Origin of the sequence: Caballeronia sp. RCC_10 (assembly GCF_041360715.1) — a bacterium.
Lineage (GTDB): Bacteria > Pseudomonadota > Gammaproteobacteria > Burkholderiales > Burkholderiaceae > Caballeronia > Caballeronia grimmiae.
The window spans coordinates 261873-319543 of record NZ_JBFUPT010000005.1; the positions used below are offsets into that span (position 1 = coordinate 261873).

53 protein-coding genes (2 of these 53 cut by a window edge) are annotated in these 57671 nt (G+C 64.3%); 32 read left to right on the plus strand and 21 right to left on the minus strand.

Annotated elements, in window-relative coordinates:
* A protein-coding gene (locus tag AB6804_RS12780) for an RNA polymerase sigma factor (protein WP_035959461.1) crosses the window boundary here: on the minus strand, positions 1–385 show its 5' portion. The gene continues 179 nt to the left of window position 1, outside the view; the window shows 385 of its 564 coding nt (coding positions 1–385); it begins with the start codon at positions 383–385; its stop codon lies off the left edge, out of view.
* A 366-nt stretch (positions 386–751) separates the two neighbouring features.
* On the opposite strand from AB6804_RS12780, the gene AB6804_RS12785 reads away from it, so the two are divergent.
* The 5 genes from AB6804_RS12785 (at position 752) to pssA (ending at position 5841) form a co-directional block, all read left to right on the plus strand.
* Complete coding sequence (locus AB6804_RS12785) at positions 752–2515, plus strand: acetolactate synthase 3 catalytic subunit (protein WP_370886749.1); 1764 nt, start codon at positions 752–754, stop codon at positions 2513–2515.
* A 107-nt stretch (positions 2516–2622) separates the two neighbouring features.
* A complete protein-coding gene (ilvN, locus tag AB6804_RS12790) occupies positions 2623–3114 on the plus strand; it encodes an acetolactate synthase small subunit (protein WP_008341906.1) in 492 nt (163 codons plus the stop codon).
* Between the two features lie 69 nt (positions 3115–3183).
* Positions 3184–4200, plus strand: a complete 1017-nt coding sequence (gene ilvC, locus AB6804_RS12795) for a ketol-acid reductoisomerase (RefSeq protein ID WP_035959458.1) — start codon at positions 3184–3186, stop codon at positions 4198–4200.
* Positions 4201–4316: 116 nt separating this feature from the next.
* Positions 4317–4961 (plus strand): phosphatidylserine decarboxylase, encoded by a 645-nt coding sequence (locus AB6804_RS12800; RefSeq protein ID WP_244794445.1) that lies wholly within the window; start codon positions 4317–4319, stop codon positions 4959–4961.
* A gap of 13 nt (positions 4962–4974) precedes the next feature.
* The gene (gene pssA / locus AB6804_RS12805; protein ID WP_035959456.1) at positions 4975–5841 is read left to right on the plus strand and encodes a CDP-diacylglycerol--serine O-phosphatidyltransferase; all 867 of its coding nucleotides are present in this window, start codon (positions 4975–4977) and stop codon (positions 5839–5841) included.
* 73 nt (positions 5842–5914) lie between these two features.
* On the opposite strand, the gene AB6804_RS12810 is transcribed toward pssA, so the two are convergent.
* The 6 genes from AB6804_RS12810 to AB6804_RS12835 form a co-directional block, all read right to left on the minus strand.
* The gene (locus tag AB6804_RS12810; RefSeq protein WP_370886750.1) at positions 5915–6613 is read right to left on the minus strand and encodes a glycine zipper 2TM domain-containing protein; all 699 of its coding nucleotides are present in this window, start codon (positions 6611–6613) and stop codon (positions 5915–5917) included.
* Positions 6614–7159: 546 nt separating this feature from the next.
* Positions 7160–8686 (minus strand): lysine--tRNA ligase, encoded by a 1527-nt coding sequence (gene lysS, locus AB6804_RS12815; protein ID WP_370886751.1) that lies wholly within the window; start codon positions 8684–8686, stop codon positions 7160–7162.
* A gap of 87 nt (positions 8687–8773) precedes the next feature.
* A protein-coding gene (gene prfB / locus AB6804_RS12820) for a peptide chain release factor 2 (protein WP_370886752.1) occupies positions 8774–9878 on the minus strand; the annotation gives its coding sequence in 2 pieces (ribosomal slippage) (positions 8774–9796 and positions 9798–9878; 1104 coding nt in all).
* Positions 9879–10065: 187 nt separating this feature from the next.
* Positions 10066–10902 carry a DUF5672 family protein gene (locus tag AB6804_RS12825; RefSeq protein ID WP_370886753.1) on the minus strand — a complete coding sequence of 279 codons (837 nt, stop codon included), beginning with the start codon at positions 10900–10902 and terminating at the stop codon, positions 10066–10068.
* Between the two features lie 204 nt (positions 10903–11106).
* On the minus strand, positions 11107–12807 hold the full coding sequence (gene recJ, locus AB6804_RS12830) for a single-stranded-DNA-specific exonuclease RecJ (protein ID WP_370886754.1): 1701 nt from the start codon (positions 12805–12807) through the stop codon (positions 11107–11109).
* Between the two features lie 13 nt (positions 12808–12820).
* A complete protein-coding gene (locus tag AB6804_RS12835) occupies positions 12821–13927 on the minus strand; it encodes a regulator (protein WP_370886755.1) in 1107 nt (368 codons plus the stop codon).
* 247 nt (positions 13928–14174) lie between these two features.
* Here AB6804_RS12835 and AB6804_RS12840 point away from each other — a divergent pair, with 247 nt between their 5' ends.
* The 9 genes from AB6804_RS12840 to ftsB all read left to right on the plus strand — a co-directional run bounded on the left by AB6804_RS12840 (position 14175) and on the right by ftsB (position 25098).
* Positions 14175–15428, plus strand: coding sequence for a lipoprotein-releasing ABC transporter permease subunit (locus AB6804_RS12840; protein ID WP_244794453.1), 1254 nt, complete (start codon positions 14175–14177; stop codon positions 15426–15428).
* Positions 15421–16134, plus strand: a complete 714-nt coding sequence (gene lolD / locus AB6804_RS12845; protein WP_035959448.1) for a lipoprotein-releasing ABC transporter ATP-binding protein LolD — start codon at positions 15421–15423, stop codon at positions 16132–16134. The genes AB6804_RS12840 and lolD overlap by 8 nt, the downstream gene beginning before the upstream one ends.
* Positions 16135–16158: 24 nt before the next feature.
* Entirely contained in the window at positions 16159–16947 is a 789-nt protein-coding gene (locus AB6804_RS12850; protein ID WP_370886756.1) for a TatD family hydrolase, read from the plus strand.
* Positions 16948–17028: 81 nt separating this feature from the next.
* Entirely contained in the window at positions 17029–19557 is a 2529-nt protein-coding gene (locus tag AB6804_RS12855; protein WP_370886757.1) for a DNA internalization-related competence protein ComEC/Rec2, read from the plus strand.
* An 11-nt stretch (positions 19558–19568) separates the two neighbouring features.
* Positions 19569–20384 (plus strand): alpha/beta fold hydrolase, encoded by an 816-nt coding sequence (locus AB6804_RS12860; RefSeq protein ID WP_370886758.1) that lies wholly within the window; start codon positions 19569–19571, stop codon positions 20382–20384.
* A gap of 134 nt (positions 20385–20518) precedes the next feature.
* Positions 20519–22216, plus strand: a complete 1698-nt coding sequence (locus AB6804_RS12865; protein WP_370886759.1) for a CTP synthase — start codon at positions 20519–20521, stop codon at positions 22214–22216.
* The gene (gene kdsA / locus AB6804_RS12870) at positions 22213–23067 is read left to right on the plus strand and encodes a 3-deoxy-8-phosphooctulonate synthase (RefSeq protein WP_370886760.1); all 855 of its coding nucleotides are present in this window, start codon (positions 22213–22215) and stop codon (positions 23065–23067) included. The genes AB6804_RS12865 and kdsA overlap by 4 nt, the downstream gene beginning before the upstream one ends.
* 182 nt (positions 23068–23249) lie before the next feature.
* Positions 23250–24533: a phosphopyruvate hydratase gene (eno, locus tag AB6804_RS12875; protein ID WP_035959441.1), complete on the plus strand. Its 1284-nt coding sequence runs from the start codon at positions 23250–23252 to the stop codon at positions 24531–24533.
* A gap of 106 nt (positions 24534–24639) precedes the next feature.
* On the plus strand, positions 24640–25098 hold the full coding sequence (gene ftsB / locus AB6804_RS12880; protein WP_370886761.1) for a cell division protein FtsB: 459 nt from the start codon (positions 24640–24642) through the stop codon (positions 25096–25098).
* A gap of 75 nt (positions 25099–25173) precedes the next feature.
* Here ftsB and AB6804_RS12885 read toward each other — a convergent pair whose 3' ends face one another.
* The 3 genes from AB6804_RS12885 to AB6804_RS12895 form a co-directional block, all read right to left on the minus strand.
* Entirely contained in the window at positions 25174–25521 is a 348-nt protein-coding gene (locus AB6804_RS12885) for a hypothetical protein (RefSeq protein ID WP_370886762.1), read from the minus strand.
* 149 nt (positions 25522–25670) lie between these two features.
* A complete protein-coding gene (gene hslO, locus AB6804_RS12890; protein WP_035959437.1) occupies positions 25671–26621 on the minus strand; it encodes an Hsp33 family molecular chaperone HslO in 951 nt (316 codons plus the stop codon).
* A 60-nt stretch (positions 26622–26681) separates the two neighbouring features.
* Positions 26682–27206 carry a gamma carbonic anhydrase family protein gene (locus AB6804_RS12895; RefSeq protein WP_035959436.1) on the minus strand — a complete coding sequence of 175 codons (525 nt, stop codon included), beginning with the start codon at positions 27204–27206 and terminating at the stop codon, positions 26682–26684.
* Positions 27207–27392: 186 nt separating this feature from the next.
* Between AB6804_RS12895 and AB6804_RS12900 the strand changes: the two genes are divergently transcribed.
* From AB6804_RS12900 to AB6804_RS12945, 10 genes are all read left to right on the plus strand, one after another.
* Entirely contained in the window at positions 27393–28223 is an 831-nt protein-coding gene (locus tag AB6804_RS12900; RefSeq protein ID WP_370886763.1) for a ferritin-like domain-containing protein, read from the plus strand.
* A gap of 70 nt (positions 28224–28293) precedes the next feature.
* Positions 28294–29178 (plus strand): alpha/beta fold hydrolase, encoded by an 885-nt coding sequence (locus tag AB6804_RS12905; RefSeq protein ID WP_370886764.1) that lies wholly within the window; start codon positions 28294–28296, stop codon positions 29176–29178.
* 64 nt (positions 29179–29242) lie between these two features.
* Positions 29243–30088, plus strand: coding sequence for a 3',5'-nucleoside bisphosphate phosphatase (locus AB6804_RS12910; protein WP_370886765.1), 846 nt, complete (start codon positions 29243–29245; stop codon positions 30086–30088).
* A gap of 133 nt (positions 30089–30221) precedes the next feature.
* On the plus strand, positions 30222–30851 hold the full coding sequence (locus AB6804_RS12915; protein WP_244794465.1) for an L-threonylcarbamoyladenylate synthase: 630 nt from the start codon (positions 30222–30224) through the stop codon (positions 30849–30851).
* Between the two features lie 85 nt (positions 30852–30936).
* Positions 30937–31602, plus strand: a complete 666-nt coding sequence (locus AB6804_RS12920) for a site-2 protease family protein (protein ID WP_035959432.1) — start codon at positions 30937–30939, stop codon at positions 31600–31602.
* Between the two features lie 4 nt (positions 31603–31606).
* A complete protein-coding gene (locus AB6804_RS12925) occupies positions 31607–32809 on the plus strand; it encodes a tryptophan--tRNA ligase (protein ID WP_370886766.1) in 1203 nt (400 codons plus the stop codon).
* Positions 32809–33396: a class I SAM-dependent methyltransferase gene (locus tag AB6804_RS12930; protein ID WP_370886767.1), complete on the plus strand. Its 588-nt coding sequence runs from the start codon at positions 32809–32811 to the stop codon at positions 33394–33396. The genes AB6804_RS12925 and AB6804_RS12930 overlap by 1 nt, the downstream gene beginning before the upstream one ends.
* A gap of 63 nt (positions 33397–33459) precedes the next feature.
* Positions 33460–34377: a 4-hydroxy-tetrahydrodipicolinate synthase gene (dapA, locus tag AB6804_RS12935; protein ID WP_244794469.1), complete on the plus strand. Its 918-nt coding sequence runs from the start codon at positions 33460–33462 to the stop codon at positions 34375–34377.
* A gap of 186 nt (positions 34378–34563) precedes the next feature.
* On the plus strand, positions 34564–35706 hold the full coding sequence (bamC, locus tag AB6804_RS12940) for an outer membrane protein assembly factor BamC (protein WP_370886768.1): 1143 nt from the start codon (positions 34564–34566) through the stop codon (positions 35704–35706).
* A 19-nt stretch (positions 35707–35725) separates the two neighbouring features.
* Positions 35726–36499 carry an MBL fold metallo-hydrolase gene (locus tag AB6804_RS12945; RefSeq protein ID WP_370886769.1) on the plus strand — a complete coding sequence of 258 codons (774 nt, stop codon included), beginning with the start codon at positions 35726–35728 and terminating at the stop codon, positions 36497–36499.
* 131 nt (positions 36500–36630) lie between these two features.
* Here AB6804_RS12945 and AB6804_RS12950 read toward each other — a convergent pair whose 3' ends face one another.
* A complete protein-coding gene (locus tag AB6804_RS12950) occupies positions 36631–36891 on the minus strand; it encodes a hypothetical protein (protein ID WP_075583072.1) in 261 nt (86 codons plus the stop codon).
* Positions 36892–37148: 257 nt separating this feature from the next.
* Positions 37149–38393 carry a JmjC domain-containing protein gene (locus tag AB6804_RS12955; RefSeq protein WP_370886770.1) on the minus strand — a complete coding sequence of 415 codons (1245 nt, stop codon included), beginning with the start codon at positions 38391–38393 and terminating at the stop codon, positions 37149–37151.
* A gap of 33 nt (positions 38394–38426) precedes the next feature.
* Between AB6804_RS12955 and AB6804_RS12960 the strand changes: the two genes are divergently transcribed.
* Complete coding sequence (locus AB6804_RS12960) at positions 38427–38981, plus strand: peptidylprolyl isomerase (RefSeq protein WP_370886771.1); 555 nt, start codon at positions 38427–38429, stop codon at positions 38979–38981.
* 97 nt (positions 38982–39078) lie between these two features.
* On the opposite strand, the gene AB6804_RS12965 is transcribed toward AB6804_RS12960, so the two are convergent.
* The 5 genes from AB6804_RS12965 to AB6804_RS12985 all read right to left on the minus strand — a co-directional run bounded on the left by AB6804_RS12965 (position 39079) and on the right by AB6804_RS12985 (position 46151).
* Positions 39079–40467, minus strand: a complete 1389-nt coding sequence (locus tag AB6804_RS12965; protein ID WP_370886772.1) for a hypothetical protein — start codon at positions 40465–40467, stop codon at positions 39079–39081.
* Positions 40430–43135: a DNA mismatch repair protein MutS gene (mutS, locus tag AB6804_RS12970; protein WP_370886773.1), complete on the minus strand. Its 2706-nt coding sequence runs from the start codon at positions 43133–43135 to the stop codon at positions 40430–40432. Before mutS ends, AB6804_RS12965 begins: the two co-directional genes overlap by 38 nt.
* A 187-nt stretch (positions 43136–43322) precedes the next feature.
* On the minus strand, positions 43323–43691 hold the full coding sequence (locus tag AB6804_RS12975; RefSeq protein WP_370886774.1) for a YqjD family protein: 369 nt from the start codon (positions 43689–43691) through the stop codon (positions 43323–43325).
* A 189-nt stretch (positions 43692–43880) separates the two neighbouring features.
* The gene (lplT, locus tag AB6804_RS12980; RefSeq protein WP_370886775.1) at positions 43881–45179 is read right to left on the minus strand and encodes a lysophospholipid transporter LplT; all 1299 of its coding nucleotides are present in this window, start codon (positions 45177–45179) and stop codon (positions 43881–43883) included.
* Between the two features lie 168 nt (positions 45180–45347).
* On the minus strand, positions 45348–46151 hold the full coding sequence (locus AB6804_RS12985) for an inositol monophosphatase family protein (protein ID WP_370886776.1): 804 nt from the start codon (positions 46149–46151) through the stop codon (positions 45348–45350).
* 252 nt (positions 46152–46403) lie between these two features.
* On the opposite strand from AB6804_RS12985, the gene AB6804_RS12990 reads away from it, so the two are divergent.
* Positions 46404–47174 (plus strand): RNA methyltransferase, encoded by a 771-nt coding sequence (locus AB6804_RS12990; RefSeq protein ID WP_370886777.1) that lies wholly within the window; start codon positions 46404–46406, stop codon positions 47172–47174.
* A 148-nt stretch (positions 47175–47322) separates the two neighbouring features.
* The gene (cysE, locus tag AB6804_RS12995; RefSeq protein ID WP_244794477.1) at positions 47323–48117 is read left to right on the plus strand and encodes a serine O-acetyltransferase; all 795 of its coding nucleotides are present in this window, start codon (positions 47323–47325) and stop codon (positions 48115–48117) included.
* Here the strand turns inward: cysE and AB6804_RS13000 are convergent.
* From AB6804_RS13000 to AB6804_RS13015, 4 genes are all read right to left on the minus strand, one after another.
* Positions 48112–48921 (minus strand): UDP-2,3-diacylglucosamine diphosphatase, encoded by an 810-nt coding sequence (locus tag AB6804_RS13000; RefSeq protein WP_370886778.1) that lies wholly within the window; start codon positions 48919–48921, stop codon positions 48112–48114. The genes cysE and AB6804_RS13000 overlap by 6 nt on opposite strands.
* 11 nt (positions 48922–48932) lie before the next feature.
* Complete coding sequence (locus AB6804_RS13005) at positions 48933–49424, minus strand: peptidylprolyl isomerase (protein WP_035959415.1); 492 nt, start codon at positions 49422–49424, stop codon at positions 48933–48935.
* 67 nt (positions 49425–49491) lie between these two features.
* Positions 49492–50079, minus strand: a complete 588-nt coding sequence (locus AB6804_RS13010; RefSeq protein WP_035959414.1) for a peptidylprolyl isomerase — start codon at positions 50077–50079, stop codon at positions 49492–49494.
* Positions 50080–50195: 116 nt separating this feature from the next.
* Complete coding sequence (locus tag AB6804_RS13015; RefSeq protein WP_370886779.1) at positions 50196–50984, minus strand: tetratricopeptide repeat protein; 789 nt, start codon at positions 50982–50984, stop codon at positions 50196–50198.
* 422 nt (positions 50985–51406) lie between these two features.
* On the opposite strand from AB6804_RS13015, the gene cysS reads away from it, so the two are divergent.
* The 5 genes from cysS to AB6804_RS13040 form a co-directional block, all read left to right on the plus strand.
* Positions 51407–52804 (plus strand): cysteine--tRNA ligase, encoded by a 1398-nt coding sequence (gene cysS, locus AB6804_RS13020; protein WP_370886780.1) that lies wholly within the window; start codon positions 51407–51409, stop codon positions 52802–52804.
* 47 nt (positions 52805–52851) lie between these two features.
* Complete coding sequence (locus AB6804_RS13025; protein ID WP_370886781.1) at positions 52852–53892, plus strand: DNA-3-methyladenine glycosylase; 1041 nt, start codon at positions 52852–52854, stop codon at positions 53890–53892.
* Positions 53893–54019: 127 nt separating this feature from the next.
* Complete coding sequence (locus tag AB6804_RS13030; RefSeq protein ID WP_244794483.1) at positions 54020–54991, plus strand: acetyl-CoA carboxylase carboxyltransferase subunit alpha; 972 nt, start codon at positions 54020–54022, stop codon at positions 54989–54991.
* 28 nt (positions 54992–55019) lie between these two features.
* Complete coding sequence (gene tilS, locus AB6804_RS13035; protein WP_370886782.1) at positions 55020–56456, plus strand: tRNA lysidine(34) synthetase TilS; 1437 nt, start codon at positions 55020–55022, stop codon at positions 56454–56456.
* 324 nt (positions 56457–56780) lie between these two features.
* On the plus strand, positions 56781–57671 hold the 5' portion of the coding sequence (locus AB6804_RS13040; protein ID WP_244794485.1) for an aspartate kinase. Its footprint extends 360 nt past the window's final position; the window shows 891 of its 1251 coding nt (coding positions 1–891); its start codon is at positions 56781–56783; the stop codon falls past the right edge of the window.

A 57671-nucleotide genomic window follows, 5' to 3' on the forward strand; every position in this document is an offset into this window, starting at 1 on the left:
CCGCGTCGATCAGATTCAGCACCTGTTCGCGCTCCAGCCTGTTCTCGCTGCTTTCGCTGCCCGTGCCGCCGCCTTGCGCTTCCAGCGTTTCGAGCGGATCGAATTCGTCGTCGTCCGCGCTGCCGAACGACGAAAACAGGCTCACCCAGGTGTTGCGGACTTTCTGGCGGCGGAAATAGTCGTGCGTCGCATTCTGAAGGATACGCTGGAACAAAAGCGGAAGCTCGGCGGACGGACGGTCGCCGTATTTTTCGGCGAGCTTGATCATCGCGTCCTGCACGATATCGAGCGCCGCGTCGTCATCGCGTACGGTGTAGACGGTCTGCTTGAACGCGCGTCTTTCGACGCCCGCCAGGAAGTCGGCGAGTTCCTTGTCTGATGCCATCCGTTGGGGACCCGGCGCAGCGAATTGCGTCGAAAGAGAATAGGGAGTTGCAGGGAAACCTGCGGATGCTAGCAAATTTTCGCCGCGCCCGGACAAATCGGGACGATTTGTTGCCGGAGAGGCGCATGGTCCGGGCGATTGAAGCCCGGTCCGCAAGATTGGCGCGCAATGATCGGAAAATTTTTGCTTGACCCGATGCGCAAAACCGGGCTATCTTTTCTGACTCGCATCATAAAGTGAAATGTCTGCTTTGAGGCGAGCCCAAGAAGCACGCCTGTCAAACCAAGACGCGCCGCTTGAACCCGAGCCACAAGCCCGGCAGAGAGCACCCGATCAATTTTTTGCCGAAAATTCGAAAGGTGATGAATGAATATGCCTAGCGCGGAATTCTCCACGTCGGATACCACTCCTCCCCAAGACGCTGACTCTATCGGTGCGACCGTGCTCATGCGCGCGCTCGCCGACGAGAACGTCGAGTTCATCTGGGGCTATCCCGGCGGCTCGGTACTCTACATCTACGACGAGCTGTACAAGCAGGACCAGATTCAACACATTCTCGTGCGCCACGAGCAAGCCGCCGTGCACGCCGCGGACGCCTATTCGCGTTCCACCGGCAAGGTCGGCGTATGCCTCGTGACTTCGGGTCCGGGCGTCACCAATGCCGTCACCGGCATCGCGACGGCCTACATGGATTCCATTCCGCTCGTCGTCATCAGCGGGCAGGTGCCCACTGCGGCCATCGGCCTCGACGCCTTTCAGGAATGCGACACCGTCGGCATCACGCGTCCCTGCGTGAAGCACAACTTCCTCGTGAAGGACGTGCGCGATCTCGCCGCCACCATCAAGAAAGCGTTCTACATTGCCCGCACAGGCCGTCCGGGTCCGGTGCTGATCGACATTCCGAAAGACGTGTCGAAGGCGCCGTGCCGGTACGAACCGGTCAAGAGCGTGTCGCTGCGCTCCTACAACCCGGTGACGAAGGGCCACTCCGGCCAGATTCGCAAGGCGGTGCAATTGCTGCTGTCGGCGAAGCGCCCGTATATCTATACCGGCGGCGGCATCATCCTCGCGGATGCGTCGCGCGAGCTGAACCAGTTCGCCGATATGCTCGGCTATCCGGTCACCAACACGCTGATGGGCCTCGGCGGCTACCGCGCGAGCGACAAGAAGTTCCTCGGCATGCTCGGCATGCACGGCACGTACGAAGCCAATATGGCGATGCAGCACTGCGACGTGCTGATCGCCATTGGCGCGCGCTTCGATGACCGCGTGATCGGCGATCCGAAGCATTTCGCGTCGTCGCCGCGCAAGATCATCCATATCGACGTCGATCCGTCGTCCATTTCGAAGCGCGTGAAGGTGGACATTCCGATCGTCGGTGACGTGAAGGAAGTCCTGAAGGAACTGATCGAGCAGCTTCAGCACGCCGAGCACGGTCCGGACACGCAGGCGCTCAAGCAATGGTGGGACGACATCGAAAGCTGGCGCGCGAAGGACTGTCTCGCGTACGACCGCAAGAGCGAGATCATCAAGCCGCAGTACGTCGTCGAAAAGCTCGCGGAGCTCACCGACGGCAACGCGTTCGTCTGTTCGGACGTCGGCCAGCACCAGATGTGGGCGGCGCAGTTCTATCCGTTCAACAAGCCGCGCCGCTGGATCAACTCGGGCGGTCTCGGCACGATGGGCTTCGGCCTGCCCGCCGCAATGGGCGTGAAGATGGCCTTTCCGGACGAGGAAGTCGTCTGCATTACGGGCGAAGGCTCCATCCAGATGTGCATTCAGGAGTTGTCGACCTGCAAGCAGTACAACACGCCCGTCAAGATCATTTCGCTGAACAACCGCTATCTCGGCATGGTTCGCCAGTGGCAGCAGATCGAATACAAGAAGCGCTACTCCAGTTCGTACATGGACGCGTTGCCTGATTTCGTGAAGCTCGCCGAGGCGTACGGTCATGTCGGCATCCGCGTCGAAAAGACCGCGGATGTCGAGCCGGCGCTGAAGGAAGCGCTGCGCCTGAAGGATCGCACCGTATTTCTCGACTTCCAGACCGATCCCACCGAAAACGTATTCCCGATGGTGCAAGCCGGTAAAGGCATCACGGAAATGCTGCTCGGGTCTGAGGATCTATAACGCGGTTCGTCTCGCGAGGCTCGCGCGCGCCTGTCTTCACAAAGGACATGCGTGGCGCGCGGGTTTCAGAGACGGGCTTTGACTGGAACCACATCGGGAAAAGACACATGAAACACATCATCTCCGTACTGCTGGAAAACGAGCCGGGCGCGTTATCGCGTGTCGTCGGGCTCTTTTCCGCGCGCGGCTATAACATCGAAACGCTGACGGTGGCGCCGACCGAAGACAGTTCGCTGTCGCGGCTCACCATCGTCTCCATTGGCTCGGACGACGTGATCGAACAGATCACGAAGCACCTGAACCGCCTGATCGAGGTGGTGAAAGTGGTCGACCTGACAGAGGGCGCCCACATCGAGCGCGAGCTGATGCTCATCAAGGTACGGGCGGTCGGCAAGGAACGCGAAGAAATGAAGCGGATGGCGGATATCTTCCGCGGCCGCATCATCGACGTGACCGAGAAGACCTACACCATGGAACTGACGGGCGCGTCCGACAAGCTCGACGCGTTCATCCAGGCGCTCGACGCCACGGCGATCCTCGAGACGGTTCGCACGGGCAGCTCCGGCATCGGCCGGGGCGAGCGCATCCTCAAGGTCTGACCGCCAGACCATCCAGTTAGCAGCGCAAACAAGCACACCAATTCACGCATCAGGACTCAAGGAACCACCATGAAAGTTTTCTACGACAAAGACGCCGACCTCTCCCTCATCAAGGGCAAGCAAGTGACCATCATCGGCTATGGCTCGCAAGGCCATGCACACGCGCTGAACCTGAAGGAAAGCGGCGTGAACGTGACGGTCGGCCTGCGCAAGGGCGGCGCTTCGTGGAGCAAGGCCGAGAACGCCGGCCTGCCGGTGAAGGAAGTGGCCGAAGCCGTGAAGGGCGCCGATGTCGTCATGATGCTGCTGCCCGACGAGCAAATCGCCGAGGTGTACAAGAACGAAGTGCACGCCAACGCCAAGAACGGCGCGGCGCTCGCATTCGCGCACGGCTTCAACGTTCACTACGGCCAGGTGATCCCGCGTGCGGATCTGGACGTCATCATGATCGCGCCGAAGGCTCCGGGCCACACGGTGCGCAACACGTACAGCCAGGGCGGCGGCGTGCCGCACCTGATCGCGGTCGCGCAGGACAAGTCGGGCTCGGCGCGCGACGTGGCGCTGTCGTATGCGGCGGCGAACGGCGGCGGCCGTGCCGGCATCATCGAAACGAACTTCCGTGAAGAAACCGAAACCGACCTGTTCGGCGAGCAGGCCGTGCTGTGCGGCGGCACCGTCGACCTGATCAAGGCCGGCTTCGAAACGCTGGTCGAAGCGGGCTACGCGCCGGAAATGGCGTACTTCGAGTGTCTGCACGAACTGAAGCTGATCGTCGATCTGATCTACGAAGGCGGCATCGCCAACATGAACTACTCGATCTCGAACAACGCCGAGTACGGCGAGTACGTGACGGGTCCGCGCATCGTCACGGAAGAGACGAAGAAGGCGATGAAGGCCGTGCTCAAGGACATCCAGACCGGCGAGTACGCAAAGAGCTTCATCATCGAGAACCGCGCGGGTGCGCCAACGCTGCAATCGCGCCGCCGCCTGACGGCCGAGCATCAGATCGAGCAAGTGGGCGAGAAGCTCCGCGCGATGATGCCGTGGATCGCGCAGAACAAGCTCGTCGACCAGTCGAAGAACTAAACGTGTCTGCGTGACCCCGCGTCACGGTTCTTGCTGCATCGAAAGCCGCCCGGAAGCCGCTGTGCGCCGGGCGGCTTTTGTTATCCTACGGTTTTTATAAAACACAGAACACGTTCATGAACTATCCTCATCCGATCATTGCCCGCGAAGGCTGGCCGTTTATCGCCATCGCGGCCGTCGTTGCCGTTCTCGTGCAGGCGATCGGCGGCTTCGGCTTCGCCTGGCTCTTCTGGCTGATCGTGATCTTCGTCGTCCAGTTCTTCCGCGATCCGCCGCGACCCATTCCCACTCAGCCGAACGCGGTGCTGTGTCCGGCGGACGGGCGCATCGTCGCGGTCGAGACGGCGCATGATCCGTACGCGGGACGCGAAGCGCTCAAGATCAGCGTGTTCATGAACGTGTTCAACGTCCACTCGCAGCGTTCGCCCGTGGACGGCGCGATCAGCAAGGTTCAGTACTTTCCCGGCGCGTATCTGAATGCGGCCGTCGACAAGGCGTCGACCGAGAACGAGCGCAACGCGATCGTCCTGCACACGGCGGCGGGGCATACAGTGACGTCGGTGCAGATTGCGGGTCTGATCGCGCGCCGCATTCTCTGCTACGTGCACGCCGGCGAGCCGCTCACGCGCGGCCAGCGTTACGGTTTCATCCGTTTCGGCTCGCGCGTCGATGTGTATTTGCCGGTCGGAAGCCGGCCACGCGTGTCGATCGGCGAGAAGGTGTCCGCCTCGTCGACCATCCTTGCCGAGTTCGCGGAATAACGCGGGGGGTCCGATGGCGGCATTCAAGACGCGCCGTAACCGCGCGAACGCGACGCCGCCGCGCGCGTTCCGCCGCAACAAGGCCATTCAGGACGTGGGCGTCGTCGAGACGCGGCGCGCGAAGCGGCAGCAGTTCCTGCGAAAGCGCGGCATTTATCTGCTGCCGAATGCGTTCACCACGGCGGCGCTCTTTTGCGGCTTCTTCGCCGTCGTCCAGGCGATGAACGTGCGCTTCGAGATCGCGGCCATCGCCATTTTCGTTGCGATGGTCCTCGATGGCATGGACGGCCGCGTCGCCCGCATGACGCATACCCAAAGCGCGTTCGGCGAGCAGTTCGACAGCCTCTCGGACATGGTGTCGTTCGGCGTCGCGCCCGCGCTCGTGATGTACGAATGGGTGCTGAAGGACCTCGGGCGCTGGGGCTGGCTCGCGGCGTTCGTCTACTGCTCGGGCGCGGCGTTGCGGCTCGCGCGCTTCAACACGAACGTCGGCGTGGTCGACAAGCGCTATTTTCAGGGTTTGCCGTCGCCGGCGGCGGCTGCGCTGATCGCCGGTTTCGTGTGGCTCGCCACCGATAACCGCGTGCCGCTCAAGCTCGTTTGGCTGCCGTGGGTCGCGTTCGTGCTGACGATCTACGCGGGCGTCACGATGGTATCGAACGCGCCGTTCTATAGCGGCAAGGCGCTCGACGTGCGGTATCGCGTGCCGTTCGCGGGCGTGCTGCTGATCGTGGTGGCGTTCGTGCTCGTATCGTCCGATCCGCCTGTGATGCTGTTTTGCCTCTTCGTGCTGTACGGATTGTCCGGCTACGTCTGGTGGGCCTACATGGCGATACGCGGCAAACCGAATCCCGCGCGCAGTTCGCAACGGGATCACTGAAGCGCGTTACACGATGCACAAGGCGGCGGTTCGCAAGACCCGCCGCCTTTTCTTCGCCTGACGCGTTGACCGGTCAACCCGCTTCCAGCACGCCGTTGCGCACGCGCACATGCTGGCCCTGCGCGAACGGCGGCTGCTGCTTGTACGTGAAATAACGCGTCTTGCCGTTTTCCATTCTGACGCGCACCGAGTAATCGGTTTCGCTGCGGATGTGCTTCTCCACCGAATTGCCCGCGAGACCGCCGCCGAGCGCGCCGAGCAGGGTCATCGCGGTCCGGCCGCCGCCACGCCCGAACTGGTTGCCGACGACACCCCCGGCCACCGCGCCACCGACCGCACCGATCCCCGTGCCGTGTCCTTCGCGACGCACGGCAGAGATGGATTCGACGGTGCCGCACGTCGAGCAGTACGCCGCTTTCGGCGGCGGCTGTTGCGCATAGGACGGTTGGGCGGGCGCTGGCTGGACGGGTGCCTGCTGCACGGGCTGCGGGGCGGGTTGTTGCACGACCGGTTGGGCGGGTGCGGCGGCAGGCGGGGCGGGGGGTACTGCCTGCTGCTGCGCGACGGCCGCCGTCTGCGTCTGCGGATTCTGCGCGGACGTACTCGACGCCCTGGGAAATACGCCGGTAATGGCTGCCGTAGCGGCAAGACTTGCGACGATCACCGCGCCCGCCGCCGTCGCGACGAGTGGATGCAGACGGCGTTGCTGCGGCAGCGGCTGGCTGGCGTCGGGAGAGGGCGCGGACGCGAGCTTGTTGGTCCCGTTATCCATGGTTGAACCTCCGTTCGAGGCGAAGTGCTAGACGGATCAATTTTGATGGGATTTTGCGTCTAGAGCTTTGCTGGTTTTGACCACTATTTTTCTTACTCGGAAGCACATCCGATGCCAGACGGCCAGTGCAGAAATAGAGCGAGGCGTTGTGGGACGACGATTTCGGCGTCTGGGGTCCGGTCACAAAACCACGAGAAGGGGTGTTCCGCTTGCTCACTCGACGACGCGCGGTTTTTTTGGTTTCAGGTTTGACGCGGTCCGGACGCCATTGTCCGAGCGGGCACTGCGATTCGCAGGTCGCGTGCGGGGTGCATCTTTTCGCCGCCACGATGCTTAACGGTTCTGTGCATCGAGGCTAAGTCTGGAATTACATCGTTGCAAGACAGGACGGGCGCGAAAATCGTGTGTTAGGCGATCGAGCCTGCCGCGACCCCGCGTTTCATCTTCTCGACGCCCCGCACCGCATCGCTTGAAGAACCTCCACATTGCAAAAAAAAGCGCGCCCCCAAGGACGCGCTTTCGCCATCAACCGACCAAGCTTGCCGCTCAGTCTTCCCGCCGCAAATGCGGGAACAGAATGACATCGCGAATGCTCGGGCTGTCGGTCAGCAGCATCACCAGCCGGTCGATGCCGATCCCGCATCCGCCTGTCGGCGGCATGCCGTATTCGAGCGCGCGAATGTAGTCGGCGTCGAAATACATCGCTTCTTCGTCGCCGGCGTCTTTCTGGTCGACCTGCTTCTGAAAGCGCGCGGCCTGATCTTCCGGATCGTTCAGTTCCGAGAAACCGTTCGCAATCTCGCGCCCCGTGATGAACAGCTCGAAGCGTTCGGTGATGCCCGGCACGCTGTCCGATTCACGCGCGAGCGGCGACACCTCGATCGGGTAGTCGACGATGTACGTCGGCTCCCACAATTGCGATTCCGCCGTCTCTTCGAAAAGCGCCAGTTGCAGCGCGCCGATGCCGGCATTGAGAAACGCGGGCTGCGCCGTATCGACACCGAATTTCTTCAGTTCGGCGCGCACGAACACGCCGTCGTTCAACTGCTCGTCGGTGTATTGCGGCGCGTACTTCTGAATCGCCTGATTGATCGTCAGCCGATGGAACGGCTTGCTGAAATCCAGTTCGCGGCCCTGATACGTGATGGTCGCGGTGCCGAGCGCATCGATCGCAGCCTGGCGGATCAGTTGCTCGGTGAAATCCATCAGCCAGCGATAATCCGTGAACGCCGCGTAAAACTCCATCATCGTGAATTCCGGATTGTGACGCGGCGACACGCCTTCGTTCCGGAAATTACGATTGATCTCGAACACGCGCTCGAAGCCGCCGACGATCAGACGCTTCAGATACAACTCCGGCGCGATGCGCAGGAACATCTGCATGTCGAGCGCGTTGTGATGCGTGACGAAGGGCTTCGCCGCCGCGCCGCCCGGAATCGGGTGCAGCATCGGCGTTTCGACTTCCATGAAGTTCGCCTGCGCCATGAAATTGCGGATCGACGTGACCGCTTTCGTGCGCGCCATGAAGGTCTTGCGCGATTCCGGCGTGACGATCAGATCGACGTAACGCTGGCGATAGCGCATTTCCTGATCGGCGAGGCCGTGGAACTTGTCGGGCAGCGGGCGCAGCGCCTTCGACAGCAGCCGCAGTTCCGTGCAGCGCACCGACAGCTCGCCCTTGTTCGTGCGAAACAACACGCCGCGCGCCGCGATGATGTCGCCCAGGTCCCACTTCTTGAACGCTTCGTACACGTCCGCGCCGACATCGGCGGGCGTCACGAAGAACTGAATCTGGCCGCTGCCGTCCTGAACCGTCGCGAAGCTGGCCTTGCCCATCACGCGCTTCAGCATCATGCGGCCGGCGAGCGCGACGGGGAGGGGATTCGCTTCGAGCGCTTCCTTGTCGGTGTCGGCGTACTCGCTTTGCAGCGCGGCCGCCTGATGCGTCGGGCGGAAGTCGTTCGGATAAGCGATGCCTTGCTCGCGCAGCGCGCGCAGCTTGTCGCGGCGCTCGGCGATGATCTGGTTGTCTTCCAGTTCGGGAGCGGCGCTCGTCTGGGTCGGTTCGGTCATGATGATTCTTGGCTTTTAAAGCGAGGCGGATGCGCGGTGAGTCGAAACGAAAACGCGGATACCGAAGCCGATACCCGCGCTGGCGGTTTAGACGCCCTGTTTCAGGCTTGCGCTGATGAAGTCGTCGAGGTCGCCGTCGAGCACGGCGCGCGTGTTGCTCATTTCCACGCTGGTGCGCAAATCCTTCACGCGGCTCTGGTCGAGCACGTAGGAGCGGATCTGATGGCCCCAGCCCACGTCGGTCTTGCTCGATTCGAGCTTGTCCTGTTCGGCCTGGCGCTTGCGCATCTCGAATTCGTAGAGACGCGCCTTCAGCATCTGCATGGCTTCCGCGCGGTTGCGGTGCTGCGAGCGGTCGTTCTGGCATTGCACGACGATGCCCGTCGGCGCGTGCGTGAGTCGCACGGCGGAGTCCGTCTTGTTGATGTGCTGGCCGCCCGCGCCGGATGCGCGATATGTGTCCGTGCGGATATCAGCGGGATTGATTTCGATCTCGATCGAATCGTCGATTTCCGGATACACGAACACCGACGAAAACGACGTATGCCGGCCGCCCGACGAATCGAACGGCGACTTGCGCACGAGGCGGTGAATGCCGGTTTCGGTGCGCAGATAGCCGTACGCGTATTCGCCTTCGACCTTGATCGTCGCGCTCTTGATGCCGGCGACATCGCCTTCGGATTCTTCGAGCACTTCGGTCTTGAAGCCCTTGCGCTCGCAGTAGCGCAGGTACTGGCGCAACAGCATGGACGCCCAGTCGCACGCCTCGGTGCCGCCCGCGCCAGCCTGAATGTCGATGAAGCAGTTGTTCGGATCGGCCGGGTTCGAGAACATCCGGCGGAACTCCATGTCTTCGACGCGCGCCTTGAGCGCTTCGGCGTCGGATTCGCTGGCGACGAGCGTGTCTTCGTCGCTTTCGTCGCGCGCCATGTCGAAGAGATCCTGCGCGTCGCGAAGATCGTTGCCGAGCGCGGTGAGCGTCGTCACCACGCCGTCGAGCAGCTTCTTCTCACGGCCGAGCGCCTGGGCGTTCTTCGAATCGTTCCAGACGTTGGGGTCTTCGAGTTCCTTGTTGACTTCGATCAGACGCGCGGACTTGGCGTCGTAGTCAAAGATACCCCCGTAGCTCGTCCGCGCGGCGGCGCAGGTCGGCCAGGAGGCTTTCGATCGCGTTGAGACGTTCTGCTTCCATTGTCGATCTTCGGCTTCGTAAAAAGGTGCAATTATAGCCGATCGACATCCTTTTTCGCGCCCGCCGGCCCGCGTCCGCGCCGGCTGCGCCACCACCGGAAAAGGGGTGAGAAGCGTTTGTCAGCTTGGCGGCTGACGCTGCGCGATCTCTCCGCCGTCCTGTTGCGCGGCATTTGGGTGCGAGCGCGTCAGGCGCTAAGCGCGGCGCGGCTGGTCTTTCGTTCATTGCGTAGCGCTTCCGCCCGCGCCACGCGGTCGGGAGCTTGGACGGCCGTGAGCCCACCAATCTCCACAAGAAAACGTCCGATTACTGCCCGCTCGAATACCTCCCGAAGCCGGTCGTATATCTGGCTTGCTACCGAGGCGTGACACACTTCGACGCAACGAGCCCAGAAGGCAATGAATTCGCTCGTGGAGACCGTGCGCTCATGCGCGTGTTCGGTCACGAACGAGATGTCGTCTTCGGGAAGGCGATGCATGTGGAACATCCCGTGGAAGCCGAAGGTCGGGTCGGTTATCGCGGCGATCTCCACGGGAAAGCGGTCGGCCAGGTCTTCAGGCGCGAAGCGGATGCCACAGTTCATCTCGAGAGCAGGGCGAAATGCGCGACCGATCAGCTCATCTTCGCCGGTCGTCGCGTCGGGCGTGAATGCGCTGTCGCTCGACAACGCATTAGGAAGCCGTTTCGAGCGGAGCGAGAAGCCGCCGTTTCCGACGGCCATGCCGTCGGAATAGAAGGGCCAGCACGCGCCGATATCGTCGTAAGCCAGGAATTCGTCTGTCCACGCCGACGGGAAGATTACATAACCATCCCACTGAACGAGCAGCACCCAGAGCGTCGTGATATGACCGCCCAGTTCTTTGAGAATGAACCGGCTGTATTCGTGCCTGCTACGAATGGGAGAATTAGCACGACTCGCGCACCATAGTCGATGGGTCGCCCGGTCAGCAGCCGTGTGTCGCCAAACAGGCAGTGTCTGCTTGAATTTTCTAGCGCTCTTATTGCGAGTACTGGATTGATGCAATCAACGGCGCACAGCGTGAACTGACTTAAATCGACTTTCTGGTTGCGCACGCTCCGCGACAATTCTGTTTCGTACATCTAATAAACACGAGCCGGCGCACGCATACCGCGGCCGACATATACCCGGAAAGGCCCCGAAGCGAGCATTCGGGGCGCGGCATTATTAGGCTGGCAGACGCATGCGGCGTCTTTCCGCCACGCCAAATTATGTCGCATGCTCCACGATCAACTGGACGCGCGCCACGCCGTTCCAAGAATCGCTGACGAGCCGGTACGCGACGGTCGCACGCGGCGGCAGAGGATCGACGTGATTGAACCAGATCGCGTTGAAGCGCTGCCGTCCGCGCGTGAGTGACAGCTTCAGATGCTTCTCCTTGACGAGCGCCTGCGATGCGACGTCGAACTCGCCCGAGAAAGTCGGCGCCGGGAATCCCTGACCCCAGACGGCGGCGTCGAGCATTTCGACGAATTGCGGCGTGAAGTACGCGTCTTCCAGCTCGCCGTCCGTCTCGATGGTCCGCGCGAGCGCTTCGGCCGTCAGCCATTCGCGCCCGACCGCTTCGAACGCGTCCGTGAAGCGCGCGATATCGGCGGTGGCGAGCGTGAGGCCTGCCGCCATCGCGTGGCCGCCGAACTTGTGGATGAGGCCGGGCTCGCGCTTGCTGATCAGATCGACGGCATCGCGCAGATGGAAGCCCGGAATCGAGCGGCCCGAGCCTTTGGACAGCGTGCCGGCGTCGTCGGCGTGGGCGAACGTGAACGACGGCCGGTGAAAGCGCTCCTTCAGCCGTCCCGCGACGATGCCGATCACGCCCTGATGCCAGCCCGGATCGAATAGCGTGAGCGTCGCGCGCTCGCCCGGATCGAAACTTTGCAGTTCCGCGAGTGCCTGCTGCTGCATGCCGGCTTCGATCTCGCGCCGCTCGCGGTTCATCGAATCGAGTTGCTGCGCAAGCTCCCATGCGCGGCCGATGTCGTCGGTCGTCAAGCATTCGATGCCGAGCGACATGTCCGACAGCCGGCCCGCCGCGTTCAGCCGCGGCCCCAGCGCAAAGCCGAGATCGAAGCCCGATGCGGCGCGCGCATCGCGCGCTGCCGCACGAAAAAGCGCGGCGATGCCCGGCTGCATCCGGCCCGCGCGAATTCGCTTGAGCCCTTGCGCGACGAGGATGCGGTTATTTGCATCGAGCTTCACGACGTCCGCGACCGTGCCGAGCGCGACGAGATCGAGCAGGCCGTCCAGACGCGGTTCGGGCGCGTTTTCGTAGGCGCCGCGCCGGCGCAATTCGGCCCTCAGCGCGAGCAGCACGTAGAACACGACGCCCACGCCCGCAATGCATTTGCTCGGAAATCCGCAGCCTGGCTGATTCGGATTGACGATCGCGCGCGCGGCGGGCAATTTGTCGCCGGGAAGGTGATGATCGGTTACGAGCACGTCGATGCCGAGCGCGTTCGCCGCCGCGACGCCTTCCACGCTGGCGATGCCGTTATCGACGGTAATCAGCAGATCCGGCGGGCCGAGCGGCGAGCGCCCGGCGAGATCGACGATCTCGGGCGTCAGTCCGTAGCCGTATTCGAAGCGGTTCGGCACGAGATAGTCGACGGTCGCGCCGAACATCCGCAAGCCGCGCACGGCGACGGCGCAGGCGGTCGCGCCGTCGCAGTCGTAATCGGCGACGACGAGCATGCGCTTGCCCGCGGCGAGCGCATCGGCGAGCACGACGGCGGCAGCGTCGCAACCCTTGAGGCCGACGGGCGCGTGGAGGCGCTTGAACTCTGTCTCGATCTCATCCGGCGACGTCACGCCGCGCGCCGCGTAGAGCCGCGCGATCACGGGATGCAGGCCGTGGCGCATCAGCGCTTCGGCGTCGGCGGGGGAGGAAGCGCGCGTGATGATTCGCGTCATTCAGCTAGGGCCTTCATTCGATGAAAAGCGCCGCAATCGGCCTGCGACGCCAGAACTTGCGCAAGTCCGAACGCGTGATGGAAAGCGTCACCGAGCCGGTATCGCCGCAAAGCGTGATGCCGAGCCGCTTCAGCGAACCGTTCGACAGCGCGTCGAGCGCGGGTGCGAACCAGTCCTTCTCGAGCGCCTGAAGCGATGCGTTCCAGCGCGCCCAATCCTGTTCGATGAACGGCGCGGAAAACGGATCGAGTTCGACGAGCGTCGTGCCTTCCGCGTTCGCATGCTTGGCGTTTGCCAGCGCAGCGAAGCTCTCCGGCGGCGTGTGCGGTTCGATGCCCGCTGCGAGCGCAAGTCCGCGCGTCGCGGCGGCATCCGACAACACGCGCGCGAACGGACTCTGGACGGGACGCATCGCGCCTTGCGCGTGCAGCCAGATCGAATTGATCGCGGGCAAACCGTGCGATTCACGCTCCACGTTAAGCGGATGCTCGAACCACGCCATCTGCACTTCGTTCTGGAGCTTCATCCACGCGCGCGAGCGTTCGCCCGTGCGGGCTTCGTGCGGCAGCCATATTTCGATGTTGCGTCCGGTCGCGCGCAACGGCGATGCACCCGCGAGCGCGCCGAGCGCCTCGCCCGATACATACCAGCGCAGCGGCGTCGGCGCTTGCAAAGCGATGCCCAGCTCTTCGATGACGGGCCGCGCCGTCTGCAGCAACGCGCGCGCTTCTTCGGTGCGCACGCCAAGCGTGGCGGGATCGATCAGGACGAGATGATCGTGCGCGATCCGCACGTGAACCGGCTCGATGCAGGCCCACAGTGCATCGCCGGGCGTGCCGCCATCGGCGAGGAGCATGAACGGGGCGAGCGGGGCGTCGTCGGCGTGGCGCTGGGCGGCGCCCGGCGTGACCACGCCAAAGCGCTGCGCAATCCAGCGTTCGTGCGGCAGCGTGCGCTGGAAATCCTCTCCGATCACGCGTTCTTCGAGCGTGGCGCGGGCGAGCAGCTTGTCGAGCGCCGCGCTCTCCAGTCCGTGCAACGCGGTGGCGGCGTCCGCCGCCGAGGGCAGCGCGAACGGCAGCAGAAGGTGAAGGTCGGGAACGGGCATGATGGTCGGCATTGTAGGGCATGCGCCGATGCCCCGCGCATCGGTGGAAGCGTCTGATGACCGGTCGAAATGCCCGCCGACAGGCCGTTTCGCACACTGCCGAATGGCCGATGCCAGCGCCCGCTTGTTACGGCGCTCGCGCCACCTATGGCAAACTTTCGCAAATTTCGCGGCGCAGACCTCGCGATGCATCGACGCGGGCCAGCCGGGCAAAGCGCGACGCAAGACCAACGCAGCAACAGCAGACACAAGGATTCGCTTGAAACTTCCGTACGAATGGCAGATTGGCTGGCGCTACACGCGCGCCAGCAAACGCACCACAGGCAACGGCTTCATCTCCTTCATCGCACTGGTGTCGATGGCGGGCATCGCACTTGGCGTCGCCGCGCTGATCGTCGTGTTGTCGGTCATGAACGGCTTCCAGAAAGAAGTGCGCGACCGCATGCTCTCGGTGCTCGCCCACGTCGAGATCTTTTCGCCGACCGGTTCGATGCCTAACTGGCAACTCACCGCGCAGGAAGCGCGCCGCAATCCCGAAGTGACCGGCGCCGCGCCCTACGTCGAAGCGCAGGCGCTTCTCACGCGTCAAGGCGCGGTGAGCGGCGTCGCGCTGCGAGGCGTGGAACCGTCGCTGGAGCCGCAAGTGTCGGACATCGGCAAGGAGATGCGCGCGGGCAAGCTCGCGGATCTGGTGCCGGGCGAATTCGGCATCGTGCTCGGCCGGGATCTGGCGACGAACCTCGGCGTGATGACCGGCGACAAGATCACGCTCGTCGCGCCCGAAGGCACCATCACGCCCGCCGGCATGATGCCGCGGCTCAAGCAGTTCACGGTCGTCGGCATCTTCGAGTCGGGGCACTACGAATACGATTCGACGCTCGCGCTGATCGCCATCCGCGATGCCCAGGCGCTCTTTCGCCTGCCCGCGCCGACCGGCGTGCGCCTGCGCCTGAAGGACATGCAGCGCGCGCCCGAAGTCGCGCGGCAACTGTCGCATACGCTGTCCGGCGATCTGTATATCCGCGACTGGACGCAGCAGAACAAGACATGGTTCTCCGCCGTGCAGATCGAGAAGCGCATGATGTTTATCATCCTGACGCTGATCATCGCGGTGGCGGCGTTCAATCTCGTTTCGTCGCTCGTGATGACCGTCACCGACAAGCAGGCCGATATCGCGATCCTGCGCACGCTCGGCGCGCAGCCGGGTTCCATCATGAAGATATTCGTCGTGCAGGGCGTGACGATCGGGTTCATCGGCACGGCGCTCGGCGTATCGCTCGGCTGTCTGATCGCGTGGAGCATTCCGTGGCTCGTGCCGATGATCGAGCATCTGATCGGCGTGCAGTTCCTGCCGCCTTCGGTCTATTTCATCAGCGAACTGCCGTCGGAACTCGTGCCGGCCGATGTCGCGAAGATCGGCGTCATCGCGTTCCTGTTGTCGTCGCTGGCCACGCTCTATCCGAGCTGGCGCGGTGCGAAGGTGCGTCCGGCGGAGGCGCTGCGTTATGAGTGACATGATTCCAGACAACAATATCGTGCTGCGCGCGTCGGCGATTTCGAAGACCTTCGTGCAGGGCGGCTTCAACGTGCAGGTGCTCGACAACGCGCAACTCGATGTGCGGCGCGGCGAGAAACTCGCAATCGTCGGCGCGTCCGGCTCGGGCAAGAGCACGCTGCTGCATGTGCTCGGCGGGCTCGACGAACCAAGCGCGGGCAAGGTGTCCCTGCTCGGCAAGCCGTTCACGGAACTCAAGGAAAAAGAGCGCAACGACCTGCGCAATCGCGCGCTCGGCTTCGTCTATCAGTTCCATCACTTGCTGCCGGAATTCACCGCGCTGGATAACGTCGCGATGCCGCTGCGCATCCGCCGCATGCCCGAGGAGGCCGCGCGCCAGGAAGCGATGGGCATGCTCGAGCGCGTGGGCATCGGGCATCGCGCGAAGCATCGGCCAGGCGAGCTGTCGGGCGGCGAGCGGCAGCGGGTGGCCATTGCGCGTGCGCTCGTCACGCGTCCGGCGTGCGTGCTGGCCGACGAACCGACCGGCAATCTCGATGGCGGCACGGCCGATACCGTCTTCAACCTGATGCTCGAGCTGTCGCAGACGCTGGAAACGAGCTTCGTGATCGTCACGCACGACGCCGACCTCGCCGCGCGTTGCGACCGCATCATGCGGCTGCGCGACGGCGTGTTGCACGAAGAGCCGTCCGTGCCGGTCTGAACGGCGGAAATCGCGGAGAGCGCCATGTGGATCGATACGCACTGCCATCTCGATGCCTCGGAGTTCGACGCGGACCGCGATGACGTCGCGCGCGCGGCGCTCGATGCCAGCGTGAAGCGGATCGTGATTCCGGGCGTCGAACGCGCGAACTTCGACACGGTGCGCAAGCTCGCGCATCGCATCGAGGGCGGGGCGTATGCGCTCGGCATTCATCCGCTATTCACGCCGCGCGCCACCGACGACGATCTGCGCGTGCTGCGCGAGCAGATCGCGGCGAGCCTGGACGATCCGTTGTTCGTCGGCATCGGCGAGATCGGGCTGGATTATTTCGTCCCGACGCTCGACGATGCTCGCCAGCAGTTCTTCTACGACGCGCAACTAAAACTGGCGCGCGAGTTCGGATTGCCGGTGATCTGCCACGTGCGCAAGTCTCAGGACAAGGTGCTGAAGGGCTTGCGCGTCAATCAAATTCACTGCGGCATTGCGCACGCATTCAACGGCAGCTTTCAGCAGGCGGATGCGTTCATCGCGCAAGGCATGCGGCTCGGCTTCGGCGGCAATCTGACGTTCGAGCGTGCGCGCCAGATTCGCCGGCTCGCCGCCGAACTTCCGCTCGACGCGATCGTGCTGGAAACCGATGCGCCCGATATCGCGCCGGCATGGCGCTACAAGGGCCGCAATACGCCGGATCAGGTCGCGGGCATCGCGAAGGTGCTGGCGGAGTTGCGCGGCATCGACGAACACGCGCTTTCCCTAGGCACAACGGCCAACGCGCACGCGGCGCTGCCCCGGCTCGCGCTCGCTTCTTCATAATCGTTCTCAGGTTCATTTGATTCGGACGACTGATGTTGTCCTGATGGAATGCGTTCGCGTCGACGACGGAAGAGGAAGCGTGTGCGTGCGATGTTGCTGGGTTTTGCGTTGGGCGTCTGGTGGCTGCAGCAACAGGCGCATCTGCCGGGCTTGATGATCTGTTCCGTTGCTTTCGGCATCGCGCTGGGCGTGGGATGGATCGCGCGGCGACGGTTCGGGATCGGCGTGTTCGTGCTCGCGGCGGCCATCGCCGGCTTCGCGTATGCGGCTGTGCGCGCCGAGATTCGGTTGCGGCCGAATCTGCCGGTCGAGTATGAACAGCGCGATATCGAACTGACCGGCTTCGTGCGCGGCTTGCCGGAGCCGCAGGCGCAAGGCACGCGGTTTCTGTTCGAAGTCGAAGCGAACGGTGCGAAGCTGCGCGACTTCCCGAGGATCGTGAGGCTGCTTTGGGTTCCGGTGGCGCCGCTTGCCGCGCCCGCGCTGCATGCCGGTCAGCGATGGACGCTGAGTGCGCGGCTCAAACGCCCGCATGCGAACGCGAACTTCTCGCTGCGCGATGGCGAGGTCGGCTTGCTCGAGCGTGGCATTCGAGCGACGGGAACGGTATCGCTGGTGCGCGCGCCTCGTCGCGTCGAACGCGATGCGATCGGCCTACGACTCGCCGTCGACCGATGGCGCGACCATATCCGTCATCGCATCGAGACGGTGCTCGGCGATGCGCCGCATCGCGGCATCATCGTCGCGCTTGCAGTGGGCGCGCAGGAATCCGTCAGCGACGACGACTGGGCCATCATGCGTGCAACCGGCACGAGTCACCTCGTGGCGATCTCGGGGCTGCATATCGGCTTCGTCGCGGGACTGGCGGCACTGGCGTGCGGCTTCGTCTGGAGGCGCATTACGGTGCGTGGCGTGGACGGGCCGCTCATGATTGCGACGCCGAAAGTCGCGGCGCTCGGCGCGGCGTCTTTCGCGGCGATGTATGCCGCGCTCGCCGGGTTCAACGTGCCGGCGCAGCGCACATTGTGGATGCTGACGGTGTTCGCCGTCGCCTTCGTGTGCGGACGAAGGCCGGCATCGTCACTCGTGCTCGCGTGGGCGCTCGCGATCGTGCTGCTTGCCGATCCGTGGGCGGTTACATCGCCGGGATTCTGGCTGTCGTTTTGCGCGGTGGCTGCGATCCTGCACGCAATTGCGTCGGCTGGACGGCGGGCCACGAAAGCGCGAGCCGATGATGACGACTGGTTAGCCGGGATGGAAGCGCGCGATCCGGTGCTGCCCGATGAGCTTGCCGCGGCGAGCAATAGAGATGCGAAGGCGGCTGCATCGAAGTCGACGAGTCTCGCGCGCCGAATGACAGCGGTATCGCGCCGTGCCGCTTGGAAGCTGCGCGCGCACATCGAATCGAGCGCCCGCGTTCAATATGCCGTGACGCTCGCACTTGCGCCGCTGACCGCGTACTGGTTCTCGCAGATCCCGCTCACCGGGCCGCTCGCCAACGCCTTCGCGATTCCGTGGATCAGCTTCGTCGTCACGCCCGCGACGCTCGCCGGTCTCGTGCTGCCCGCGCCCGTCGATGCACCCGCGTTCCACATCGCGCATGCCGCGCTCTCCGTTCTCTGCGACGCCCTTACGCGCCTCGCCGATGCGGGCGCCGCATGGTCCCTGTGGCGTCTGCCGCAGCCGCAACCGTTCGCTCTCGCCGCCGCGCTGGCGGGCGCCGCGTGGGCGCTCGCCCCGCGCGGCTGGCCGCTACGCTTCGCCGCGCCGCTGACCTGGCTTCCGCTCGTCGCTTCGGCGCCGCAGCCGATCCCGCATGACGCCTTTCGCATCACGGCGCTCGATATCGGCCAAGGCTCGGCGCTCGTCGTCGAGACGACGAAACACGCGCTGCTGTTCGACGCCGGCCCCGGCCCCGAATCGACACATGCGGGCGAGCGTATCGTCGCGCCATATCTGCTCGCCACCGGCACGCGTGCGCTCGATGCGCTCGTCATCAGCCATTCCGATTCCGATCACGCCGGCGGCGCGCCCGCCGTGCTGCAAACGGTCGGCGTGCGTCAACTGCTGGCGTCGCTTCCGGCCGGCGACGCGTTATGGTCGAACGCCCGCAAGCGCGGCAGCGAGACGCTGCGATGCGCGGCGGGACAGCACTGGACATGGGACGGCGTCGATTTCCGCATCCTATGGCCGGACCCCGGCCCGCTGACGGGCAAGCCGAACCATCAGGCCTGCGTGCTGAAGGTCACGAATGCGGCGGGGCGCAGCGCGCTCCTCACCGCCGACATCGAGGCCGACGTCGAGCGCACGCTGCTCGCCCGCGACCGGTCCGCGTTGCGCGCGGACGTCCTGATCGTCCCGCATCACGGCAGCCGCACGTCGTCGACCGAGCCTTTCCTCGATTCCGTCGAGCCGCTCGCCGCAGTATTTCAGGTAGGCTATCGCAACCGTTTTCACCATCCGAACCCGACGGTGTATGCGCGCTACCGGATGCGCGGCATCGCGCTGTCACGCAGCGACGAAGACGGCGCGGCGCGCATCGACGCCGGGCCGGACATCGTGCTCGAACGCTTCCGGCAAACGCATGCGCGCTACTGGATGGATCACTGACAAGGAAGCCCTTGAAGGACATCATCCATTTCTCGCACGCGAACGGCTTTCCGGCGTCGACGTATCGCACGGTATTCGCCGAACTCGCCGACGATTACGAGATTCGCAGCATCGAACGATACGGTCACGATCCGCGCTTTCCGGTCACGCGCGACTGGCCGAATCTCGTCGATGAACTCATCGACGACATGAGCCGCCATCGGGAGGACGCGGGCGGCGCGCATCCGAAAGTGTGGCTGGTCGGGCATTCGCTCGGCGGCTATCTTTCGCTGATGGCGGCATTGAGGCGGCCGCAGTGGGTGAGGGGCGTCGTCATGCTGGATTCGCCGGTCATCGCGGGCTGGCGCAGCGGTCTCTTGCGCGTCATGCAACGCACGGGGCTCGATGAACGCCTGTCTCCCGCCGCCGCCACGCGCAAACGCCGCACGCGCTGGGCGAGCCGCGACGAGGCCTGGCGCCATTTCCGCGCGAAAGCCGCATTCGCGCGCTGGGACGAGCGGATGCTGTCGGATTACATCGAGTTCGGCATCCCGCCGGTGCACGCCGACGGCACCCGCACGCTTGCGTTCGACCGGCACACTGAATATCTGATCTATCGCACGTTGCCGCATACGCTCGGCGCGCGGCTCGCACACGGCGCGCCGGTGCCGGTCGGGTTCATCGCGGGCACGCAGTCGACGGAAGTGCGGCAGGTCGGACTCGCGATGACGCGGCGCATCGCGGGCGCGCACTTCGAGTGGATGGAAGGCAGCCATCTCTTTCCGATGGAACGGCCCATCGAGACGGCGCGCGCGGTACGGCGGCTCCTCACCGCAATGGTGCGATAGAGGCGTCGTAATAACGAAACGACCGCGATAAATGGCGTCAAAAGCAGGGCGCGCAAGGCGGATTTCGGCGGCGCGCGCGTTGGGTCGCGCGCGGCCTTTACGGTATAATCCGTTTTTCCCGCGAGCATCTAGCGATGACCAAATATGTATTCGTCACCGGCGGCGTAGTTTCTTCCCTCGGCAAGGGTATTGCCGCCGCCTCCCTCGCCGCGATCCTCGAATCGCGCGGTCTGAAAGTCACTCTCCTCAAGCTCGATCCCTACATCAACGTCGACCCCGGCACGATGTCCCCGTTTCAACACGGTGAGGTATTCGTCACGGAAGACGGCGCGGAGACCGACCTCGACCTCGGCCATTACGAGCGCTTCATCAGCACGAAGATGCGCAAGGCCAATAACTTCACCACGGGCCAGATCTACGAATCGGTGATCCGCAAGGAACGCCGCGGCGAGTATCTCGGCAAGACGGTGCAGGTCATCCCGCACATCACCAATGAGATTCAGGCGTTCGTCGAGCGCGGCGCGGCTGCGGCCACGTGCGGTCAGCCGGATGTCGCGATCGTCGAAATCGGCGGCACGGTGGGCGACATCGAATCGCTGCCGTTCCTCGAAGCCGCGCGTCAGATGAGCCTGCGCATGGGCCGCAACAGCGCGTGCTTCGTGCACCTGACGCTGGTGCCGTTCATCGCCACGGCGGGCGAGCTCAAGACCAAGCCGACGCAGCACAGCGTGCAAAAGCTGCGCGAAATCGGTATCTATCCGAACGTGCTGCTGTGCCGCGCGGATCGCCCGATTCCGGACGACGAGCGCCAGAAGATTTCGCTGTTCTCGAACGTGCAGGAAGACGCGGTCATCTCCGTGTGGGACGCGGACAGCATCTACAAGATTCCGAAGATGCTCAACGACCAGCATCTCGACGACATCGTCTGCGAAGAACTGAAGCTCTCGCCGCCGCCGGCCGACCTGAAGATGTGGTCGGACCTCGTCGAGAAGCTCGAGAACCCGAAGAATGAAGTGACCATCGGCATGGTCGGCAAGTATGTCGAACTGACCGAGTCGTACAAGTCGCTGATCGAGGCGCTGCGCCACGCGGCCATCCATACGTCGACGAAGGTCAACATCGAATATCTCGATTCCGAGCAGATCGAAGCCGAAGGCACGGGCGCGCTGGAACACCTCGACGCCGTGCTGGTGCCGGGCGGGTTCGGCCGTCGCGGCACGGAAGGCAAGATCAAGGCCATCCGCTATGCGCGCGAATCGAAGACGCCGTATCTCGGCATCTGCCTCGGCATGCAGCTCGCGGTCATCGAGTTCGCCCGCGACGTCGCCGGCCTCGCCGATGCGAACAGCACCGAGTTCGATTCGAACACCACGAACCCGGTCGTCGCGCTCATTACCGAGTGGTACGACCGTGCGGGCCGCGTCGAAAAGCGCAGCGAAGAATCGGACCTCGGCGGCACCATGCGCCTCGGTTCGCAGAAGTGCCCGATCAAGCCCGGCACGATGGCCGAGCGCATCTACGGCACGGACGTGAACGAGCGTCATCGTCACCGTTATGAAGTGAATAACCGTTTCGTGCCGCAACTCGAAGCCGGCGGGCTTATCATCAGCGCGCGTACGCCGAGCGAAGATCTGCCGGAAATGATGGAGTTGCCGCACTCGCTGCATCCGTGGTTCGTCGGCGTTCAGTTCCACCCGGAGTTCACCTCGACGCCTCGGGATGGGCATCCGCTCTTCAAGGCGTTCGTCGAAGCAGCGCGCACGCACGCGCTCGCAGCGGGCGGCGCAGAAGGTGGCGTGCGCGTCGCCGCAACGGCAGGAGCGCAGGCATGAAGCTGTGTCATTTCGAAGCGGGGCTCGACCAGCCGTTCTTTCTGATCGCGGGCACGTGCGTCGTCGAGTCGGAGCAAATGACGATCGACGTCGCGGGCCGGCTGAAGGAAATCACCGGGAAGCTCGGCATTCCGTTCATCTACAAGTCGTCCTTCGACAAGGCGAACCGCAGTTCGGGCAAGTCGTATCGCGGTCCCGGCATGGATGAAGGCTTGCGTATCCTCGGCGAAGTGAAGAAGCAGGTCGGCGTGCCCGTTCTCACGGACGTGCACACCGAAGACGAGATCGAAGCGGTGGCATCGGTGGTGGACGTGCTGCAAACGCCCGCGTTCCTGTGCCGCCAGACCGACTTCATCCACGCGTGCGCGCGTTCGGGCAAGCCGGTCAACATCAAGAAGGGCCAGTTTCTCGCGCCGCACGACATGAAAAACGTGATCGACAAGGCGCGCGACGCGGCACGCGAAGCAGGTCTCTCCGATGACCGCTTCATGGCGTGCGAGCGCGGCGTGTCGTTCGGTTATAACAACCTCGTGTCCGACATGCGCTCGCTCGCGATCATGCGCGAAACGAATGCGCCCGTCGTCTTCGACGCGACGCATTCCGTGCAGTTGCCGGGCGGGCAGGGCACGAGTTCCGGTGGCCAGCGCGAGTTCGTGCCGGTGCTGGCGCGTGCGGCGGTGGCCACGGGCGTCGCGGGGCTCTTCATGGAGACGCATCCGGACCCCGCGTGCGCGAAGTCGGACGGTCCGAACGCCGTGCCGCTGCATCGCATGGAAGCGCTGCTCGAGACGCTCGTCGCGCTCGATCGAGCGGTCAAGAGCGGCCCGTTTCTGGAAAACGACTTCAACTGATACGCGGTTGAGCACAGTCGAGCGGGCGCCTCGCGGTCGGCGTCCGCTTCACAAGGACAACAATGGTCGCGTCAAAGCAGGCGCGAACCACGCAGCCGTCAGAAGGTCTGAGCGAAGCCAGTGCAGCAACGAGTCATCGCTTCATCGTGACCGACAGAATTCATCGTCAATTTGAGGAAACCATGAGTGCTATCGTAGATATCATCGGCCGCGAGATTCTCGATTCGCGAGGCAACCCCACCGTCGAATGCGACGTACTGCTCGAATCGGGCACGATGGGCCGCGCCGCGGTGCCGTCGGGGGCGTCCACGGGATCGCGCGAAGCCATCGAACTGCGCGACGACGAAGCCGGCCGCTACGGCGGCAAAGGCGTACTGAAGGCGGTTGAACACATCAATACCGAGATTTCCGAAGCCATCATGGGCCTCGACGCCTCGGAACAGGCTTTCCTCGACAAGACCCTGCTCGAGCTGGACGGCACCGAGAACAAATCGCGTCTCGGCGCGAACGCGCTGCTGGCCGTGTCGATGGCGGTCGCGAAGGCCGCTGCGGAAGAAGCGGGCCTGCCGCTGTATCGCTACTTTGGCGGCTCGGGCGCGATGCAACTGCCGGTGCCGATGATGAACATCGTCAACGGCGGCGCGCACGCGAACAACAGCCTGGACATCCAGGAATTCATGATCGTGCCGGTGAGCCAGCCGACCTTCCGCGAAGCGCTGCGTTGCGGCGCGGAAGTGTTCCATGCGCTCAAGAAGATTCTGTCTGATCGCGGCATGAGCACGGCAGTCGGCGACGAAGGCGGCTTCGCACCGAACTTCGGCAGCAACGACGAGTGCCTGTCCACCATCCTTCAGGCAATCGAGAAGGCGGGGTATCGCGCGGGTGAAGACGTGCTGCTCGCGCTCGACTGCGCGGCGAGCGAGTTCTATCACGACGGCAAGTACCAGCTCGCAGGCGAAGGCCTGCAGCTTTCGTCGGGCGAATTCAGCGACTATCTCGCGACGCTCGCCGACAAGTTCCCGATCGTTTCCATCGAAGACGGCATGCACGAAAGCGACTGGAACGGCTGGAAGACGCTGACCGATCGCCTCGGCAAGAAGGTGCAGCTCGTCGGCGACGATCTCTTCGTCACGAACACGCGCATCCTGAAGGAAGGCATCGAGAAGGGCATCGCGAATTCGATCCTGATCAAGATCAATCAGATCGGCACTCTGACGGAGACGTTCGCGGCAATCGAAATGGCGAAGCGCGCGGGTTATACGGCGGTCATCTCGCACCGCTCGGGCGAGACGGAAGATTCGACGATCGCCGATATCGCCGTCGGCCTGAACGCCGGTCAGATCAAGACGGGCTCGCTGTCGCGCAGCGACCGCATCTCGAAGTACAACCAGTTGCTGCGTATCGAGGAAGATCTCGGCGATATCGCAAGCTATCCCGGCAAGTCGGCGTTCTACAACTTGCGCTAAAGCTTTCGCCGCTTTAGTCGATAAGGACGTTAGCTTTATTCTCTGTCCGCCGCGCCGGCTTCGGTGTCACTGAAGCCGTCCGGCGGCGCTTATTTCGGCTACTCGAATGCGGCTTGTAACTGTCGTTCTGGTCTTGTTGCTGGTGCTGATCCAATACCCGCTCTGGTGGGGGCACGGCGGCTGGCTGCGCGTGCATGAATTGCAGCAGCAACTCGCGCAGCAGACCGACAAGAACACGAACCTGAAACTGCGCAACGAGCGCGTGCAGGGCGAAGTGCAGGACCTGCAAAGCGGCACTGCCGCCGTCGAAGAACGCGCCCGCTATGAAATGGGCATGGTGAAGGACAGCGAGGTGTTCGTGCAGTTCGTGTCGCCCAATTCGACGGCGCCGGTCAACTCGGCGAATGCGCCGGCGGTGAACGGCTCGACGCGCGGGCAGGTATCGGCGGCGCCGCTGCGGGTGGTGCCGAATCCGGTATCGCGTTCGAAACAGGAATTGCGCGACCTGGATCGCAAGGCGCGCAGGGAAAAAGACGCAAAGAAGAAGCAGGGCGCGGCAGAGTAGTATCGCGGGCGGAAAAGACAAATGGCGCAGTCATCGACTGCGCCATTTCTTTTTGTCCGGCAGAAAGCGGGCTGATTACCACCGGGTCCCGAAGCCGACGCCGGTTCCCCAATAAGGACCGCCCCAGCCGCCACTCGAATATCCGCCGTACACGCTGATCGGCGTCGTCGCGTAGCCGGACATCATCTTCGCATTGTTGCCGACTGTCGCCGATTGCTGCGATTCCGCCAGCGCCTGCTTGTCGATGGCGTTATAGCGCTCCATCTCCTGCTCGGGCGTCACCATCTGCTGCACCGGAGCCGACGTGCTGGGCAGGCGGCTATAGATCGGCGAGGGGCCGGGCGGGTCCATCGCGCAGCCGGCGACGAGCGATACCGCGGCCACGCCGGACGATAGTTTCAACAGGAACGGGACGTTTCTCATTTTCGACCTCCAGCCGGTCGGACAACTAAACAAAGGTCCATCATAGCGTGCGGCGGCTCGCATGAGCCACGCGCACCGTTTCCCCCGCTCAGGCGATCCGACGCCCGCCCGGCGCGCTCGATGCACGCCGGACAAGCCTCCGACGGTGCTCAGTGGCGCTGGTCGGCTGCGGGGCTCACGCCCTGTGAGAGCTCTTTTGCGACAAAAAGTTGCGCAACGTCGACCGGGTCGAACTCGTAGCGCTGATTGCAGAACTCGCAATGCACTTCGACGGCGCCGCGTTCGTCGATCACGCTGTCCACTTCCTCGCGACCGAGCATTTTCAGCATGCCGCCGACCTTCTCGCGCGAGCACGTGCACTGGAAGCGCGCGGACGCGGGCTCGAAGTGCTGCACGTTCTCTTGCCAGAAGAGGCGACGGAACACCGTCTCTGGTTCTTCCTTCAGCAATTCTTCCGTCGAGAGCGTGCTGCCGAGATGGCAGACGCGCTGCCACGTATCGGCGTCATGCTCGCCCGGATGCGGAACGATGCCGCCATCGCCCGGCAGCTTCTGCAGCAGCACGCCGACGGCGCGGTCGGTATCGGCGGCGAGCCACATGCGTGTATCCAGCTGCTCCGAGTGATGCATGTAGTGTTCCAGCACCTCGGCCATCGACGCGAGCGGCCCGTGCTCGCCCGACAGCGGCACGATGCCCTGATACGGTTGCTGGCCGGGCTTTTTGTCGGAGGGATCGAGCGTGATGACGCAGCGGCCATGTCCGTGGCGGTTGAGCAGGTCGGCGAGCGACATGTCGTTCTGCAGTTCGCTTTCCGCGCCCTCGGCGAGCTTGGCCGTCGCGCGCAGCGACAAGTTCGAGTTGCACTGCACGACCAGCATCTTCACGGGGCCGTCGCCATAGATTTGCATGACGAGCGTGCCGTCGAACTTGAGGTTCGCGGACAGCAGGGCGCACGCGGCCATCATTTCGCCCAGCACGTTGCGCACGGCCGGCGGATACGCGCGGCGCGCGAGCACTTCCTGCCACGTGTTGCGCAGCGAGACGATTTCGCCGCGCACGGGCGCCGCGTTGAACATGAATTTCTGCAACTGGTCGTTCACAACTCTTCCTTGGGTGTTGAGGCGGAACGTGCGGCGCTGCGTATCGCGCAGCGCCGCCGTTCAGCCGATGCGCACGAGCTGCGCTTTGTAGTATTCACGCCGGTCGGCATAACTTGCCGTCGCGGCGCGCATGCGGGCGATGTCCGCTTCGCCGATCTCGCGCACCGCCTTGGCGGGCGCGCCCAGTATCAGCGTGTTGTCGGGAAACACCTTGCCTTCGGTAACGATCGCGCCCGCGCCAACCAGACAATTGCGGCCGATTACCGCGCCATTCAAGACCACGGCCTGAATTCCGACCAGCGTGCCTTCGCCGATGGTGCAGCCGTGGAGCATCGCCTGGTGGCCGACGGTCACGTCATTCGCGATGGTCAGCGGAAAGCCCGGGTCCGCGTGCAGCACCGCGCCTTCCTGCACATTGCTGCCGCGCCCGACGACGATCGGTTCGTTGTCGCCGCGCAGCGCCGCGCCTGGCCAGACGCTCGCGTTCTCTTCGAGCGTCACCTGGCCGATGATGGTCGCGGTATCGGCGAGAAACACGCTTTCATGGATGGTGGGGGCGTCGTCGCCGAGTTTGTAAATTGCCACGGTGTCTCCTCAGGTCTTCGTCTGGTCGTCGATGGGATCGCAGCCGCGCGGCGCTAGAATGCGCGCCTCGCGTAGCGCGAATCGCTGTGCACCTCGAGCGCCTTGTGCCTGCGCCGGGGTTAACATTTTAGCCGTTTGCGGCATTCCGCCGCCGAGCGTGCCTTTCCGCTTTTGTTCAGACGTGCCATGCCGAATTCTCCGTCCTCTCCCAAATGCGCGCGCCGCAGCGCGTTGACGATCCTGCGCGAACGCGATCCCGCCGCGAAGACCGAGCAGGCGCGGGCGCTATACGAAGCGGCCCGCGCGGGCGCGTTGCGGATCGATCCCGCGCTCGCGCTCTCCGACCCCGGCGACTTGCCCGGCCGCCCGGCACGGCCCGAGCTCGTGGAGCCGTCGTCGCTGAAACGGCGGGGCATGCAGTCGGAAGCGGGGCGCGCGGTGTTGCTGCATGCGCTCGGGCACATCGAGTTCAACGCGATCAACCTCGCGCTCGACGCCGTCTGGCGCTTCCCGTCGATGTCGGGCGATTTTTATCTCGATTGGTTGAAAGTCGCGGCGGAAGAGGCGCATCACTTTTCGCTGCTGAGCGCGCGGCTCGGGGATTTCGGTCACGCATACGGGGACTTCCCCGCGCACGACGGCCTGTGGGACATGGCGCAGCGCACGAGCGCCGACGTGCTCGCGCGCATGGCGCTCGTGCCGCGCACGCTCGAAGCGCGCGGACTGGATGCCTCGCCGCCGATTCGCAAGCGGCTCGCGCAGGCGGGCGATCATGCATCCGCCGCGATCCTGGACGTGATTCTGCGCGACGAGATCGGCCACGTGCTGATCGGCAATCGCTGGTTCCGGCACTTGTGCGACGAGGCTTCGCTGGACCCGCACACGACCTACGAGCGCCTGGCCGAGCAGTATCACGCGCCGAAGTTGCGCGGGCCGTTCAATTTCGAAGCGCGCCGCGACGCCGGCTTCGACGAGGCCGAGCTTCGCGCGCTGGCGGGGCTCGACGATTCCGCCTGACGCCACGGCGCAAGCTGCGCGGTCGCCGTTATACTCGAACGATCATCCTTTTCTGATCGAAGGCGGAATCATGAAAGAATCGCGCTCCGAGTTCGTCAATGCGCGCGGCGTGCGCCTGCACGTGCGCCGCTGGGGTTCGCCCGGCGCGCCCATGCTCTTCATGCTGCACGGCTGGATGGACGTGGCCGCGTCATTTCAGTTCGTCGTCGACGCGCTGGCCGGCGACTGGCAGGTGCTCGCCCCCGACGCACGCGGCTTCGGCTTGTCGGACTGGCCGGTGGCTCAACGAGGCGGCGGGCATTACTACTTTCCAGACTATTTCGCCGACCTGGACGTGCTGCTCGACCACTACGCGCCTGCCGGCGAAGTCAATCTCGTCGGCCACAGCATGGGTGCGAACGTGTCGCTCCACTATGCCGGGATCAGGCCTGAGCGGGTGCGGCGCGTCGTCGATCTTGAGGGTTTCGGGCTCGCGGCGGCGCGTCCGTCGCAGGCGCCGGGGGCCATCGCGCGATGGCTCGACGAGTTGCGCGTACCGTCCGAAATGCGCAGCTACGCAACGCTCGATGACGTCGCGGATCGCCTGATCAAGACGAATCCGCGTCTTGCGCGTTCGCGGGCGCGCTTTCTCGCCGGCCACTGGTCGCGCCGCGAAGCCGACGGCGCTTACCACCTGCTCGCGGACCCGGCACATAAGCTGCGCAGCCCTACGCTGTACCGGCTCGATGAAGTGATGGCCGTCTGGTCGCGCGTGCAGGCGAAAGTGCTGCACGTCGAGGCCGAGGCGTCGCCGACGCTCGCGCGCTTCGCCGGGGACATGCCCATCGCCGAATTTAAGACGCGCTTCGCCGCCTTCCCTGACTGGCGCGAGGAAGTCGTGAGCGGCGCGGGGCACATGATTCATCACGACCAGCCCGAGCGCGTCGCGGAATTAATCGAGTCGTTCTGCGCGTGAACCGTCGTAAGCGGCTGTGGGCGCCGCGAGCGGCGATCCGCGCCCTTAACGTAAAATCACGTCCATGAATCCTTCCGCCATCAACGCCGATCTGCACTGCCATTCCACCGTTTCCGACGGCCGGCTCGCGCCCGCCGACGTGGCCGCACGCGCGCATGCGGGCGGCGTCGCCATCTGGTCGCTGACCGATCACGACCAGTTGGGCGGCCAGCGCGAAGCACGCGCGGCGGCCGAGGCGCTCGGCATGCGCTATCTCGCGGGCGTGGAGATTTCGGTGACGTGGGCGGGGCGCACGGTGCATGTCGTCGGCATGAACGTCGATCCGAAGAACGAGGAGCTGGCGAACGGTCTCGCAGCGACGCGCAATGGCCGTGCGGCGCGCGGCGTGGCGATCGGCGAGGCGCTCGCGGCGGTGGGCATTCCGAATGCCTACGAGGGTGCGCTGCGCTACACGGACGACCCCGACATGATCTCGCGCACGCATTTCGCGCGTTTTCTGGTGGACGAGGGCTACGCGCAGAGCACGTCCGACGTGTTCGCGCGCTATCTCGGTGACGGCAAGCCCGGCTTCGTCGGCCATCGCTGGGCGAAGCTCGCCGACGCAATGACGTGGATCCGCCATGCGGGCGGCGAGCCGATCATCGCGCATCCGGGCCGCTACGATTACACGCCGGTCGAGTTCGCCGCGCTGTTCGACGAATTCATCGGGCTCGGCGGCAACGCGATCGAAGTCGTGACCGGAAGCCATACGCCGGACCAGTATCGCGAGTACGCGGACGTCGCGCGCCGTTATGGCTTCGAAGCGTCGCGCGGCTCGGACTTTCATGCGCCGGGAGAAGGGCGCATCGATCTGGGGCAGCTTCCGCCGCTGCCGCAAGACCTCACGCCCGTCTGGCACCGCTGGCTCTGAAGCTGCGGTTGCAAATCGCTGGCGCGCATGCGCCTTGCGTCGCATCATGCCTGACTAGCCCGCGTCCGCGTCGCAGAAGTCTCACGCGCGAGCGCGTCGAACCGCGAACACGATCGGAACAAGAGGCGTCGCCATGTCCCAATTCTTTCGTATTCATCCGGACAATCCGCAGCCGCGGCTCATCAATCAGGCGGTGCAGATCATTCGTGACGGCGGCATCGTCGCGCTGCCGACCGATTCGAGCTATGCGCTCGCCTGCCATCTCGACGACAAGGACGCCGTCGAACGGCTGCGGCGCATTCGCGGCATCGACGACAAGCAGTTGCTCTCGCTGCTCGTGCGCGATCTGTCCGAGCTATCGAACTTCGCGATGGTCGACAACCGGCAGTACCGGCTCATCAAGTCGGTGACGCCGGGGCCATACGTCTTCGTGCTTCAGGCGACGAAGGAAGTGCCGCGCAGGCTGTCGCATCCGTCGCGCAAGACGATCGGGCTGCGCGTGCCGGATCACGCGATCACGCTCGCGCTGCTCGAAGCGCTCGGCGAACCGCTGCTCGCGTCGACGCTGATCCTGCCGCCCGACACCGAGCCGCTCAACGACGCCGAGGAAATCCGCGAGCGGCTCGAAAAGCAAATCGAACTCGTGGTCGATTCGGGCGCGTGTCCCGCCGAGCCGTCGACGGTGATCGATCTTTCCAGCGGCCAGCCGGTGCTCGTGCGCGCCGGACGGGGCAGCCTCGAGCCGTTCGGGCTGGCGGCATAGGCCGCTCGGCCAACGCGCGATTCGTCGTGCAAAGGGGCGTCGCGCGCGCCTGTAGACGGCCTCCCGCTTGATACAATAACGCCCCATGGATCCTTCTCTGATACAAACCATCGCGGTCTACGCGCTCCCGGTGATCTTCGCGATCACGCTGCACGAGGCCGCGCATGGCTATGCCGCGCGTCTGCTCGGCGACAACACGGCCTACGTGCTCGGCCGCGTTTCCATGAACCCGATGCGCCATATCGACCCCATCGGGACAATCGTCATTCCCATCGTCCTGTACTTCGTCACGAACGGCAGTTTCATGTTCGGCTATGCGAAGCCCGTGCCGGTCGCGTTCGGCAACCTGCGCAATCCGCGCTGGGGCAGCCTGTGGGTCGCGGCGGCCGGGCCCGGCAGCAACTTCGTGCAGGCGCTCGTCTGGGGCGTGACAGCGGTGCTGCTCGCGGCTTTCAATGTCGACGAAGCGTTTCTCACGCGCATGGCCGCCGCGGGCGTCGGCGTGAATCTCGTGCTCGGCGTGCTGAACCTGTTCCCTCTGCCTCCGCTCGATGGCGGGCGCGTGCTGATGGCGCTTCTGCCGGCGCGCGCATCGATTGCGTTTTCGAAGCTCGAACCTTACGGTTTCTTCATCGTGATGGCGCTCGTCGTGACGGGCGTGCTCACGCGCTTCTGGCTGAGCCCGCTCGTGAGCGTCGGCTATGCGGCGGTAACGGCCATTCTGAATCCCTTCGCTTCACTATTCCCATAAGATCATGTTCCCTGACCGTATCTTTTCCGGCATGCGGCCCACCGGGTCGCTGCACCTCGGCCACTATCACGGCGTGCTGAAAAACTGGGTGCGGCTGCAGTCCGAATACCCGTGCTTCTTCGCGGTCGTCGACTGGCACGCGCTCACGACGCACTACGAGACGCCCGAGGTCATCGAGAAAAACGTCTGGGAAGTGCTGATCGACTGGCTGGCATCGGGCATCGACCCGGCGCAGGCGACGCTCTTCATCCAGAGCCGCGTGCCCGAGCATGCGGAACTGTCGCTGCTGCTCGGCATGGGCACGCCGCTTGGCTGGCTCGAACGTGTGCCGACCTACAAGGAGCAGATCGAGAAGCTGAAGGAAAAAGATCTGTCGACGTATGGCTTCCTCGGCTATCCGGTGCTGATGGCGGCGGACATTCTGCTGTATCGCGCGTCGCTGGTGCCGGTCGGTGAGGATCAGGTGCCGCACGTCGAAATGACGCGCGAGATCGCGCGCCGCTTCAACTACCTGTACGGCAAGGAAGCGGATTTCGAAGAAAAGGCGCTCGACGCCGCGAAGAAGCTCGGCGGCAAGCGCGCGAAGCTCTACCACGAGCTGCGCGTCGCGTATCAGCAGGAAGGCGATGCCGAAGCGCTCGAACAAGCCCGCGCGATGCTGCAGGAATCGCAGAGCCTGTCGATGAGCGACCGCGAGCGCCTGTTCGGCTATCTCGAAGGCGCGCGCAAGATCATCCTGGTCGAACCGCAGGTGCTGCTGACCGAAGCGTCGCGCATGCCGGGTCTCGATGGCCAGAAGATGTCGAAGTCGTATGGCAACACCATCGGCTTGCGCGAGGATGCCGAGACCATCACGAAGAAGGTCCGCACGATGCCGACGGACCCGGCGCGCGTGCGCCGCACCGATCCGGGCGATCCCGACAAGTGTCCGGTGTGGCAACTGCATCAGGTGTACACGGACGAAGCCACGCACGAGTGGGTGCAGAAGGGCTGCCGCAGCGCGGGCATCGGTTGCCTCGACTGCAAACAGCCGGTAATCGAAGGCATCCTGCGTGAACAGCAGCCGATGCTCGAGCGCGCGCAGAAGTACATGGACGATCCGTCGCTGCTGCGCGCGATCGTCGCCGATGGCTGCGACAAGGCGCGCAAGTTCGCCGTCGAAACCATGCGCGACGTGCGCGAGGCAATGGGCCTGTCGTACAACTGATGGAAGCGGGCATCCCGAGCACATGGGTCACGCGCTGGGCGCGTCTGGTCGCGGCCGGCGCGCCAGTGCTGGATGTCGCATCGGGCGGCGGGCGTCATGCGCGCTGGTTTGCGGCGCGCGGCCACGCGGTGCTCGCCGTCGATCGCGATGCCGACGCGCTCGCGTCGATGTCCGGATGCGAGGGCGTCGAGACACTGGTTGCGGACATCGAAGGCGCGCCGTGGCCGTTGCCCGCCGACCGCCGGTTTGCCGCGGTGGTCGTGACGAACTATCTGCATCGGCCGCTGTTCGCGCGCCTGATCGACAGCCTCGCGCCCGGCGGCATCCTGATCTACGAGACGTTTGCCGCAGGCAACGAATGCATCGGCAAGCCGTCCAATCCCGCGTTCCTGCTGGAAGCCGGCGAACTGCTTGAAGCGGTGCGCGGCCGGCTTCGCGTGATCGCCTTCGAAGATGGTTTTGTCGAGACGCCGCGTGCTGCCTATGTACAGCGAATCTGCGCGGTAAGTGAAGTCGAGGCAACCGGTAACCGGCTCACGATTGGTAACACCCCCCCGGGTCCGCCGCGTTACGATTTGGCGGGCTAATCCGCTACAATCGCGTAATATCGCTTTTCGCGATTAAATTCACGATTAAATTCATAGAGTTTCATGACAAACGGAACTAGCAGCGGCACCAACGGCGGCATCCAGATCCGTGGCAGCATTCCTGCCATCGTCACCCCGATGCACGAGGACGGCAGCCTCGATCTGCCGGCGTTTCGAAAGCTGATCGACTGGCACGTCGAACAGGGGTCGAACGGGCTGGTCGTCGTGGGAACGAGCGGAGAATCGGCGACGCTGTCGGTCGAAGAGCACGTCCTGATGGTGCAAACCGCGGTCGAGCACGCCGCGAAGCGCATTCCGGTCATCGCGGGCGCGGGCGGGAATTCAACGGCGGAAGCCATCGAGTTGTCGAAGCAGGCCAGGAAGGTCGGCGCCGACGCCACGCTGCAAGTCGTGCCGTATTACAACAAGCCGACGCAAGAAGGCATGTATCGCCATTTCCGCGCGATTGCGGAAGCCGTCGATCTTCCTGTGATCCTCTATAACGTGCCGGGCCGCACCGTTGCCGACATGAGCAACGAGACGATCCTGCGTCTCGCCGAGGTGCCGGGCATCATCGGCGTGAAGGAGGCGACCGGCAACATCGATCGCGCCGCTTATCTCATCAAGCACGCGCCGGCGAACTTCGCGATTCTGAGCGGCGACGATCCCACGGCCATCGCGCTGATGCTCCTCGGCGGCCACGGCAACATCTCGGTGACGGCGAACGTCGCGCCGAAGCAGATGAGCGATCTGTGCCGCGCCGCGCTGGCAGGCGACGCAATCACCGCGCGCCGCATCCACCTGAGCCTGCTGGAGTTGCACAAGCAGTTGTTCTGCGAATCGAACCCCATTCCGGCGAAGTGGGCGCTGCAAGCGCTCGGCCGCATGGAAGGCGGTATCCGCTTGCCGCTCACGCCGCTCGATGCGCGCTACCACGACGTCGTGCGTGGCGCATTGCGCGACGCCGGGCTTCTCGGCTGATCATGCGCGGCGGCGCGCGTCACGTCAGGCGATGAATCGAACGTGACCGCGCCGCAGCACTGATCGAATGAAGCCGAGCCACTCATCCACTGCCATTCGTTGACCTCGATGAACCGCGCGTCCGCGCGCCGGAACCGACGCGGGGCAATGCGTATTCAGCCGTTATCTGCAGCAAAGAAGGACCTCATGAAATCTTCCGCTCTTCTTACCCAAGCCAAACGCCTGAGCGTGCTGTCGCTGGGCGCCGGCGTCATTTTCTCGCTTGCGGGCTGCGAAACGCTGAACGACTGGCTCGCGCCCGACCGCGTCAACTACAAGGCGGCCGAGACCGCACCGGCGCTCAACGTGCCGTCCGATCTCAGCACGGCCGACATCAGCCAGCGCTACGCCGCGCCGCCGCCGATCAACACGCTCGGCGGCGCGACGCAGCGCAACGCCACGCCGGCGGGCAACCTGACGCTCGGCGTGCCGAACGCGCAGGACCCGTATGGCATGCACGTCGAAAGCGATGGCGATCGCCGCTGGCTCGTCGTCGATGGCCGCACGCCGGATCAGATCTGGCCGCAGTTGCAGGAGTTCTGGACGGAGAACGGCTTCACGCTGAAAACCGATTCCGCGCAGACCGGCATCATGGCGACGGACTGGGCCGAGAACCGCGCGAACATTCCGGACGACTGGTTCAGAAAGAGCGTCGGCAAGCTGCTCGATTTCGCCTACTCGTCGGGCACGCGCGACATGTTCCGCACGCAGGTCGATCGCGCGGCGGACGGCTCGACCGATATCTCCGTCACGCATAGCGCCATGGAAGAAGTGCTGACGGGTCAGGACAAGACGTCGTCGCGCTGGGAAACACGGCCGCGCAATCCGGCGCTCGAAGCCGCGTTCCTCGCAAAGATGATGCAGAAGTTCGGCCTGACCGAAGACCAGTCGAAGCAACTGATTGCGCAGGCGCGTCCGGCGGGCGCGAAGGTGAAGGTAGAGCAGACGGCGGGCACATCGACGCTCGATCTCTCCGAGCCGTTCGATCGCGCCTGGCTGCGCGTGGGCCTCGCGCTCGATCGCACCAACTTCACGGTCGACAATCGCGACCGCGAGAAGGGCATCTACTACGTGCATTACTCGGACTCGATGGCGGAACTGAAGAAGGAAGGCCTCTTCGGCAAGCTCTTCTCCAGCAATACGCCGAAGCCCACGCGCCAGTTCCTCGTAAACGTGCGTCCGAAGGCGGATGCGGTCACGCAGGTCGCCATCGTCGATGCCAATGGCCAGCCGGACAACTCGTCCGACGCGCAGCGCATCGTGTCCTTGCTGCACGCGCAGTTGAACTAGGCGGGCGGCGCGAGCGATTGTGAGATTCGCCAGTCTCGGCAGCGGTAGCGAAGGCAATGCGTTGCTCGTCGAATCGACGAGCGGCGCGACCACCACGCGCGTGCTGCTCGATTGCGGTTTTTCCGCGAAGGAAGTGGAGCGTCGGCTGCTTCGGCTCGGGACCAGCGCCGAACATCTCGACGCCATCCTCATCACGCATGAACATACGGATCACATCGGCAGCGCGCTGACCCTGGCGCGCAAGTGGTCCATCCCGCTTCACATGAGCTGGGGCACCGCGCGTGCGGTCGGCGCGGACGAAGGCAAGATCGACTTGCGCGTGCTGTGGGGCGATGAAAGCGTCGCCATCGGCGATGTCAGCGTGCTGCCCTATACCGTCCCGCACGATGCCCGCGAGCCGTTGCAATACGTCTTCTCCGACGGTGCAAGCCGCTTAGGCGTGCTGACGGACGTGGGCGTGGCGACACCGCATATCACGAGCGTACTGAGCGGCTGCGACGCGCTCGTGCTGGAATCCAATCACGACCTTGCGATGCTTTCCGCGAGCCGTTATCCGGCGTCGCTGAAGGCGCGCATTGGCGGCACGCACGGGCATCTGAACAACGATGCGGCCGCTGCGATCCTTGCGTCGCTGGATCGTTCGAAGCTGCGTCATCTGGTGGCCGCGCATCTCAGCCAGCAAAACAATCTGCCTCATTTGGCACAGGCTGCGCTGGCAGCGGTGCTCGGTGCATCGGCGCCGGATGTCGTCGTGGCGACACAAGCGGAAGGGTTCGACTGGCTGTCGCTATGAGATGAGCGGAGCGTTCGACGCATTCATTGCGAAGACACAAAAAAACCGGCCCAAGAGCCGGTTTTCTTGTTTCAGGCCGCGGTGAGCGGCCTGTGCCAGGCTTAACGCGCTGGCGTAAGCGCCTGACGGCCTTACTGGCTTGCGCCCGATGCCGGAGCCGCAGCCGAAGCCGAAGCAGCAGCGTCCGAAGCCGCGCCAGCAGCCGAAGCTGCGTCGCTTGCAGCGGCCGAAGCGCTCGATGCAGCAACGTTAGCGTCCGAAGCGGCAGCAGCCGGAGCCGAAGCAGCCGACGTATCGCTTGCAGCGCTCGGAGCAGCCGTATCGCTAGACTTGTTGCATGCAGCCAGAGCAACAGCAGCCAACAGGGATGCTACGAGGAGGGATTTCTTCATGATCACGTCCTTTTATGGTTAAAGGTAAGCAACAGCGCAAAGTACCGGTAATGTGTGCTCCAACACCGACCAGGGCCGCTGTGGAGCCTCACAATTCTTTTTGGTGTGAGACCAACTACGGCTTGGCCGGAAATTATAGGCACTTTCGCAACGACCGTCGATAAATGAGGGGCCGATACGTTGTCTTTCTCATACAAATTTTCGTGTTGCGGAACAGCAAAACCCCGGCATTCAAGAAACTCCCGAGCGCTTGCACGTCAAGCGTTTCCGGCCGATGACTCCGTCTGAATCCAGCCCGCACGATACCACTCGTGCATCAGTGATGTCATTGTCAGATCGTCTGTAAGTGTTACAAAGCGTTTCGCCTCCAGACGCCGAGTATCAGCGAGTTCGGGCAGCCACTTTTTAGCCTTCGCGGACAACGCAGCGGCTTCGCCATTAACGAAATACGAGTGCGTGTTGTAGAGCAAAATCGTCTTTCTATCTAGCCTGATGCCCGTCTTTTTCGCGCGCTCTACAAATTTTTGCTCATTCAGCGCGCGAACCGGCGGATCGAATACCACATTCGCTTTCGGTTCGCTCAGATAACTGCCCAAAAACTCCGCAATGTCCTTATCAGTCCAACTGACGTTTGCAAGGATCGCGCCTACTCGTTCGACGAGCAGCGACGGCAACGCGGCGGGCGTATCGACAGGCGGTTGCGCAGGATCGCGATAACGCGCGTCTGCCTTGGCCCGTGCGCCGTCGCCGGTTCGCTCGGCAAGGTGATACAGGAACTGCGACGTCAATTCCTGCGCCGACGGTGCGCGAAAGCCGATGGAGCACGTCATGCACTCGCCTTCGGCGACCCCGTCATGCGCGATATGCGGCGGCAGATACAGCATGTCGCCCGGTTCCAGCACCCACTCCTCTTCCGCTTCGAAGTGCTGTAAAACTTTCAACGGCAAACCGGGTTTTAGCGAAAGGTCGCGCTGCGCGCCGATACGCCAGCGGCGCTTGCCATGCACTTGCAGCAAAAACACGTCGTAAGAGTCGAAGTGCGGACCTACGCCGCCGCCATCCGTTGCGTAGGAGATCATCAGATCGTCGAGTCGCGCGTCGGGAATGAAGCGGAAGCGGTTCATCAGCGCGTGCGCACGGTCGTCATGCAGGTTCACGCCTTGCACGAGCAGCGTCCATTCGCGCTTCTTGACCGATGGCAGTTCGTCGGCTGCGAACGGTCCGTGCTCCAGATTCCACGTGTTCCGAAAATGCGTGATGAGGCGCGATTCGACGTCGTCGGAATCGGCGAGTTCGAAGAGTTCCTCGCGAGCAAGCGGGGCCGACATGCCGGGAATCGCCTGGCGAATCAACAGCGGTTTTTTCTGCCAGTAACGCCGCATGAACTGTCGCGGCGTACGGTTGCCCAAAAGGGGCGACACTTCGTCTGGAAGCGGCGCTCGGGCGCGTTCGTTATGGTTGTCTGGAGGCAAAGGAGTAACGTCTGAGGGCCGCTGGCGCATCGTATAATCGAGGCTTGTATCTTGGAGGATTCAATGAAAATTGCGAAAGACACTGTCGTTTCGGTCGCGTATAAGCTATCGGATGCACAAGGCAATCTGATCGAGGAAAGCGACGAGCCGATGGTCTATCTGCACGGCGGCTATGATGGCACGTTCCCCAAGATCGAGGAAGCGCTGGACGGCCGCGAACCTGGCTACGAAACGTTGATTCAGCTCGAACCGCAGGATGCGTTCGGCGAATACGATCCCGAACTCGTGAAGGTCGAAGAGCGTGGCCGCTTCCCTGAGCCGCTCGAAGTGGGCATGCAGTTCGAAGGCACGCCCGAAGATAGCGACGACGAACTCGACTCGCTCATCTACACCGTCACGGACGTCGCCGAAGACAAGGTGGTGCTCGACGGCAATCATCCGCTCGCGGGCATGGCGTTGCGCTTCGCGTTGTCGGTGCAGGAAGTGCGCACGGCGACCGAAGACGAGATCGAGCATCAGCATGCGCACGGTGCAGACGGCCTGCACATTGCGGATGAAGACGAAGATGACGACGAAGAAGGCGGTCCGCACAAGGACTCGGGTCCGACGCTTCATTGAGCGGCTTTACTGAGCGGCTTCATTGAGCGGCTTCACTGAGCGTCTATCGGACGCGGCAGGCGGTAGTTAGAAAAGCGCAGCGCGAGGCTGCGCTTTTTTATTGTGCGCGACCGTTCGTATTGCCAGGCCCGGTGGGCGGCACGCTCGATGCCGGCGTCGGCAAAATCGGCGGCAGCGCCTGCGGCGGCGTGAGGATCGGTGGAAGACCGGACGCCGGCTGAATCAGCGATGGCGCAGGCGGCAACGCGTCGGGCAGATCGTGATGCAACGGCGCCGCCGCCCCCGATGCTGGCGCAGAGTACGGTGACGAGTACGGCGACGCATACGGTACCGCGTACGGATCGGCTTGCGGATCGACCGGCTCGCGTTTGCGGGCTTCGTTCGCACCGCGTGTATCGCGCACGGTCCGTCCGTCGCGCACACGCAAGCGAAACGGCGGCCGCCATCCGGCATCGGTGGATACTTCGAGCCATTGCGATTGCGGCTTCTTCAACGCGAGCGCGACGCGCGTCAGGTTCGTGACCGTCAGGCCCTTGTCGTTGCGCAGCGGCTGATCGATATGAAAGCCATTCGGCTCCGGCGCCTCCGTGCGATGAATCACGATGACCGGCCCGCGAAACGTTTCAGCCGCCTTCACGAGACTGCGCTTGAGTTCCAGAAAGCCGTCACGCGGCGGGGTCGTGCGCGAGAAGCGCAGCCACGCGAAGCGGTCGCGCCGCTCGTAACGCGCGAAGTCGGGGTCGCCCTGAAGGATGATGACGAGTGCGCGCAGTCCCGAGCGCCGCGCGGATTCCGCCGCATGCTCGAGCCAGAACGTCGTCGCGACGGCGCGGTCCTCGAACTCGCCGTTGCGCCCGCCAGCCGTCAGATAATGATTGTTCGGACTCGGCGCATTCAGGCCGATGAACGCCACGCCTTGCGCCTGCCACCGCACGATTTCACGAAACGACCGAAAGCGCGCGACGTCGCTTTCACGCGATAGCGCGAGCGGCTGTTGCCCGAGCGAATTCGCATCCGCGAAGAAGAACTGGCGCACGAAATCGAGCCGCTCGACCGGATCGTAGGCGGCGGTATGCGCGAGGCCGCAGTCGGCCCAGTCGTGTTGGCCGAGCAGCAGCACGAGCGGCGCGCGCGAGCCGTCGAGCACATCCCGGCGCGACTGATAGATGCTGTCGCGGCACGCCTCCGCGCTGCCCTTCACGTTGCCGTCGTAGACGATGAACGCCATATCGCGGTCGCGCCCGATGGCGTCGAGCATCTGGCGAACGGGCGCTTCGTCGGCGGGGCGGGCGAGCGCATCGGCGATGACGGCGAACGTGAGCGGGTCGCCGTCGTCCTGCGCATGGGTGATCGGGCATACGGCGAAGAGGAGCGTCGTCAGAATGGCGCGCACCGTCGCGCTCGCGATGCGCGACCGGCTGCGCGTCATCGCGCGCGGAGCGTTGCGCTCATCGCGACGCATCCGGCGCGGACTTCGCCAGTTCATGCAGTTCGTAGAGCAGATCGAGTGCGTCGCGCGGACGCAGATCGTTCGGATCGAGTGCACGCAGCTTTTCCAGCGCGGGATGCTCCGGCGCATCGGCTTGGGCGGGCTCGTCGGCCGCATCTTCGAATGCGTACGGCGGGCTCGCGAAAAGATCGAACTGCGCGGTCGGCTGGCTGATCGACTGCTGTTCCAGATGCACGAGATGCTTGCGCGCCGCGCGGATCACCGCTGCCGGCACGCCCGCCAATTGCGCGACCTGCAAGCCGTAGCTCTGATTCGCCGGGCCTTCGCTGACGGCATGCAGGAACACGATGCCGTGATCGTGCTCCACCGCCGAGAGATGCACGTTCGCCGCCTGGGCGAACTCCGCCGGCAGCTGCGTCAGCTCGAAATAATGCGTGGCGAAAAGCGTGTAGCAGTGATTGTGCGACAGCAGATGCCGCGCGATGGCCCACGCGAGCGCGAGGCCGTCGAACGTGGACGTGCCGCGTCCGATTTCGTCCATGAGCACGAGGCTCGATGAGCTCGCATCGTTCAGGATGGCGGCAGCTTCGGTCATCTCGACCATGAAGGTGGAGCGGCCGCCCGCGAGATCGTCCGCTGCGCCGATGCGCGTGAAGATGCGGTCGAGCTTGCCGAAGCGCGCGCGCTTCGCCGGCACGTAGCTGCCGACATACGCCAGCAGCGCGATCAGCGCGGTCTGCCGCATGAACGTGGACTTGCCGCCCATGTTCGGGCCGGTGATGAGCAACAGCTTGCGCTCGTCGCTCAGGCAGCAGTCGTTGGCGATGAACTGCTCCACCTGCGCCTCGACAACGGGATGCCGTCCCTGTTCGATATCGATGCCCGCATCCGCGGCGAACTCGGGCGCGACCCAGTCGAGCGCGCGGGCGCGTTCCGCAAGCGCGCCGAGCAAATCTAGTTCGGCGAGCGCGCTCGCGACGCGCTGGCAATCCGCGAGGAACGGCAGCAGGTTCTGAAGCAGCGCATCGTACAGCGCGCGTTCGCGCGCAAGCGCTCGCTCCTGCGCGGAGAGCGCCTTGTCTTCGAACGCCTTCAGTTCCGGCGTGATGTAGCGTTCGGCGTTCTTGAGCGTCTGACGGCGGCGATAATCGTCCGGCACCTTGTCGGTCTGCCCGCGCGTGACCTCGATATAGAAGCCGTGCACCTTGTTGTATTCGACGCGCAAGTTGCTGATGCCCGTGCGCGTGCGCTCGCGCGCTTCGAGATCGATCAGGAACTGATCGCAGTTCTCGGAAATGTCGCGCAACTCGTCGAGATCGGCGTCGTAGCCGCGCGCAATCACGCCGCCGTCGCGAATCAGCGCGGCCGGCTCCGGCGCGATCGCGCTCGTGAGCAGATGCAGGCATTCGCCAGGCGGTTCGAGCGCCTCGCCGATGCGCGTGAGCAGAGCCGGTTGCGCGGGCAGCGCGGCGACGATCGCCTGAAGATCGGGCAGGGCGGCGAAGGTATCGCGCAGGCACGACAGGTCGCGCGGACGCGCCGACAGCAGCGCGAGCCGTCCGGTAATGCGCTCGATGTCGGAAATCTTGCGTAATGCGGTGCGCAAGGCGTCGAGACCGGTCGACGATGGCGCATCGAGCAGCGCGCCGATCGCATGCTGGCGTGCTTGCGCGATCGACGCATCGCGCGGCGGATGATGCAGCCAGTGCCGCAAGAGGCGGCTGCCCATCGTCGTCGCGCAGGTGTCGAGCAGCGAATACAGCGTGGGCGATTCCGTGCCGCGCAGCGTCTCGGTCAGTTCTAGATTGCGCCGCGTTGCGGGATCGAGCCCGATGTACTCCGATTCATACTCGACCTTCAGGCTGCGCACATGGCGCAATTGCTGGCCTTGCGTCGCCGCCGCGTAGAGCAGCAGCGCGCCCGCCGCGCCGCACGCGCACGTAAGCGATTCGCCGCCGAAGCCGTCGAGGCTCGCCACATCCAGTTGTTCGCGAAGACGCGCCGCGCCCGAGCCGACGTCGAAGTGCCACGCGGGCACACGAGTAGTCGCAGCGAGCGTCGGGACGCCGAAAGTGGCCTGCACGTCGACGACCGTATCGGCGATGAGCGTCTCCGACGGGCGGATGCGCTCGAGCGCCGCCGCCACTTGCTCGGGTGCGACTTCCGCGAGTCTCAGCGCACCGCTTGCCAGATTGAGCCACGCGAGGCCGACGTTCGTCGCCACGCCGCGACGGTTATGCGCGGGGCAGAGCGCGAGCAGATAGACATCGTTTTTGTCGGAAAGAAGCGCCGCGTCGGTCAGCGTGCCGGGCGTCACCACCCGCACGACCTTGCGCTCGACCGGTCCCTTCGACGTGGCGGGATCGCCGATCTGCTCGCAGATCGCGACGGATTCGCCGAGCTTCACCAGCTTCGCCAGATACTGCTCGCACGAATGATGCGGCACGCCCGCCATGCGGATCGGATTGCCGCCCGATGCGCCGCGCTGCGTGAGCGTGAGATCGAGCAGGCGCGCGGCTTTCTCGGCGTCATCGAAGAACAGCTCGTAGAAATCGCCCATGCGATAGAAAACGAGCGTGCCGGGATGATCCGCCTTGATGCGAAGGTATTGCTGCATCATCGGCGTGTGCTGCGAGAAATCCGCAGCAAGCGCGGGTGCGGCCGATGCCGGAAGAGAGTCGGGAGTTGCCGTGTGATTGCCCATCTTGCGTGCGGTAAAAGCGAATGGACCGAACGCGGCGTGCGTTCAGCCGCGGGTCAGCCAATAGTGCAAGAGTTTAACCTGTCGGGGTTGAGGGAAGGAGGCGGCCAGGAGGGATAGGCCGAATCGCGAAGCGAAGCGGGGCCATCGAACGATGACCCCGGCATGTGACAGTCGAGCGCCGCTGCGATCAGGCGCGGCCCGCCAGAAAGCCGATCAGGAGCGCAAGCCCCGCGACCGCGCCGAGCGTGTGCCACGGCTTGTCGTGCACGAACTCATCGGCGTAGCCGGCTGCATCGCCGAAGCGGTCGGTAATCGCGGAACCCGCGCCGTCCATTTGCGAGCGCGCGTACTTCAGCTTCGATTGCAATTGCTTGCGCAGCTTGTCGGAGTCGATGTCCTTCGCGCTGTGGAGCGAATCTTCCAGCTCATCGAGAAAGCTGCGCAACTGGTCGCTGGCCGAATCGACGACATCGCTCGCCCCGCGCACCGCGCGCTGGCCGACGTCGGCTGCGCCATTGATTTTGCTATCGAGCGTCGAACGTGTGAACAATCCCATTTTCATGCTCCTTTATTGACGTGCCGAAGAATGGCAGCGCATTCAATCGCGCGCTGCCTGCGCATCATGCGCTGATTCATCCTCTCGTTCACTGCTTGTTACGACTTCGACTCGTCCGCCATCGTTCCCTCCCTCTGTCGCGAATCGGGCGGCCCGAGGCGATGAACCGATACCACATCGAAGCAAGCTTCATTCCTCGGCGAGCGCGCCCAGGTCGACTTCGCGTTCGTTCTGCGTGTGGCGGCGCATCGCCAGCGCCATCATGCCGCAGACGAACACGCCGAAAATCACGATGATCCACTGCACCGGGACCTTTTCCGTCAGCAGCAGCGCGTAGGAGCCGAGCATCGCGAGCACGGCGAGGTTCTGATTGAAGTTCTGCACCGCGATCGAATGGCCGGCGGAAAGCAGCGTCGCGCCGCGATGCTGAAGGATCGCGTTCATCGGCACGATGAAGAAGCCCGACAGGCCGCCCAGCGCGATCATCAGCGGATAGGCCATCAGAATGTACGCGGGCATGAACACCGGCCCGGCATGCAGGCCTGCGCCCGCCGGAAACAGGTCTTTGTTGTAGAAGGCCATCGCCACCGCAACTGCGCCGATCAGCACGCCGACCGGCAACACCTTGAGCGACTGCCGCAGCACGATCCACGCCGACGCCGCCGCTGCGCCTAGCGCAATGCCAACGCCCGTCACGCCCTGCAGCACCGCCGCCTTCGAGAGCGACAGCCCGAGATTCGCGTCGGCCCACTTGAGCACGAGCAGTTGCAGCGTGACGGCTGCGCCCCAGAGCAGCGTGGTCACCCATAGCGCGATCTGCGCGAGCTTGTCGCGCCACAGCACCTTGAAGCAGTGGGAGAAATCGTGAACGAGGCGCGTCGGCTGCATGAGCAGGTTCGGATAGCGCGCGCCCGTATCGGGGATGAACGCATTGATGACCGCCGCCGATGCGTAGATCACCATCACGGCGAACATCGCGGCGTGCGCGGCGGTGCTCACGAACGGCACGTGCGCATGCTCGACCCAGCGGCCGACGACCTGACTCACGAGCGCGCCGCCGATCACGGTGCCGAGAATTGTCGAGCCGACCGTCGCGGATTCGAGCCACGCGTTCGCCGGAATCAGCTTCTCCGGCGGCAGCAGCTCGGTGAGGATGCCGTACTTCGCGGGCGAATACGCAGCCGCGCCGAGGCCGACCACGCCATACGCGATCATCGGATGCACGCCCGCGATCATCAGCGCGCAGCCGCCCGCCTTGAGCGCGTTGGAGATGAACATCACGTGGCGCTTTTGCAGGGCGTCGGCGAATGCACCGACGAAGGGCGCGAGCACCACGTACGAGATGGTGAAGAAGATTTGCAGCAGCGGCGTGACCCAGGGCGCCGATCGCACGACGGCGAGCATCGCGATGGCCGCGATGAGAAGCGCGTTATCGGCGAGCGACGAAACGAACTGCGCGGCGATGATCGTGTAGAAGCCTTTTTTCATGTCGGGCGGGAGGCTGGGGCGCGGCGAGGAAGAGCGGAAGGGCAGAACGTACGGCGGTCTTGCATCGAGCGGGCAAGTACGGGAAGCGGACAGCGGACGGCGCTGCGTCAGGCGTGAAGCAGCGCGTCGATTGGAGCTGGGGCGCGCCCGGCGCCCCGTGAAGCGGTGTTATTCGCCGGTCAGACGCGTGCGCGAGTACATGTCGAGAATCTTGACCATCTGCGCGTAGACTTTCGGATTAGCCGCGACGATCTCGTTCTTGAACAGGAAGTCCGATTCGCCCGTGTAGTTGCCGACGAGCCCGCCCGCTTCGGTCACGATCAGGCTGCCCGCCGCGACGTCCCACGGATGAATACCTTGCTCGAAGAAGCCGTCGAGGCGTCCGGCCGCGACGTTCGCGAGATCCAGCGCGGCGGCGCCGGGGCGGCGCAGCCCGGCGCACGACAGCGTCATTTCGCTGAAAAGGCGCATATAGGCGTTGAGGCCCTGGCCGTCGCGAAACGGAAAGCCGGTGCCGATGAGCGCATCCGACAGGCGATCGAGCTTGCCGACGCGTATGCGCCGCTCGTTCAGATACGCGCCGCGCCCGCGCGATGCGGTGAAGAGATCGTTGCGCGTCGGATCGTAGACGACGGCCTGCGTCGGGATGCCCCGGTGCACGAGCGCGATCGACACGCAGTAATACGGAAAGCCGTGGATGAAATTAGTGGTGCCGTCGAGCGGATCGATGATCCACTGATACTCGGACTCGCGTTCGTCCGCGCCGGATTCTTCGGCGAGGATCGAATGATCGGGATAGGCGGTGCGCAGCGTCTCGATGATCGCGGCTTCGGACGCCTTGTCGACTTCCGTCACGAAGTCGTTGTGCTGCTTCTTGCTGACCTGGAGTCGATCCAGGTCGAGCGACGCGCGGTTGATGATCTGTCCGGCGCGGCGCGCGGCCTTGACAGCGATATTGAGCATCGGTTGCATGAGCGAAATCCTTTGACCGCCGCGTGCTTTGCAATGGCGCGGGCGATGAAGTTGGCGACAACGACTATGTCGACGAAAGACGAATTGAATAAGAGCGGGGCGCTCGCGGACCACAACGCGGTCACGGCGCGAACGGAGCATTTTACCCGAAGCCGGATGTTTCCGATTGCCGCGAGCGGCGGCCGGGCTTCGGGATAAGATAGCCGATTCCCCGCTTCAGTTTTCTCGCAACCCTTCAGCAGAATCCGCGCCTTGGACTCCAATCAACTTTCTTCTCCCGCCGGCGGCTTCACGTCAACGCGGTTCATCCTCGTCGAGCCGAGTCATCCGGGCAATGTCGGCGCAGCGGCGCGCGCGCTCAAGACGATGGGCTTCTCGCGCCTCGTGCTCGTCGCGCCGCGCGTCGCGGACGTCAAGAACGAGCCGGAAGCCATCGCGATGGCGAGCGGCGCCGACGATGTCCTCGCCGGCGCGCACGTCGTCGATACGCTCGCGGAAGCGCTCGTCGGCGTGCGCTGGTCCGTGGCGCTGACGGCGCGCACGCGCGAATACGGACCGCCGCACATGCCGCCGCGTGCCGTCGCGCAGCGCGCGCATGAATTCGTGCGGCACGGCGACATCGCCCTCGTGTTCGGCAACGAGCGCACGGGCCTCTCCAACGCCGACGTCGAGCGATGCAGCGCGCTGGCGCACATCCCGGCCAATCCGGCATATAGCTCGCTGAATCTCGCGCAAGCGGTGCAGGTGCTTGCCTACGAACTGCGCATCGCGTTTCAGGATGCCGCGCCTGCGCCGTCGCTCGCGGCACCGGCGCAGCAGAGCGCATCGAGCGATGAAATCGAGGGCATGTACGCGCACCTCGAAGAGGCGCTCGTTGCGCTGGAGTTTCTCGATCCCGCCAATCCCAAGAAGCTGATGTCGCGCGTACGGCGGCTGTTCGCGCGCTCGGGGCTGGAACACGAGGAAGTGAACATCCTGCGCGGCATCGCGAAACACATTCTCTTGCGGGCGAACAAGGACTGAGGCAGACCGCGCTGTCAGCGGGGGCATCGGGCGCGGTTCGCGCGCTCGTCCTACAATCGGCGAAAACGGCATGCCGATATAAGCATTGCGCTTAGTCTGCTTAAGCCATCGGCGCAGCAGCGCCCCTTCCCCCGACCGAGAGTCCGACATGTTCGACCGAATCCGCGAAGACATTGCCGCCATCCGCGAGCGCGATCCCGCCGCACGCAGTGTGCTCGAAGTGGTCACGTGTTATCCGGGACTGCATGCGATCGTGCTGCATCGCTTTGCGAACGCGTGCTGGCGGCGCGGCTGGCGCTGGTCGGGGCGCTTCGTATCGCAGATGGGGCGCTTTCTGACCGGCATCGAAATTCATCCGGGCGCGACGCTCGGACGGCGCGTGTTCATCGATCACGGCATGGGCGTGGTGATCGGCGAAACGGCGGAAATCGGCGACGACTGCACGATCTATCAGGGCGTCACGCTCGGCGGCACGTCGCTCACGCGCGGGGCGAAGCGGCATCCGACGCTCGAGCGCGGCGTGATCGTCGGCGCGGGCGCGAAGGTGCTCGGCAGCTTTACCGTCGGCGCGAATGCGAAGATCGGCTCGAACGCGGTCGTCGTGAAGCCGGTGCCGGCGGGCGGCACCGCGGTCGGCAATCCGGCGCGCATCGTGATGCCCGCGGTGCCGAAGCCGAAGACCGATGCTCGCGACGGCTTCTGCGCCTACGGCATCACGCCGAACGCCGACGATCCGGTGTCTCTCGCGATTCACGGCCTGATCGATCACGCGTCGAAGCAGTCGCTGCGCACCGATGAAATCGTCGCCGCGCTGGAGCGGCTCGGCGCGCGCGTGGAGGCGCTGCACGGCGTGGAAGGCGTGGATGGCGCGACGCTCGTCGACCTGAAGCGCATGTGCTCCGCGATGGACGGCGAAACGCGCGGCGTCGAGCGTCAGTTATAGAGGCAGCGCGCGCACGCCATTCGCGTCGACGCGCAGGTAACCGCCGCGCGGCTCGTCGATATCGAGTTCCCAGTCGGGCAGCACCCAGCGCACGCCATCGGCTTCGCGATGCATCGCCGGGCGATGCGTATGGCCGTGAATCATCGTGTGTGTGCGGCTCTGCGCGAACAGTGACGCGACGGCGGGACGCGTCACGTCGTATTTCGCCGATGCCTCGTGCGTTCGCGCGCCTTCGCTCGTCATTCTCATGCGTTGGCCGATTGCAAGCCGGGTGCTAAGCGGCAGCGCGAGAAAGAGGCGCTGCGCGATGCCGTTGCGCGCGAAACGGCGAAAGCGCTGATAACCGGTGTCGTCGGTGCAGAGGGCGTCGCCGTGAGCGAGCACGATGCGCGTGCCGAACGCGGTCATCGTGAAGGGATCGGGCAGCGGCATCGCGCCGGCTTCCTTCATGAAGCGCCTGCCCAGCAGAAAGTCGCGATTGCCGTGCATCACGTATAGCGCGATGCCGCGCTCGGACAGCGTGTGCAGCAGCCTCGTCATGCGGCGCGCAAAGCGGCCGCGCTCGTCGGTGATGGCGGGATCGAGCACGTCGTCGCCGATCCAGAATTCGAAAAGATCCCCGAGGATGAAAACCGAGTCGGCCTCGTTCGCCGTCACCTCGATGAAATGCTCGAACGCGGCGACCGTGTTCGGTATCGCCTCGCTCAAGTGCAGGTCCGAAATGAAAAACAGCGGGCGCGCGTCATGCGCTGCGCCCGCTGCTTCCTGTTCCGTTTCGCGACCGAAAGACTTCGACTCGATCATGCGATGGGAAGTCAGACCACGACGGCCTTTTCGATCACGACATCATCGACCGGCACGTCCTGATGGAAGCCCTTCGAGCCGGTCCGGACCTTCTTGATCTTTTCGACGACATCCATGCCTTCGACGACCTTGCCGAACACGGTGTAGCCCCAGCCCTGCGGCGTCGGCGACGAGTGGTTCAGGAAGTCGTTGTCCTTCACGTTGATGAAGAACTGCGCGGTCGCCGAGTGCGGATCGTTGGTGCGCGCCATCGCGATCGTGCCGTTGTCGTTCGTGAGGCCGTTGTTCGCTTCGTTGTTGATCGGCGCGTCCGTCGGCTTCTGGTTCATGCCCGGCTCGAAGCCGCCGCCCTGGATCATGAAGCCGTCGATCACGCGATGGAACACCGTGTTGTCGTAGTGGCCCTTCTTCACGTAGTTGAGGAAGTTCTCGACCGTCTTCGGCGCTTTTTCCGCGTCGAGTTCGAGCTTGATGACGCCGTGGTTCGTATGCAGTTCGACCATGTGTTTTCTCCGGTGTGTTCGGTTGTAGTTGGGCGGCGCGCGAGGGCACGCCGCCAGGATATTCGCGTTACTGCGAGACCACCGTTGCCGACTCGATCACGGTCGGCTTCTGCGGCACGTCGGCCATCGGGCCGCGCGTGGTGGTCGGGCTGCCTTCGATCTTCTTCACGACATCCATGCCTGCGACGACCTTGCCGAACACGGCATAGCCGTTGCCGTCCGGGTTCGGATAGTCGAGGCCCGCATTATCGACCGTATTGATGAAGAATTGGGCCGTGGCCGAGTCCGGGTTGCTGGTGCGCGCCATCGCGATCGTGCCGGTGGCGTTCTTCAGGCCGCTGCGGCTTTCGAGCGGAATCGGCGCGCGGGTCGGCTTCTCGGCGAAGCTCGTGTTGTAGCCGCCGCCCTGAATCATGAAGCCCGGAATGACGCGATGAAAGATCGTGCCGCTGTACTGTCCGGACTTCACGTAGGCGAGAAAGTTCTCGACGGTCTTCGGCGCCTTCTCGGGATAAAGCTCGACGCGGATGTCGCCTTGCGAAGTTTTGAAGAGCACGTTCGGATGCGCGGCCTGCGCGGGTTGCCCGGGTTGAGCAAAGGCGGGGGCGGTCGCGATCAGGGCGGCGCCGGAAAGCGCCAACATCAGCAATTTCATGAAGGTTCGATCCTCGGGTGATGAATGCAAAGCGTCAACCGCGACGGCGTGCGTGAAATGCCACCGCGCGAAGACTACAGCTTAACTCCTGCGCAGGCGGGTTCGGCTTGTCCGTGTCACGGCTGCGGATTCGGCGCGACATACGGCGACGTCGGCAACGAGCCGCTCGATCCGCCGAAGGGCGAGTAACTGTCGGGCGATGGCATCGTCGACGAATTCTCGCCTTGCGTCGGCGTCCATTCATCCGATGGCACGCGCGGCGCCGATGCGGCCTGAGCGCCGGAAGCCGCGCTCGCGGCACGCTTCTTCGGCGGCGGCGTGATGATGTTCTGGATGCCCGCAACCCGCTGGCGCGTGAGCGGGCTCGTCGAGCCGAGCGACTGCGCGCGCTTGTACGATTCGCTCGCGAGCCGAAGGTACAGATCGCCGAGATTGTCATAGGCAAGCGCGTAGCCGGGGTTCGCCTTCACCGCCGTTTCCAGCGCGACGCGCGCATCTTCATAGCGGCCCTTCTTCGCGTAGAGCGCGGCCAGATTGTTGTACGGCTCGGGCAGTTCCGGGTAGGCCTGCGTCAGCTCGGTGAACGCGGTGATGGCTTCGTCGTCGCGATTCAGGCGGGCGAGCACCGTCGCGCGCTTGAACTTCGCCTGCACGTCGCGCGGATTCGTCGCGATGCGCGCATCCAGTTGCTTGAGCGCGGCGTTCCAGTCCTTGCCGGCGATGGACGCATCGATTTCCGGCGTGCCGTCCGCCGTCGCCGACGAAACCTGCGCAAGCGCCGCCGTCGACGCGCCGAAGCACGCGGCTACGCCGATGACGGCAACGGCCGCGGCGCGCGAAAGCGTCGCGCGAAAGGCATCGCGGGAACGAACTGAAGCCCGCAGGCGGGAAACTTGCGAAGACATGCGCGCTTGAGCGTGAGTCAATTGGAATCGGGTCAAGGAATGGAGCGGGAAGAGAAGGGGAGTCAAGCGCGAAACGCCACTCGAAACACGATGCACTGCGAGGGCTTCAGCCTGGCTCGCGGCATGACTGGCAACGCCCGTCGTGCGGCCGCTTGGAGATTTCATAGGCTCGAGTCCGAGTGTTATACTCCGACCCATTCTAACAAAAGGTCCGCCCGTTCCGCGCACGCCTTGCACGCCATGTTTCACACGTGGTCGCGCGTTGCCAACGCCGGACTCTCTTTGCCACTCGTGGCCGTCTCCGTCCTGGTCGACTGACCGTCGTGTTCGCGCTCGCGTGTGCGTGTCATCCGTTCCCGCCAGCATCGAGCACGTCACCTCGTCGACAACGCACGGGTGCTCCGGTACACGCACTGCCCTCTATGAATTCGCTGCGCATCTACAACACGCTCGCGCGTGACAAGCAACCCTTTACGCCGCTTCGCCCCGGCGAGGTACGCATGTACGTCTGCGGAATGACCGTCTATGACTACTGTCACATCGGTCATGCGCGCGTGATGGTCGTGTTCGATGTCGTGCAGCGATGGCTGCGCACGATCGGCTACAAGGTCACGTTCGTGCAGAACATCACGGACGTCGATGACAAGATCATTCGCCGCGCCGTCGAGAACAACGAGCCGATCAAGTCGCTCACGCAGCGCTTCATCCAGGCGATGCACGAAGACGCCGATGCACTCGGCGTCGCGCGTCCGGATCTCGAGCCGCGCGCCACCGACTACATTCCGCAGATGCTCGGCATGATCGATGCGTTGCAGGCGAACGGCTACGCGTATCACGCGAAGGACGGCGACGTGAATTACGCGGTGCGCAAGTTCGCGGGCTACGGCAAGCTCTCGGGCAAGTCGCTCGAAGACCTGCGCGCGGGCGAGCGCGTTGCTGCGAACGATGCCAAGGAAGACCCGCTCGACTTCGTGTTGTGGAAGCATTCGAAGGAGGGCGAGCCTGCCGATTCAGGCTGGGACTCGAAGTGGGGACGCGGCCGTCCGGGATGGCATATCGAATGTTCGGCGATGGCCTGCACCTTGCTCGGCGAACAGTTCGACATTCACGGCGGCGGTCAGGACCTGCAGTTTCCGCATCACGAGAACGAGATTGCGCAGAGCGAAGGCGCGACCGGCAAGACCTTCGTGAACTACTGGATGCATAACGGCTTCGTGCAGATCGACAGCGAGAAGATGTCGAAGTCGCTCGGCAACTTCTTCACGATCCGTGAAGTGCTGGCCAAGTTCGATGCCGAGGTCGTGCGCTTTTTCATCGCGCGTGCGCACTATCGTTCGCCGCTCAACTACAGCGACGTGCATATCGACGATGCAAGGAACGCCTTGACTCGCCTATATACCGCGCTGAAAGATGTCGAGCCGGACAATCAGCAACTTGACTGGAATGAGGCGAACGCGCAGCGTTTCCAGTCTGCGATGAACGACGACTTCAACACGCCAGTGGCCGTGTCCGTGCTGTTCGATCTCGCAAGCGAAGTGAACCGCACGCGCGAGCCGGCGCTCGCTCGCCAGCTGAGGGGTCTGGGCCAGGTGCTCGGGCTTCTTGGGCGTGAGCCGCGTGCGTTCCTGCAACAGGCGGCGGGCACGGAGGCAGCGGACGGACTGTCGCCGCAGGAGATCGAAGCGAAGATCGCCGAGCGCACCGCCGCCAAGCAGGCGAAAGATTATGCCGAAGCAGACCGGATTCGTGCCGCATTGCTCGAAGCCGGTATTGCGCTTGAAGACAAACCGGGTGGGTCGACCGAATGGCGCCGCGTGTGATCGCGAACCTTCGAACCCTCTGATCGACTCGCCAGGCAGGAGGCAAGATGGCAACGGCCAGGAAGACGCCGGTCAAGCGACCCGCGTCAGGAAGCGCCGCGTCGCCCGCAACGAAGCGCGCGCGCGGTGCGCAACCGGAATCGACGACGCAGAAGAGCAATGGTGCAACGACGGCGACGGCTCGCAAGACCGCGGCCAAGCGCGCGATCTCGCTGCGTGCGGCGAGCGACAGCGTAAGCAGCGCGCGGCGCGGCAACGGCGAGGATGTATCCGCGCGTGCGTCGAAGCCGCGCACCGTGGAAGCGGAAGCGCAGCCGGCGAAGGGCAATGGCCGCGCTGTCGCGGCCGATGCCGCCAACGCACAGGCGCTCGTCGCCGACACGGAGCACGGCGAAGTCGTGCGCAAGTCGCGCGTCGTCACGGCGGATGTCGAGGTATCGGTTCAAGTCGGCGGCCTGACGCGCGAAGCCACGCGTCCTGACTATTGGGACAAGGCATGCGCCGATCTGATGAAGCGCGATCGTATCCTCAAGAAACTGATTCCGAAGTTCGGCGAGATCCATCTCGTCAATCTCGGCGATCCCTTCTCGACGCTCGCACGGTCGGTTGCAGGACAGCAGATTTCGGTGAAAGCCGCGCAAGCCATCTGGGAGCGCGTGAAGACCGCGTGTCCCGAAGTCGTCCCCGCGCAGTTCATCAAGCTTGGGCCGGAGAAGCTTCAGGCGTGCGGACTGTCGAAGCGCAAGACCGAGTACATCCTGGATCTCGCGCAACATTTCGTGTCGGGCGTGCTGCATGTCGATACGTGGGCGTCGATGGACGACGAAGCCGTCATCGCCGAGCTGACGCAGATTCGCGGCATCGGCCGATGGACGGCGGAGATGTTCCTCATCTTCAATCTGTCGCGCCCGGACGTCCTGCCGCTCGATGACTTGGGCCTGATCCAGGCGATCAGCGTCAATTACTTCAGCGGCGAACCCGTCACGCGCAGCGAAGCGCGCGAAGTCGCGGCGAACTGGGAGCCGTGGCGCACGGTTGCGACCTGGTACATGTGGCGCAGCCTCAACCCGATTCCCGCAGACCACTGATTTCACACAGCAATTAGCGCGCTATCGTTGCTTTATAATCGATAGCTTCCGCGCGTATTTATCAGGGACGGACGCGGTTAGAATAGACGCCCCTGCGCCCTGCCCGTTGTTCCTAGGACTCGAACACATGAAGACCACGTTTCTGGATTTCGAGCAGCCGATCGCTGAACTCGAAGCGAAGATCGAAGAACTCCGCTTCGTTCAGGACGATTCCGCTGTCGACATCTCGGAAGAAATCGAGCGGCTCTCCAAGAAGAGCCAGCAGCTCACGAAGGATCTCTACGCCAACCTGTCTCCGTGGCAGGTTTCGCAGATCGCGCGTCACCCGCAGCGTCCGTACACGCTCGACTACGTGAACGAGCTTTTCACCGACTTCCACGAACTGCATGGGGATCGTTCATTCGCCGATGACCTCGCGATCGTCGGCGGCTTCGCGCGTTTCAACGGCCAGCCGTGCATGGTGATCGGCCATCAGAAGGGCCGCGACACGAAAGAGCGGGCGCTGCGCAACTTCGGCATGCCGCGTCCGGAAGGCTATCGCAAGGCCGAGCGGCTCATGCGTCTCGCCGAGAAGTTCGGCATGCCGATCTTCACGTTCGTCGATACGCCGGGCGCGTATCCGGGCATCGGCGCGGAAGAGCGCGGACAGTCGGAAGCGATCGGACGCAATCTTTACGTGATGGCGGAACTCAAGACGCCGATCATTACGACGATCATCGGCGAAGGCGGTTCGGGCGGCGCGCTGGCCATCGCCGTCGCCGATACGGTGATGATGCTGCAATTCTCCACATACTCCGTGATCTCGCCGGAAGGCTGCGCGTCCATTCTGTGGAAGAGCGCGGCGAAAGCGCCCGAAGCGGCCGAAGCGCTCGGTTTGACGGCGCATCGCCTGAAGGCTCTCGGGCTCATCGACAAGATCGTGAACGAGCCGCTCGGCGGCGCGCATCGCGATCCGAAGGGCATGGCCGCGATGCTGCGGCGTGCGCTCGCGGATTCGCTGCGCCAATTTCAGGGCATGAGCGTGCAGGAATTGCGCGATCGCCGTTTCGACAAGCTGATGGCCTACGGCAAGTTCAAGGAATCGCTGCCCGGCGCATGAGCGGGCCTTCGCTCTTTCACGTCTCCTCGTGATCTTCGATACCGACACCCCGGCCGGCCGCCTCGTTCTCGAGGCGGTGCGCGCTGCGGTGTCGGATGCCGCGCTGCCCTCCGATGCGCGGCTCGCCGTCGCACTGAGCGGCGGTCTCGATTCCACTGTTCTCGTCGATGCCGCCGTGCGCTGTTTCGGCGCGCCGCGCGTCGTGGCGCTGCACGTTCATCACGGCCTGAGCCCGAACGCCGATGCGTGGGCCGCACATTGCGCCGCCTTCGCTGCGTCGCTCGAAGTGCGGCATGCGTCGCGGCACGTCGAGGTGATGCGTTCGGGCGGCCAGAGCCTCGAAGCCGCCGCCCGCGATGCGCGTTACCGCGCGCTCGACGACATGTGCGATGAAGCGGGCGCGTCGGCGCTGCTGATTGCGCATCATGCCGACGATCAGGCCGAGACGGTGCTGCTGCAATTGTTGCGCGGCGCGGGCGTCGCGGGTCTGGCCGCGATGGCCCCGCAGCGTCTCGATGGCGCGACGCCGCGCCTGCGTCCGCTGTTGCGGCTCTTGCGTGCGCAACTGGAGCAGTACGCGCACGAGCGCGATCTCACCTGGATCGACGACGAGTCCAACGCCGACACCCGGTACGCGCGCAATGCGCTGCGGCATGACGTGCTGCCGGTGCTCGCCGTGCATTTCCCCGGCTTCCGCGATGCGCTCGCGCGCACGGCGTCGCATGCGGCTTCGGCGCAGCGGCTGCTGGATGACCTCGCGCTCATCGACTTTGATACGGCGCGCGGCGACGAAGAGGGCGCGCTCGCGCTCGATGCGCTGCTTGCACTCGACGACGAACGCGCGATCAATCTGCTGCGTTACTGGATGCGCGTATGCGGCTTGCCGGCGGCATCGACGGCGCGCAGCGCGGATATTCTGCGCCAGCTTCGGCACGCAGCGCGTGCGCGCGATGGTCACGCGTTGCGCGTCGATCACGCGGGGCAGTGCCTGCGGGTGTATCGCAATGCGTTGTTCTGGGAGCAGGGCGATAGCGCCGACGCGCCCGATCTCGACCAGGGCGCGGCCATTGCGCGAGCGCCCGGCGAGTTGCGCTGGCAAGGCGATGAAGTCTGGCGCTTGCCGCAATGGCGCGGATCGTTCGTGTTCGAGCGCGTCGATGCGCCCGGCGCCGATGTGATCGCGGAAGGTTTGCTGCGCGCGGCGCCGCTCGTCGCGCGTGCGCGGGCGGGCGGCGAGCGCATGCGCCTCGCGGCGGATGCGCCGAGCCGCACGCTCAAGAACCTGTTTCAGGAGCGCGGCGTGCCGGCGTGGAAACGCGACGTGCCGTTGCTCTTCATCCGCGATGCGCTGCTGTTCGTGCCGTGCATCGGCGTGAATCGTGAAGTCGCGCCGGAGATCGGACCGGAAAGCGCGAACGCTCCGCTACGCCGCATCGTGTGGCGGCCCGACCTGTTGCTGGCCTGAAGCGGCGACGTTGCGCGCGAGCCGGTAAAATGGCCTTCGCAAGCGTGCAATCTTGTAATTTCGGCCTCGATCGGGTACCGTAGCTCGCTTGCCCGCCACGCGCTTTGCGCAGCATCTCCGTTCAAAAGACGCGAAGTTCGCCTGCAAACGCGCGCCCTTGACGCACCTCTTGAGCACACTTGCGTGAGTTCTGACCGCAAGGCGGGCATGCGGCGGCATCCCGCGTATCGTTGCTGGCTTCATCCATCCCCGAAGCGGTCAAGCAACGCACAGCACCTTGCATTGAGCGCGTCAGCGCGTGTTTCCCTTCTGTTCAAAACGACAATGGCACTCATCGTACACAAATACGGCGGCACTTCGATGGGCTCGGTCGAGCGCATCAAGAACGTCGCCAAGCGCGTCGCCAAATGGCACAAGGCCGGCCACAAGATGGTCGTCGTGCCGTCGGCGATGTCCGGCGAAACGAATCGCTTGCTCGGCCTTGCAAAAGACATCACGGCGAACCCGGACCCGCGCGAACTCGACATGATTGCCTCCACGGGCGAGCAGGTCAGCGTCGGCCTTCTGGCCATCGCGCTGCACGCCGAAGGTCTCGACGCCGTGAGTTATGCCGGCTGGCAAGTTCCGATCAAGACGGACAGCGCGTTCACGAAGGCGCGCATCAGCGAAATCGACGGTGAGCGCGTGCTCAACGATCTCGACGCGGGCAAGGTCGTGGTCATCACGGGCTTCCAGGGCGTCGATCCGGAAGGGCACATCGCGACGCTCGGACGCGGCGGCTCGGATACGTCGGCGGTCGCGATCGCGGCGGCGCTGAAGGCCGACGAATGCCTCATCTACACGGACGTGGACGGCGTCTATACGACCGACCCGCGCGTCGTCGACGATGCGCGCCGGCTCGACCGCGTGACCTTCGAAGAGATGCTGGAGATGGCGAGTCTCGGCTCGAAGGTCCTGCAAATCCGCTCGGTGGAATTCGCCGGCAAGTATCAGGTGAAGACGCGTGTGCTTTCCAGCCTGACCGACCCGCTGATGGCGCTCGAGGAAGAGATGCACTCGGGCACCCTGATTACTTTTGAAGAAGACGAGAACATGGAAAAAGCAGTGATTTCTGGCATCGCGTTCCAGCGCGACGAAGCGCGCATCGCGGTCATGGGCGTGCCCGACAAGCCGGGCGTCGCGTATCAGATTCTCGGGCCGGTGGCCGATGCGAAC

What these genes read in the sequence shown, in the direction of transcription:
- eno (WP_035959441.1), top strand. Translation starts at nt 23,250, where the DNA reads ATGAGTGCTATCGTAGATATCATCGGCCGCGAGATTCTCGATTCGCGA.
- kdsA (WP_370886760.1), top strand. Translation starts at nt 22,213, where the DNA reads ATGAAGCTGTGTCATTTCGAAGCGGGGCTCGACCAGCCGTTCTTTCTG.
- mutS (WP_370886773.1), bottom strand. Translation starts at nt 43,135, where the DNA reads ATGGGCAATCACACGGCAACTCCCGACTCTCTTCCGGCATCGGCCGCA.
- AB6804_RS12810 (WP_370886750.1), bottom strand. Translation starts at nt 6,613, where the DNA reads ATGGATAACGGGACCAACAAGCTCGCGTCCGCGCCCTCTCCCGACGCC.
- AB6804_RS12910 (WP_370886765.1), top strand. Translation starts at nt 29,243, where the DNA reads ATGAATCCTTCCGCCATCAACGCCGATCTGCACTGCCATTCCACCGTT.
- AB6804_RS12955 (WP_370886770.1), bottom strand. Translation starts at nt 38,393, where the DNA reads ATGCGCCAGCGGCCCTCAGACGTTACTCCTTTGCCTCCAGACAACCAT.
- AB6804_RS12835 (WP_370886755.1), bottom strand. Translation starts at nt 13,927, where the DNA reads ATGCCGACCATCATGCCCGTTCCCGACCTTCACCTTCTGCTGCCGTTC.
- AB6804_RS12900 (WP_370886763.1), top strand. Translation starts at nt 27,393, where the DNA reads ATGCCGAATTCTCCGTCCTCTCCCAAATGCGCGCGCCGCAGCGCGTTG.
- AB6804_RS12985 (WP_370886776.1), bottom strand. Translation starts at nt 46,151, where the DNA reads ATGCAACCGATGCTCAATATCGCTGTCAAGGCCGCGCGCCGCGCCGGA.
- AB6804_RS12950 (WP_075583072.1), bottom strand. Translation starts at nt 36,891, where the DNA reads ATGAAGAAATCCCTCCTCGTAGCATCCCTGTTGGCTGCTGTTGCTCTG.
- bamC (WP_370886768.1), top strand. Translation starts at nt 34,564, where the DNA reads ATGAAATCTTCCGCTCTTCTTACCCAAGCCAAACGCCTGAGCGTGCTG.
- AB6804_RS13025 (WP_370886781.1), top strand. Translation starts at nt 52,852, where the DNA reads ATGGCAACGGCCAGGAAGACGCCGGTCAAGCGACCCGCGTCAGGAAGC.
- AB6804_RS13015 (WP_370886779.1), bottom strand. Translation starts at nt 50,984, where the DNA reads ATGTCTTCGCAAGTTTCCCGCCTGCGGGCTTCAGTTCGTTCCCGCGAT.
- AB6804_RS12800 (WP_244794445.1), top strand. Translation starts at nt 4,317, where the DNA reads ATGAACTATCCTCATCCGATCATTGCCCGCGAAGGCTGGCCGTTTATC.
- ilvN (WP_008341906.1), top strand. Translation starts at nt 2,623, where the DNA reads ATGAAACACATCATCTCCGTACTGCTGGAAAACGAGCCGGGCGCGTTA.
- cysS (WP_370886780.1), top strand. Translation starts at nt 51,407, where the DNA reads ATGAATTCGCTGCGCATCTACAACACGCTCGCGCGTGACAAGCAACCC.
- AB6804_RS12965 (WP_370886772.1), bottom strand. Translation starts at nt 40,467, where the DNA reads ATGAACTGGCGAAGTCCGCGCCGGATGCGTCGCGATGAGCGCAACGCT.
- lplT (WP_370886775.1), bottom strand. Translation starts at nt 45,179, where the DNA reads ATGAAAAAAGGCTTCTACACGATCATCGCCGCGCAGTTCGTTTCGTCG.
- AB6804_RS12885 (WP_370886762.1), bottom strand. Translation starts at nt 25,521, where the DNA reads ATGAGAAACGTCCCGTTCCTGTTGAAACTATCGTCCGGCGTGGCCGCG.
- AB6804_RS13030 (WP_244794483.1), top strand. Translation starts at nt 54,020, where the DNA reads ATGAAGACCACGTTTCTGGATTTCGAGCAGCCGATCGCTGAACTCGAA.
- recJ (WP_370886754.1), bottom strand. Translation starts at nt 12,807, where the DNA reads ATGACGCGAATCATCACGCGCGCTTCCTCCCCCGCCGACGCCGAAGCG.
- AB6804_RS12785 (WP_370886749.1), top strand. Translation starts at nt 752, where the DNA reads ATGAATATGCCTAGCGCGGAATTCTCCACGTCGGATACCACTCCTCCC.
- AB6804_RS12905 (WP_370886764.1), top strand. Translation starts at nt 28,294, where the DNA reads ATGAAAGAATCGCGCTCCGAGTTCGTCAATGCGCGCGGCGTGCGCCTG.
- AB6804_RS12915 (WP_244794465.1), top strand. Translation starts at nt 30,222, where the DNA reads ATGTCCCAATTCTTTCGTATTCATCCGGACAATCCGCAGCCGCGGCTC.
- AB6804_RS13010 (WP_035959414.1), bottom strand. Translation starts at nt 50,079, where the DNA reads ATGAAATTGCTGATGTTGGCGCTTTCCGGCGCCGCCCTGATCGCGACC.
- AB6804_RS12850 (WP_370886756.1), top strand. Translation starts at nt 16,159, where the DNA reads ATGTGGATCGATACGCACTGCCATCTCGATGCCTCGGAGTTCGACGCG.
- ftsB (WP_370886761.1), top strand. Translation starts at nt 24,640, where the DNA reads ATGCGGCTTGTAACTGTCGTTCTGGTCTTGTTGCTGGTGCTGATCCAA.
- lolD (WP_035959448.1), top strand. Translation starts at nt 15,421, where the DNA reads ATGAGTGACATGATTCCAGACAACAATATCGTGCTGCGCGCGTCGGCG.
- AB6804_RS12930 (WP_370886767.1), top strand. Translation starts at nt 32,809, where the DNA reads ATGGAAGCGGGCATCCCGAGCACATGGGTCACGCGCTGGGCGCGTCTG.
- AB6804_RS12865 (WP_370886759.1), top strand. Translation starts at nt 20,519, where the DNA reads ATGACCAAATATGTATTCGTCACCGGCGGCGTAGTTTCTTCCCTCGGC.
- AB6804_RS12925 (WP_370886766.1), top strand. Translation starts at nt 31,607, where the DNA reads ATGTTCCCTGACCGTATCTTTTCCGGCATGCGGCCCACCGGGTCGCTG.
- cysE (WP_244794477.1), top strand. Translation starts at nt 47,323, where the DNA reads ATGTTCGACCGAATCCGCGAAGACATTGCCGCCATCCGCGAGCGCGAT.
- lysS (WP_370886751.1), bottom strand. Translation starts at nt 8,686, where the DNA reads ATGACCGAACCGACCCAGACGAGCGCCGCTCCCGAACTGGAAGACAAC.
- AB6804_RS13000 (WP_370886778.1), bottom strand. Translation starts at nt 48,921, where the DNA reads ATGATCGAGTCGAAGTCTTTCGGTCGCGAAACGGAACAGGAAGCAGCG.
- ilvC (WP_035959458.1), top strand. Translation starts at nt 3,184, where the DNA reads ATGAAAGTTTTCTACGACAAAGACGCCGACCTCTCCCTCATCAAGGGC.
- dapA (WP_244794469.1), top strand. Translation starts at nt 33,460, where the DNA reads ATGACAAACGGAACTAGCAGCGGCACCAACGGCGGCATCCAGATCCGT.
- AB6804_RS13005 (WP_035959415.1), bottom strand. Translation starts at nt 49,424, where the DNA reads ATGGTCGAACTGCATACGAACCACGGCGTCATCAAGCTCGAACTCGAC.
- AB6804_RS12960 (WP_370886771.1), top strand. Translation starts at nt 38,427, where the DNA reads ATGAAAATTGCGAAAGACACTGTCGTTTCGGTCGCGTATAAGCTATCG.
- AB6804_RS12975 (WP_370886774.1), bottom strand. Translation starts at nt 43,691, where the DNA reads ATGGGATTGTTCACACGTTCGACGCTCGATAGCAAAATCAATGGCGCA.
- AB6804_RS12920 (WP_035959432.1), top strand. Translation starts at nt 30,937, where the DNA reads ATGGATCCTTCTCTGATACAAACCATCGCGGTCTACGCGCTCCCGGTG.
- pssA (WP_035959456.1), top strand. Translation starts at nt 4,975, where the DNA reads ATGGCGGCATTCAAGACGCGCCGTAACCGCGCGAACGCGACGCCGCCG.